The organism is Enterococcus sp. C102(2024), from assembly GCF_040888205.1.
Classification (GTDB): Bacteria; Bacillota; Bacilli; order Lactobacillales; family Enterococcaceae; genus Enterococcus; species Enterococcus faecalis.
The window spans coordinates 461,370-519,040 of sequence record NZ_JBFOHH010000002.1; the positions used below are offsets into that span (position 1 = coordinate 461,370).

Below are 57,671 nucleotides of genomic sequence, written 5' to 3' on the forward strand. Positions count from 1 at the left end.
AAAGAACAATCCCTAAAGGAATTAATGCGGGTAAAATTTTATCCAACATTTCTTGAACAGATAATGTTACATCTCCCATTTTATAAGTTAAATCTAATTTGTAAGTAATTACCGAAGGAATCAAACCGCCGACCACTGTTAACCCTAAAATGGCTGCACCTTGCGTAAACAATTTCATTTTATCCGCAAATTCTGTCGCAATTTTTTTCCCTTGATGGTAACCAATCCAAGTAAATTTATAGCGAACCCATAGGACCACTGCTCCGGCAATTAACGGGATCAGTAACCCAACAACCTGGCCCCCTTGCGCCATGTAAGCTGCAATCGAAAAAACAATCGCACGATAAATCGCGATAAAAATGGTATCACCAACACCAGCAAACGGACCCATTAGACCTGTTTTCAAGCCAGTAATGGCCGTTTCATCTTCAATGCCGACTTCTTCTTCCAAAGCCATATCAGCTCCGACAATTAAATGCGACATGGCTGGCGTTGTATTCATAAAGCCAAGATGTGTCTTCAAGGCTTTCTTCATAGCTACTGGATCTTCACTGTATAGTCGCTTTAATGCAGGCATCATCACCCAAGCGTAACCAAGTCCTTGCATTTTTTCATAGTTCCAGCCCCACTGATAGCCAAAAAGATTACGGACGTAAACTTTATTAATATCCTTTTTTGTTAATTTGTTAGTCATCAATCTCAACCTCCTCATCATCTTCGTAAATAACCGTGCCACTTGTTGTAGCTGCGCCGCCTTTGTTATGATTCATCACATAAATCGCTGCTAAAGCCAAGCCAACCAGTGCGACACCTAAAACTGAGAAGAATTGGGCCCCATAAGCAAGTAACACGAACCCAATAATAAAATAAGGCCAGTATGTTTTAATTGGCAAGTAACGCATTAAAATAGCAATCCCCATCGCTGGTAAAATAGCACCTGCTGCTTTTAACCCATTCATCACCCAAATAGGAATCCAATTATTGATAGCGTTTACAACTTGTTCACCAAAAGCTAGGCCAATAAAAACTGGGATGACACGAGAAATCGTCCAAGGAAAAATTCCTAAAACATTGCAGCGCTCGACCCCTTTATAATTGCCTTCTTCCGCATAGCGATCTGCTTTGTGTTGGAAAAACGTATTAGCCATTCTGCCTAAAATATCTAGTTGTGTTAATAATAACCCAATCGGAACCGCAACTCCGATACCATACTCTGCCCCTTTCCCTGAAATGATTGCATAAGCCGTTCCCATAATGGCCCCCGAAAGAAAGTCTGGGACTGTTGCTCCTCCATAAGTCGCTACGCCTAATGTCATCAATTGAAGCGTTGCCCCAATCATCAAACCTGTTTGAACATCTCCTAAGACTAGGCCAGTAAACGTTGCAGCAAACAATGGTGTATATGGACCAATCTGAATAGAAATTTGGTCAAGTACACCAACAACTGTGTAAAGACATAAAATCAAAATAATACCAATCGATACTGTCATGCTTTCTCATCCTCCTTGAATGCGTTTTCTTTTTTGTATTTGTAGAATACCATTAAAGAAATATCATTTCAAGTTCTTTTTAAAAATATTTTTAAATGAAATTGCATTTCTTATATAATTTTTGTGCTATACTAAAAGAAAACGGTTTAGGAGTGATTATGTGCGGGTTTTGCTGATTTATTTCATAACTATTTTTCTATCCAATACAGTTGGGGCGCTCTCTGGGATGGGTGGAGGCGTCATTATTAAGCCTGTTTTGGATTTTCTTGGGTTCCATTCGTTAAATAGTATTGCGTTCTATTCAAGTGTCGCTGTTTTTGTCATGTCCATTTCTTCGACTTATAAACAGTATCAAAATGGTGTCCAAATTGAATGGAAAAAAGCCGCGAGTATTTCGTTTGGTTCCTTAGTCGGCGGTATGTTGGGTGATTTACTTCTTAATCAGGCGATTGCACTAGCGCCAAATGAAGAAAAAGTACAACTAATCCAATATATCATCATGTTGGTGACCTTGGTTTTGGTTCTTCTCTACAATCAATTTTCCAACTGGCACTTACACCTCAACGGATTGAGCATTTTTCTGATTGTCGGATTAGGCTTAGGGATTCTGTCAACCTTTTTAGGCATCGGTGGCGGTCCCATTAATGTAGCTTGCCTTATTCTCTTTTTTGGAATGGATATCAAATCAGCAACTGTCTATTCCATCATTACTATTTTTTTCTCCCAACTCGCCAAACTTGGCAATATCGGCTTGACCACAGGGTTTGCGGTTTTTGATTTGACAATGCTTTGGGCTATTATTCCTGCCGCTTTATTCGGTGGTTATGTTGGCGGTCTTTTCAGTAAAAAATTATCTCAACAACGGGTCGCCCAAATTTATAGTTTAGTTGTTTTTTTAGTTATTTTGTTAAATATGTATAATTTGTGGACTGTTATCTAAAAAAGAAGCGCTTTGTCGTATAGACAAAGCGCTTCTTTTTTAATTAAATCACTGTTAATTTAACATCTATATTATTTCTTGTTGCTTTAGAATATGGGCAAATTTCGTGGGCTTTTTTAACAAGTTCTTCTGCTTTAGCTTGATCTACCCCATCAATATGAACTTCTAATTCAGCACCAACGCTAAACCCATCTTCTCCTTGGAATAAGGATACACGTACAGTTACTGTACTTTTACCTTCGACTTTTTCTTGATCCATCACTAATTCTAATGCACCGTTAAAGCAAGCACTGTAAGCCGCTGCGAATAATTGTTCTGGATTTGTTGTATTTTCTTTCTTGACACCTGGCGAAGCAACCGCATAAGAAAATGATTTATCCGGTGAGTGAACTTCTCCTGCACGTCCACCCGTATTAATGATAGTTGTTTCATAGATTTTTTTCATGTAAATTCCTCTCCTTTGTAAAGTTTTACACTTCTGAGAACTTTTTACTTACATAATTATTGTAGGAAACTTTGCCAGATACAGCAAACGTTGTGCTTGTGAATAATAAAAAATAACATTTAACGTTGTATTTTTGACGTAGAAAAAGAACCCATTCTATGATAGGATAAAGTGAACTTGTACATTTGTACACAAACTATTTTACAAAGGAGACTTTCCCTTGACACACTTACTTGATTATCAACCATTAAACCTCTACACAAACTATCAAAAAGCCGCAGAAAAAACACCAACTGTTCCAATTATTTTTGATGAATCTTTGCCTGCTTTTCCTGCACTTGGCTTAGAAACAACTTATGGTGAAAGCCATCAAGAAATTTTGAAACGGGCATATCAATTAGCCGCTTTAGGTGTAAAAAAAGGCGACAAAATTATTATTTATAAAAGTCCTAAATTCGACACGTATTTACTAGCTGTTGCAGCCTCATATCTAGCAGCCGTTCCTGTAATGGTTTCATACCATTTACCTTTTGAAACAATTGAAGTATTCGTTGATCGTTTAGAAGATCCTTATATTTTATTTGATGATGTGACTGCTGAAAAAGTTCAAGCTGTTCGTAACAGCTCTGCCAATAAAAAACTTTCGGTTGCTTCTCTTTTAGAAGCTGATGCCACGGAAGTTCCTCAAGACGAACTGACTAAAGACGAAATTGCCTACATGACTCACACCTCTGGAACAACAGGTATTCCTAAACTTATCTGTCATTCCAATCACTCTATGGGTTGGCGTACAAAATGGCAAAAAACCATTTTTACAAAAATTGCTGAAAAGAAATTAGTTGGCTTTCATATTTCGCCAGTTCATTCTCGTTTTAACATTGGTGTGTCTTCTTTAATGGCCATGGGCTTCCCTATGATGCCTTTAGCAAATGCTTCGAGCGAAAAAGTCGCTGAAATGTTCAGCACCTATCAACCAATCGCTGTAGAAACACACCCCAATAACTTCGTTCAATGGGTTCGTTTGGCCAAAGAAAAACCTGAAGCTTTCGCTAGTGTCCATTATTATCATTCTACTTTTGATGCAATTAACAATGCTACAATGGTGGCTTTCTTAAAAGCATCTGCTGCCAATGAACCAATTTTCCTACAAGTTTATGGACAAAGCGAATGCGGGCCAATGATCTTACGAGCGCATACTTTAGAATCCCTAAAAGATTCAGATGCTCGTGACATGGGTGTTGGTTTAGAGGATTTAACACAAGCTCGAATTACCGATGAAAAAGGACAAGTTTTACCTGCGATGACGGACGGCCATATCCAATTCTTATCAAAAGGACGGGCCTTAACATATTACAAAGAAGATGCCCGCTTTGCAGAAAATGTCTACGGCGAATGGTGGGACAGCGGCGATTACGGGATGTTAGATGAACGCGGCCACTTATTCTTGAAAGATCGCCAAGTAGATCTAATTGAAAACATCGACAGTAATTTAGCTATTGAAGATCATTTATTGGATGCATTAGATTTCTTAGAAGAAGTGATTATTGTCCGTGGCAAAGAAAATGAACCACAGCCAATTTTAGCGGTTGTCCCTGGGGAAGAAATGGATTGGGACGCTTGGTGGACACAAGTAGCCGATTTACCACATTTAAACGAACCTATCATTATGGCTTTTGATGAAATCCCTCACACAGCTACTATGAAAGTGCAACGTTTACAACTAGAAAAATGGTTGAAAGAACAATAAAATAAGATTCTTTGTCAAATAACGTTGGTCAAAAGAACGTTTAGGCCAGCGTTGGAGCAAGTGGAGCAGAAAGCTAAAAAGTTAACTCGTTGTAGGTTATCTTAAGCTTTAAAAAGAGGAGCAGTCGTCGTTTTGACGGCTGCTCCTCTTTCTTTTGTCTACCGTTAATTAAATCCTTTTTGTGAAGAACTTGACATGGGATGGTTCCCACAAATTATACTTAGCTTATTCAAAGAATGGAGTGAGCAAGTATGAAAATTTTAATTAAACAAGATTTCGACACGATGAGCGAATGGGCAAAAATGTTACTTCTAAGCACGATGAGTCAAGATAAACGAGTGAATTTATCAATTACCGCTGGCAAAACGCCAACACTTGTTTACCAAAAATTAGCCTCGATTGTGAAAAATTCATCTGACTTTGATAATGTTCATTATTATAACTTTGATGAAATCCCCGTTCCTCATCAAAAGGAAGGCATTACTCTGACAGATTTGCGGACGCTGTATTTGACACCTGCAGAAATATCCGAGCAAAACATCCATCCATTAACTGTTGAAAACTTTCAACAACAAGAACAACGGATTGCTGACGCAGGCGGCTTAGATTTGATGTTAATTGGCTTAGGAGCAGATGGTCATTTTTGTGGGAACATGCCCACTACCACTCATTTTAAAAATGAAACCTATCAAGTGACCGTCACTGGTTCAGAGCCTTGGTTTGTTCCTGAAATGATGCAGCCAGGCATGACCTTTGTTACGATGGGGCCAGCCAGCATCATGAAAGTTAAGCACCTTGTCCTAATTGTAAATGGTGAACAAAAAGCTCAAATGGTCAAACAAGTACTCCAAGGACCTGTCACAGAAACGTATCCTGCTTCTATTCTTCAACTCCATCCAAATTTAACGGTTCTCTTGGATGAAGCCGCAGCGAGTCAATTAGAAAAATAAAAAATTGCGCCTAGATTATGCTTCTCTGCATAGTCATAGGCGCAATTTTGTTATCATTACATGATTTTTTGATACTGACTGTATTTTAGCAAACTCGTCTGGGAAAGTGTAACACCAATACCAAGTCCCTGAGGCACGGTCATTGTCCCTTGCTCTAAAACAAAAGGTTCCGTGATGATATCTTCATAAAAATAGCGTTCCGTGGCTGAAATATCACCTGGAAAGGAAAAGGTAGGCTGTGACGCAAATTGCAAATTCAATGCGCGTCCGACACCAGACTCAAACATGCCACCTAACCAAACCAATAAATCATTTTCTTGGCAAAATGTGGCAATCTTCAACGCCTCGTGAATCCCACCTACACGAGGAATCTTCAAATTGATACTACGGCAACTGCCCAATGCTGACGCCACTTGGCAGTCTTTGAGACTACGAATATTTTCATCCAAACAAATTCTTGTCTTCAGTTCTCTTTGTAATTGTGCATGATCTAAAAAATCATCTGCAGCAAAAGGCTGTTCAATCATCGCTAATTGATAGTGATCTAAACGTTGCAATTGAGGCAAATCAGCCAATGTATACGCTGAATTGGCATCGACCATTAAAGGCAAGTTAGGAAAATGCTGACGAATCAAAGCAACGGGTTCCACATCATAACCGGGACGAATTTTCAGCTTCACTCGTTGATACCCTTTTTCTACAGCTAACTGAACTTGTTTAAGTAATTGAGGTAAGTCTTCTTGAATCCCTAAACTAATCCCTACAGGAATTTTCCTCCGCGTTGGTCCAAAAAATTCAGTTAAACTCTTCTGTTGCCGTTTGGCATATAAATCCCAGATGGCAGTTTCTAACGCAGCTTTTCCCATCCAATGCCCTTTAACTTCTTCAAAAATTGTTGAAACCTCTTGCGGCTGTTCAATCGCTTCTGTTAAAAGTAACGGAATTAAATGCTGTTGGATGATGAAGCGTTCGGTTACCAACGTTTCTTGCACATAATCAGGTTGCTCAAAAGCCACTAATTCGCCAAACCCTTGATTTCCTTGCTCATCCGTTATTACAAATAGATCAAACGCTTTTTCTTCCAAGCGACCATAGCTCGTGACAAACGGCGTTTTTAAAGGCAAACGAACCTGATAGGTTTCAATTGATTGAATGTTCATTCAGATGGCTCCTTTCAATAACGCTGTCACCTTTTCATAGAAAATCGTTGGTTGTTCCAAATGGATACAATGTCCTGCTTCAGGAAAAATTGTCAGCCTCAACAACGGTTGACGTGCCTGCATTTTTTTCGCAATCCCAATAAATTTTTGATCTTCGCCGCCTACCAATAAATCGGTAGGAATCGGCTGCAATTCTGCTAGACGTTCCCAGTAACTCTCTTGCGCTCCTGTACCCATATACCACAAACTACTAGCCAACCCAAAGGCCGATTGGCTCAAACGTTCCTGACGAATGGCCATTTGCTGTGCCACAGACAAGGCTTTTTGCGTTTGAAATAACGGTAATTCTTGCCAGAAATCAATAAAATCCACAAGCGGTTCCTCTAAGAGACGTTCCGCCAAACGATGATCTTGACAGATACGAGCCTGACGTTCTGCGGCGGTGGCCAAACCTGGTGATCCACTTTCCAATAAAAGATGCTGTACCTTTTGTGGATAATGTAATGCAAAACCTAAAGCTGTTCGAGCGCCCATTGAATAGCCTAATAAACAAAAGCAAGGCAAATTTAGCGATTCGGTTAGTTCAGCAAGATCATGGCAAACCTGTTTCATGGTATAACGCTCTGGTGCTACCAAACTAGCAGTCGCGCCATGACCAGGTAAGTCAATTCCTAAAACGTTATAAGGTGTTTGACTGGGAAAAACGGCTGCAAACGTGGCTAACGTTCCTGTGAAACCGTGTAAACAGACTAGAGTCGTTCGCTTTGCATCAAAAGGTGTTAACCATTGATAATGGTACTGCATCCCCCGAATTAACCGTTCCATGAAATCCCCTGTCTTTCTACTCGTCTACCAATTTCAGCTAAAATTGATTCGTACAAATGAACATTCTCTTGGCGATTTCCTTTGACTTCGATCACTTGAAATTGTGGTTCTTCAGCCGCTGTTTGTAAAATTTGCTTGAGCTCCGCGATTGTTTTGACTTCTTGGTACGAAGCACCGTAAAGTTCAGCAACTAACGAAAAATCTAAATCAAGCGGTGTTCCAAATAAAGGCTCGAAATCGTCCTCACGTAAAGTTCGTTGAGATAGAAAAGAGAAAATCCCGCCACCATTGTTATTTAATAAAACAATTGTTAACGGCAACTGATAACGTTTAGCCAAAAATAAACCATTCATATCATGATATAGCGCTAAATCACCAATCAGTAGAACGTTTTGCTGTGTCGGTGCTACGGCACTCATTCCTAAAGCAGTTGAAACAATCCCATCAATCCCGTTGATGCCGCGATTTCCAAACATCCGATAAGGGCGACTATCCATAAATCGATCTAAGTAGCGGATAGCCATACTATTAGATACAAATAACTGACCGTTCTCTTTCATTGTTTGGTGAACAGCTAAGCTGGCTGTTGTTTCATTTAATTCTGTCGCGTTCAGCGTTTCTAGAAGAACTTCAGAGACCGTTTTTTCCAGCAGGAGCCATTGTGCTAACCAAGTCGCTTCTGTTGGTTTGACAACCGTTAGCAGTTGTTCTACAAACGTGGTTTCCTTTGCCTGAATAACTGTTTGTGATTTTTTCAATTGCTCTTGCCATTGCCCATTTTCGTCCACAAAATAAAAAGCAGTCTCTGTCGTTGCTAAGCGTTTCAACCATAACATGATGTTTTTAGAAATTGGCAGCGAACCAAAGCGCACTACCACTTCTGGTTCTTGTGGCAAGGTCGCCACATTTAGAAACAGATCACTATGTGCAATAACAACTTCACTATTTTGCCCATGTGTCACAATGTTTGCTAAAGGATCCGCTAGTAACGGCCATTGCAAAGCTTCGGCTAATTGAATAAATAACGCCGCTTCCTCCTCTGTATGACTGCCACCGACAACCAAGACGCCGTTTTTCTGGTACCATTGATCCGCTAACTGTTGCACTTGTTCTGTAGAAAGGATTGATTGACCAGCGAATAAAGCCGTTTGTTGAGAACTCTTTGTTTTTCTCTCTAAGTCAGGTAATAATGGTTCCCGCAAAGGAAAATTCAAATGAACAGGTGCTGCAGGCGTTTGTTGCGCGAATGCTGCTCCTTTAGCGCCTTGCCAATAGGCGTAATTCAACATCTCTTCTGTTACTTCTGGCAAAGCCATTTCAACAAATAATTTCACATGATTTTGATACATTTGTAATTGGTCCATGGCTTGAGGAGCACCAACTTGACGTAACTCATGCGGCCGATCCGTTGTTAAAACAACTAAGGGTACATGGCTAATATTGGCTTCGCAAATTGCTGGATAATAGTTTGCAGCTGCTGTTCCAGAGGTACAAAGTAAGACCACTGGTTTTTGACTCGCTTTACTTAATCCTAAAGCAAAAAAAGCAGCGGAACGTTCATCGACATCGACAAAAGTTTGGATTGCGGTTTCCCGATGAAGTAATAAAGCCAGTGGTGTGGAACGGGACCCTGGACTAATGACTGCTTGTTCAACCCCACTATTTTTTAAGCCTTCAATAAAGGCCGTTAAATAATCGGTCATTGTTTCTTGATGATTCATTAAACCTGCCCTCCAATTCCTCGTAACATCGGTTGAAATTTTATTTTCGTTTCTTCTCTTTCTAGCTCTGCTTGAGAATCAGCAACGATACCACAACCTGCATAAAGAACGCCTTGCTGACCAGCAAAGACACCTGAACGCAAGGCCACAGCGAACTCGCCACTATCATCATTCCCTGAAATCCAACCGATTGGCGCACCATATAACCCACGACTCCCTGGCTCATATTGTCGAATCCATTCGACTGCCAACTCTTTGGGCTCACCGCCTAAAGCTGGCGTTGGGTGTAACTGCATCACACTTTCCAAGAACGAAATTCCCGGCTTACGTTGACCCGAGATTGGCACATAAAGATGTTGTACATCTCGATTTTCCAAAATAATGGGTGCTTGAATACTGTTTTCAGAAGTCGTCATCTTCGCCAACTCTTTCGCTAAACGTTCCACCACAATTTGGTGTTCTCCGGTATTTTTGCGGTCTTGTAAAAGTTGTGCTCCTAAAGCTTTCGTTTCTTCTGGTGTTTGACCCGTTTTAATGGTTCCTGCAATACAAGCGGTCGCAAACGTTTCTTTAGTACCCAACAGAAGTCGTTCTGGTGTTGCACCAATGAAACTTGTGTCTTTGGCTTCTAAAGCAAACAAATACGTATTTTGTTGTTGTGCCATTAAATTAACGAGCACTTGGTTACTTCGAATTTTTTCAGGACTGCTCACAGCAAGTTGTCGAGCCAAAACCACTTTTTTTAAAGGGCCATCTTCTCTTAAGACTGCTACGGTTTCGTTGACAGCTTGTAGCCATTCAGTCACGGCAACTTCTTCCTTGTCAATCTTTGTTTCCGCTACAGCTGGCAACTCCTCACAGGTAGCTAACAAGCGATCAAACTGAGCCACCAAAGTCGACCAACGTTCCTCGACTTCTTGTTCACTAGAACCTGAAAAGTTCAGCGTTCCATAAATACGTGAACCTGAAAAAGTAAATAGAATACTTGGTAGATAAAACCAACCTTCCCCTAACTCTCCCCAGGCCTCAGTAGGCGTTTGTTCTGTATCAAAAGGCAAACCGCCAAACAGAAGAGCCCCCGTACCAGAAATAGACATATTTTGAAAACGAGTTGCCGCCTCTTTTTTTAAAAAGTTGTTCAATTGATGCGTTTCTGTTTCTGCGCCTTTTAAGATAGTTTCATATCCGAAGCCAACCAAAGCAAAATCTTTTTTCGGCGTTTGCCAAAAAAAACGTTCTCCTCGGTATGCCTTTTCACCAGCGGCAAAAATTGCCAAGGCTGTTTGTTCTGTTTCTAATGGAAAAACCCAACTGAACTGACGGGCATTCTTCTGATAGGCTTGTCGTAATTCATCAGGCAATTTCATCTGATTAAAAACGCCTCTCTTTCTTCTGTCATGAAACGATGTTTGGCAATCTTTCCACTTGCTGTTTGCGGGAAAGAATGACAAAAATAAATGCGTTTCGGTCGTTTATATTTTGCCAGTTTTCGTGAACACTGGTCTTGAATTTGCGCTAAGGTGATTTCTTGGTCACTAATCACATAAGCAACTGGAACGGCTCCCCATTGCGCATCTGGTTCTCCTACAACTGCCGCTGCTTTAATTCCTGTTATCGCCTGTAACACCTGTTCAACCTCAGTGGGGTAAATATTTTCACCACCAGAGATAATGAGTTCACTTAAACGACTAACCAAATACAGGTAACCTTGTGCATCTAAATAGCCCATGTCGCCTGTTTTAAACCAACCATCTGCTGTCCATTTTTCAGGTTGACGATGGTTAAGGTAACCTGAAACAACGTTTGGTCCCTTAAGTAAAATTTCCCCGACTTGCTTTTCTGGCTGTTCTTGTCCTAGTTCATCAACAATTTTGATCTGCATGTCTTTTAACGGTTGCCCAGCAGAGCCGATTTTCAGTGCCGCATCTTCAAATTTCAATGCAACAACTTGCGAACACGTTTCCGTCATCCCATAAGATTGAATAACTGGAATCCCTTTTTCCTCACACTGCGCTAATTTATCCGGTGCAATCGGTCCGCCGCCCAATAGCATTCCTTTAAAGCTGGCGCTGTAGCCAGCTTCAGGATAGACAAACAATAATTGTTGCAACATTGTCGCAACCACTGAAATGACGGTTCCACGGCCTTCTTGTAAATCTTGTGTCACTTGCTGTTCATCAAATTTATCGTAAAGGCGAATACTACAACCTAAGACGAGTTGTCGAACAACAATCGACAATCCGCTAATGTGAAATAATGGGACTGCACACAACCAACAATCTTCAGCAGTAATCCCCATATTTTCTTGAGTGCCTCTAGCACTGGCCAAATGATTTTTAAACCGTTGCAAAACCCCTTTAGGCTGTCCTGTAGTTCCAGATGTATACATAATAGAAGCCACCGACTCTAAGTCACTTGGCTGTTGAAACTCCTGACGTGAAAGACTATGCTGTTTTTTAATCATTGGCTGAACGTCGACAAAAGAAATTTCTTCTAACAAAGCCTGCGTTTCAGGCGCACCAATAATCGTTTTAACTTGCGCATCTTTTAACTGAAAAGTCAGTTCAGCAAGTGTCAAATGCGTATTTAAAAATAATAACTCTTTCCCCAATTCCCATAAGGCTAGAATTGAAAAATACAACTCTTTGCTGTTCTTACTGAATAAAGCCACACGTTTTTCTTCTGGTGCAAGCACCTGTTGATATGTGGCTACCCAATGGCTGACTTCTTGTTGCACTTCTAAAAACGTCCAAGATTCATCCTGAAAATAAAAAGCAGGATGATCGGGACGTTTTTGTACTTGTTTATTTAACCAAGTCATTGGTTTATGGGAATTTAGGGAATTGATCGAAATCTGGTGTCCGTTTTTCTTTAAATGCATCTCGGCCTTCTTGTGCTTCAGCCATTGTATAGTAAAGAAGTGTCGCATCACCAGCTAATTGTTGCACACCAGCCAAGCCATCTGTATCGGCATTTAAAGAGGCTTTAATCATCCGTAAAGCAATCGGGCTTTTGGTTAACATTTCTTCTGCCCACTCCATTGTCACATCTTCTACTTGATCCAATGGAACAACGGTATTAATCCAACCCATATCTAAGGCTTCTTGGGCAGAATATTGTTTACACATAAACCAAACTTCTTTTGCTTTTTTATGGCCGATAACACGCGCTAAGTAACCTGAGCCGTATCCACCATCAAAGCTACCGACATTTGGTCCTGTTTGCCCAAACTTAGCATTTTCAGCCGCAATTGTTAAATCACAAACTAATTGTAAAACATTGCCGCCGCCAATGGACCAGCCTTTCACCATTGCGATGACTGGTTTGGGAATGACACGGATTAACCGTTGTAAATCTAACACATTTAAACGTGGAATGTTGTCTTCGCCAACGTAACCACCATTACCTCGAACTTTTTGATCGCCCCCAGAACAGAATGCTTGGTCACCTGCGCCTGTTAAAATAATAACCCCGACATCTTCTTTATCACGACTAATGTTAAATGCATCAATCATTTCCATGACTGTTTTCGGTGTGAATGCGTTGTGAACATGCGGGCGGTTGATAGTAATTTTTGCTACTTTGCCTGCTTGCTCAAATAAAATTTCATCATATTCTTTAATTATTGTCCAGTTTCTCATTAGGAAACCTCCTTCATTAATCTCATCTTTTCTATTATACACAAGAATCGGCACTTTAGAGAAAAAGTCGCTTGAATTTTAAGAAAAAACATGGCTATTACAAATTTTCTTCATTCCTGTATAATAAATAAAAAACCTTTTATTCTCTCTTTTATTAGAAAGGACTGATTACTATTCATCTTTTAGAGTATTTAGGCATCACGATTCAACACGTTTCTGCTGAGAAATGTCAGCTTACTTTAGCGGTAAAAGACGTGCATAAACAACCCTATGGCCTTGTCCACGGGGGCTTAAACGGCGTCTTAATTGAAACTGCCTGTAGTTTAGGTGCGAACGAAAACGTTCCTGAAAACACTTTTGCTGTCGGCATAGACTTACAAGTAAATCATCTTCGTAGTGTCCATGATGGTAGCCTTACCGTGATTGCGACGCCCGATCACTCGGGAAAGACCCTTCAAGTTTGGGAAGCAAAAATTTATAACGCAGACCACCAATTGACGAGCGTGGGGCGTTGTACCTTAACAAATCGACAAAAAAAACAGTAATCTTTACAGGTTACTGTTTTTTTGTTTATGGTTTTTAATAAGTAATTAGATTACTTCGTTTATTTAATTTTAGTACCAACCATTTGCTAACCAGAATGATTTAGCTGCATCCCATGAACCATAGCGACCTGCTACGTACTGATCTGCCACGCGTTCTTGGTTGGCAGGTGAATAGTCACCATTTAAATAAGAGGCAGATAATTGGTAACGACCGATATACTGACCGTTTGTTGCATCGTAAGAACCACTAGATTCACGTTGTGCGATCCACTCTTTTGCATCACTGCTTGCGGCAGGTGCTGCTGGTTGCGCTACTTCTTGAGCAACAGGTTGTTGTACTTCTTGTTGTACTGGTTGTGCAACAGGTTGTTCAACTACTTGTTGAACTGGTGCAACTTCTACAGCTGGTGCTGGAGTATTAGCAACTTCTTTTTCTGAACGAATAACTAATTGTTCTCCTTCAAAAATTAAATCAAGGTTTGGCAATTTGTTATCAGAAGCAATTTTTTGAATTAAGCTATTGTCTCCTGCAAATTGATGAGAAATTGTTGATAAAGTATCTCCTGCTTTAACTGTATATAAGCTTTCTGCGTTTGCGTCTGTTCCTAAGAATAATCCTAAACCTGCGGCCAAAGTTGTTCCAAGTAAAATCGTTTTGATTGATTTCATGTATGTTTCTCCTTTGTAATTAAAAATATTTGATTGTTGCTCTTAGCACTCGGCAACAACCACGTCTGCTTCGCTTTATCGAAACGACTTCACATACTTTATCATCGAATGGCCGGCCGTAGGTGAATATCTCGTGACAATTTATTACTAGAATGTCGGTTTTGTTACATTTTGTAATAAAAAGCTGCTGGAAGCTTGATATTATCCTGTTTATATTTTGCGAAAAAAAGTTAAAAAAACAGGATTTTATTTTCGAGAAACCGTTTTCTAACCCTTGATTAGCCCTTAAATGTCGGTTTTTTTACATTCGTTTCAGTCAAAAAGTAACAAAATGTTAAAGATACTAGACATGAGAATGTTTTTTTCAAAAACTCAGGCCTAAAAAGAACGGGTGTTTTCTTTGAATTTTTTTATCATTCACTATTTTTATTTTTCCTTCTATTATATAGATAAATTTTTTGTCGTATTCATTTTTCAATTCTGAAAAAAAACTAAGCACTTCCTATTGAAACAAAAAGAGTTAAACAAAAAAATCTTATATTTTGCTTGTTATTTATTCATTTTAATCTTATTCAAAAAAGGAACAGCTAAAGCAACTATGAAAACAAAGTATTGAAAATAAAGCAGAATAAATATTCATTTTTATCATAATTCACGAATAAAAAACAAACAATCGCTCGAACGCTTGTTATTTAAAAACATAATCAGTTTTTTCTCTTTCTATTTTCCAATCTATGAGTAATAAAATATATGAATCTACATTTAAGTCATTTTATTATCAAATATTCTGAATATTATAAGAATTGGAGTTTTATCTATGAGTGACAAAGAACAACTTGAGAAATTAGACAAATCCTTTCTGGGACAACCGAAAGGACTAGCAACACTGTTCTTCACAGAAATGTGGGAACGTTTCAGTTACTACGGCATGCGTGCTATTCTAATGTATTACATTTACGATACCGTAGCCAATGGCGGTTTAGGTCTCCCCAAAGCAACTGCCTTAGCCATCATGTCCATTTATGGATCAATGGTTTTCATGTCCAGTATCATTGGCGGTTGGGTCTCTGACCGTGTCTTAGGTTCAAGGAAAACTGTTTTTATTGGTGGTTTGCTAATCATTGCTGGACATATTGTTCTCGCTACCCCATTTGGTGTCCCCGCCTTATTCGTTTCTATTATGTTGATTGTATTTGGGACTGGGATGTTAAAACCAAACGTTTCAGGGATGGTTGGCCATCTTTATTCAAAAACTGACTTACGTAGAGATGCAGGCTTCTCCATTTTTTACATGGGGATTAATATCGGAGCCTTAATCGCTCCCCTTGTTGTCGGAACTTTAGGACAAGAATATAATTATCATTTAGGCTTTTCCGTTGCCGCAGTTGGGATGTTCTTCGGGTTACTACAATATTATTTCCAAGGACGTAAATCTCTGGCTGGGATTGGTCAGGCCCCAACTAATCCAATGTCTAAAGAAGAGCAAAAGAAATTTGCTAAAGCATTTATGTTGGCAATTGTCGTTGCTTTACTTATTTTTGGTGGCGCCTATGTCACAGGACATTTAACAATTGATTTCTTTATTAATACCATCAGCGTGTTAGGAATCCTGTTACCAGTTTATTATTTCAGCAAAATGTTAACGTCTAAAGATGTCACTGCTGAAGAAAAACCAAAAGTTCTGGCTTACTTGCCGTTATTCTTAGCAGCAATTGTTTTCTGGTCATTGGAAGAACAAGGTTCGTCTATTCTTGCTCTATTTGCAAATGAACGGACGCAAACGAGTTTGTTTGGCTTCCCGATTGCCGCTAGCTGGTTCCAATCATTAAATCCTGTATTCGTAGTTATTTTGACCCCTATTTTTGTTACATTATGGACAAAACTAGGTAAACGTCAACCATCAACAGTTGTGAAGTTTTCACTAGGGCTAGTCTTTGCTGGTCTTTCCTTCGTCTTATTAATGTTGCCAGGTCTACTTTATGGTACCGAAGGACGGGTGAGTCCACTTTGGTTATTCTTTAGTTTCTTCATTATGATTGTCGGAGAAATGTGTTTATCTCCCGTTGGCTTATCGATTACTACAAAATTAGCACCGAAAGCTTTCGAAGCTCAAACCGTTGCTATTTGGTTATTAGCAGATGCCGCTTCACAAGCCATTAATGCTCAAATTGCTCGTTTCTATACACCTGGAACAGAGTCAGCCTATTTTGGGATTGTCGGACTTGTAGCTGTCGTTGCCGGGATTCTCTTATTCATTGTGAAAAAACCAATCCAAAACTTAATGGGTGACGTCCGTTAAACCGTCAAGAAGTTGCCTTTCTCTTTTTTGAAAGGCAACTTTTTTATACAGCATTTTGATAACGTTTTCAACAAGTGGTATACTAAATAGAAGGAGGACGAGGACATGCGTTACTTAATTGGCGGTATTTTTTTATTGATTAGTATCTGGCAATTCATTGTTACTGGACGGACATTTTCCTACTTAAAGAAAGAGGGCGGTAAAAGAACCTCACCATTTATTCTGTTAGGACTATGGAGTAGTTTAGTGTTTGCTATTATTTCATTTGCTGTGGCGATTGCTTCTTTCTTTTATGTGAGTTTTTAAGGCAAGTGTATTTTATATTTTGTCTTATTAAGCAACAAAAACATCTCAAAAAATCGAGATGTTTTTTGTTGCACATTTTTATCTAAATGGAATGATATTGCGAAACTTTTTGATAGGCACTTGCTATTTTTTCAAATGGTGTTTCCTCAAAAATAGTGAACAGTCCGGGCTTATGTTTATTCAAAAATTGAATGGTTTCTTTAAGAGGTACCTGCCCTTCGCCAATGGCTACCGGAAATATCTGCTGATTTCTTATAATGAAATCTTTCAAATGAAAAGCAACGATTTTTTCACCAAAACACTCAAACGCTTCTTCTACTATTTCCAAATACGTTTTATCTATATCTACTCGAATTAAGTTGGTAGGATCCAAAATAATGCCTAAATTAGTTGAAGCAACCTCGTCAATCAATCGTTGCATTTTTTCAATTGTATGAATTGGATGATTGATTCCTGGTTCAATCCCAACAATTATCCCATACTTTTCAGCTTCTCGACATAATCTTCTAACAGAAAATAAAACTTCTTCGTAGGCTTCTTCTGTATAATTATCTTCAGTGTAATAAATCGTTTCATATATACTGCCTGTTTCAGTTGCAACGATTTTTGCCCCAAACATTGAAGCGTAACGAATGTATGTTTCAAATTGATGCAGTCGTTTTTCTCGCTCTTCTAAATCTGGATGAATCAGATTAATATAACAACTTAGGACGCTAATCGTAATCTTTTCATCTTCGAAAATATTCTTAAATTGACTTCCTAGTCCTGGAGATAGAACAGCAGCACTTGCATATTCTGGATAAGAAATACCTAAGGCAAATTGAATTGAAGTGATGTTCGTTTCAGCAATTTTTTTAGCCAATTCCACAGGAGATATTTTGGTGCCAACATCATGGGCACGTACTGCAAGTGTCAACATTTTATTCAAGCCTCACTTTCTTGATAGATTCTTCGTAATGATCAAAATGAATGATCTGATTATTCTTATGTTGCACCAAAAATTCTTTCGGTGTCATATTAAACTCTTTTTTAAAGGATTTCAAAAAGTGTGGATATGATTTAAATCCACATTTCAGGTAAACATCACTAGCACTGCGATATTCTTTTAATAACTGTTTAGCGTAAAGTAGTTTCTTTTTCAGCACAAATTGATGGAAAGTAAATCCTGTATGTTTCTTAAATTCCCGCGTTACATAATACTTAGTCACAAAAAAATTTTTTTCCATCTGTTCTAAGGTTAATGGTTGATCCAAATTTTGAGAAATGTAGGTAATCATTGCTTCAATTCGTTCATTTTCAATCATTTGTTTTGGTTGGCTCTCATTCTCTTCTTTCAGAACTAATTGATTTAAGTAAATTAAAAAGTCTAACAGTTGTTGTTCATAACGAACATCCGCACCATATTCTTCTGGCAAAGGAGAATGATCTAACGGGGTCAAGTAGTTTGCTAATTTTGCTACATCCACTTTGATAACTTTACTACGACGCTGACCAAAATGTTGAAAACAAGCAGACAAGTTTGTCCGTTTACTAGATCGTTGTTGTAAAAAATCGGGTGTTAAAAAAATATACATCCGTTCAAAATCATCAGTACTCTGCTTAATAATTCGATGTAAATCATGATAATGAATGAGTAAAACGGTCCCTGCTTCAACATCAAATTGATGTCCATCTAAAAAGAACGTTGCTACCCCTTTTAACGTACAATGGACTTCATAAAAATCGTGGTAATGATAGATGGTTTTTTCTGGACTAACCATATCTTTTACATGAAAGATCTCATATTGATCTGAAATCATACTATTTACTTGTGATTTCCGGATTTCTTTTACACTCTTCAACAAGATTCACCTCTTTTTTTAGAAGTTAACTATTTTTTGAATAAACAGTTACAGCTAATGTTGGTACAATTTATTACTTTCTGGAACAGGCGTTACCACAAAGGCTTTCTTTGTAAGTTCCAGAACAATTTCTTAAAATCAACTCCACTCAAGTAAGTTGTTTTGTGTACAATCATACGATTCACTATAACAAACTGTTCTATTTTAAATTATAGTTCAAAAACTTTTCTTAATTCAGTCGTCATCGGCGAGCAATCAGGATTTGTTTCCATAATATCTTCCATATAGTTCCACCATTTTTGATTGATTGGCGTCAGTGCTATTTGTTCCCAGCGAGCTTCATCTTCTATTTCTAAATAACCAAAAAGTGTACTGGTTTCAGGATTTAAAAAAATTTGATACTTAATTGCCCCATGTTCTTTCAGCATTTGACGCATTTCTGGCCATAACTCCTCATGACGTCGTTGATATTCGGCCTGTTGATCAGGATATACTTGCATACAAAAGGCTTTTTTTATCATAGCTTTCTCCGTTTTGATACTTTCTCTTCCAAATAGCCAACTTTCGGTGTCACACCAAACGCTTCTGCTAAGCGCCATAAATCTGCATCTGAAATTGTTTGGCGAACGCCTCCTTGCGCACAAACATAAGTGTACACTTCAGCGGCTTTTTCGGCAGTTTCAATTAAACCAAATACTTCATCCATATCACGGCCAGTACCATAAATACCATGTTGCGGCCATAAAACCAAACGAGATTCTTTCATTTTTTCAGCCGTTGCTACACCAATTTCATTCGTTCCAGGAACCAACCATGGAATAATACCAACACCGTCTGGAAATACTACTAAACATTCGGTACACATTTGCCATAATGTTCTAGTAAAGACTTTTTCATCTAATTCGTGGGTAAAACTCATTGCTAATAAATGACTCGCATGATTATGCATGACAATGCGATTTTCTGGATCAACAGCTAAACGAGCAATATGGCTCATAAAATGACTAGGTAATTCACTCGTTGGCACAGCTTCATCTTCTAAGCCCCACAATAGTTCTAATTCCTGGCCATTTTCACTAACTCGTAAAATCCCTAAGTTTTCACTTGGTGCATCACAGACATTTTTAAAATATTTTCCTGAGCCTGTCACGATAAAATATTTTCCTGCTAATTTCGTTGCATCAAATTTCATTGGAATCTTTCGGAGCACTTGTGTTGGATTTAGAAAAGGTAAAATCTCCTCCTCTTTTAATAAATACGAAATATTTCCGCCATTTCGTTCATCCCAACCTAAACGATATAAATTTTTGGTCGTTTTGACCATTTCTTCCACAAATGGTGCTTGTAACACGTTCATTTTTTTCATTTTAGAAGTTCCTCTCGTTTGTTAATTTTATGAAAAACGACAACTATCTTTACCTGTTGGCAATTGACGAGTTGGTAAAATCACTTTTTCGTATTCTTGAACATCCGTTAACCAATCTAAGCCGATAGGTACGTGATTTTCTTGACAGTAGTAGTTCCAGATATCGACGAATGGAAAGTCTTTTAACTCTTCCGTTAAGGCTAAACGTGTGGTAAAATCTCCTATCAATTCAGCTTCTTTTAAGACGTTTGTTGGCTCAAGCATCGCTTTCATTAACGCTTTTTGTGTATTGCGGGTGCCAATCACCCAAGCGGCAACACGATTGATTGTGGCATCAAAGAAATCTAAGCCCACGTGTGTTTGTCCTAATAAATCATTGCGAACTAACTCCTTGGCAATTTCTTGCAATTCATCATCCATAATGACAACGTGGTCACTATCCCAGCGAACTGGACGACTGACATGTAATAGCATTCCTTCGCCAAATAAGGATAATGAAGATAACTTATTAGAAATCACTTCTGTTGGATGAAAATGACCAGCATCTAAACAAATTAATTTATTCCGCGTTAAACCGTAGCCCATATAAAATTCATGAGACCCAACTGTATAGGCTTCTGAACCAATCCCAAAGAGCTTGCTTTCCACCGCATCGACTGTATAAGCTGGATCAATTTCCTCTGAAAAAATTTCATCTAGCGAAGCCATTAGCCTCTTTCTCGGCGTTAAACGATCAACTGGGTTATCTTTAAAGCCATCTGGCACCCAAAAGTTATTGACAGCTACTTGTCCTAATTCTCTTCCAAAATATTCAGCAATTCTTCGTGAACGTTTCCCATGCTCAATCCAAAAGTCTCGAACTTGCGGATTCGGATGAGCTAAAGTAAAGCCATCGCGGTACATTGGATGCGAGAAAAAGGTTGGATTAAAGTCCAATCCTAAGCCATTTTCTTTTGCCCAAGTCACCCATGGTTCAAAATGCTTTGGTTCCAGTTCGTTTAAATCCACCCTTTCCTCTGTGTCTAAATAAATAGCATGCAAATTCAATTTATGTTTTCCTGGAATTAAAGAAAACGCTTTTTCTAAATCTTGACGTAGTTGCTGGGGACTTCGAGCAACGCCTGGATAGTTCCCTGTAACTGAAATACCACCAGAAAGTTCATCCTCACTTAAGAAGCCTCTCACATCATCTCCTTGCCACACATGCATTGAAATTTTGACATCAGCCATTTTTTCCAATACAGCTTCGGTATCTACGCCAATACTGGCATATTTTTCTTTCGCTTCTTCATATTTTTGTGTAATGGTTGTCATAATGAGCTCCTTTTCATAAATGCTTGATAGCGATTTTTTATTGTTGAATCAATTGGATTTGCTTGATAGATTTCCGTGGGAAAAGATGTTTGGATACAAGTACGAGCTGCTGGAATATCTTTAAGTTCACCTGTTGCAATCATCTGCATCAAAAGATTACCTAAAGCAGTTGCTTCTCCAGGTCCCGCTTTCACTGTAACATTAGCAACATCAGCAGTTAGCTGGTTCAATAAACGATTATTGGAACCACCACCGACAACATGTAAAGTTGTAATTTTCCGTTCGATTCCTGTTAATTGAGCTAATTTTTCTAGTTCTACGCTGTAACACAATGCTAAATTATCATAAATACAACGAGCGAGTTCACCAGGGCTTTCAGGAACTGTTTGTTGTGTTTCACGGCAATAGGCTTGTAATTCAGTAATCATATTTCCTGGATTTAAAAAACGAGGATCATTTATATCAATAAATTGTTGAAATGCTGGTTCTTTTTCAGCTAAGGCGGCCAATTCAGCATAGCTATATTGGTAGTTTTGTTGCCGTGCCACTTCTTGAATTAGCCACATACCCATAATATTTTTTAAGAAACGAATTGTGTTCTGGGCGCCCCATTCATTCGTGTAATTTTCTTGGAAAGCTTCAGCAGAAATTGTTGTAACAGTAGCTTCAATACCTAATAAAGACCAAGTACCACTGCTAATGTACGCCCAGTCATCGCCAATGCCTGGCGTGCCTAAAATTGCTGAAGCTGTATCATGACTAGCTATCGTAATCAACGTTGCATTTGGTAAATCATAGTCTGGAAAAGCCGCTGTTTGCAGGTCGCCTAAAATCATGCCCGGCTCTACTAATGTTGGAAATAATGTTTCATCAACTCCTAGGAAATCCAGTAATTCACTTTCCCATTGTTTCGTTCCAGCATTCAACAGTTGCGTGGTGGAGGCGTTGGTGGCTTCGATGACTGCTTTTCCAGTAAAGACATAACCTAAGTAATCAGGGATTAACAACAATTGGCTGGCTGCAGCCAAACGTTCCTTTTCCTCTACAAATAACTGAAAAATGGTATTAAAAGGTTGAACTTGAATCCCCGTTTGTTGGTACAATTTTTCTAATGAATAGCCTTTTGAAAAATTTGTTACAGCTGCTTCTGTCCGTCCATCTCGATAAGCAATCGGTTCGTCCAAAAGTTGTCCAGATTGATCCAGCAGACAATAGTCAACACCCCAAGTATCAATTCCAATAAAGCATTCCTTGATACCTAATTGTTTAACTTTTTGCAGACCAAGCAGTAACTCATGGACTAAACTAGCCATATCCCAACGCTGATATCCATCTTTTTGATGAAAACCATTTTTAAAACGATGAATTTCTTCTATTGTTATCTGACCATTCGCTAAGCGTTGACTTTTCATTATGCGACCGCTAGAAGCGCCAATATCAACCGCTAAATAGGTTCGTTTCTCAACTTGTTCTTTTTTCACTTTGTTGATAGTTGTCAATCCTTTCACTATTTTTATTTTTTGTACGTTAGACTAACTTTATGTATTCATCATAAACAAAAAACAGCGCTTTCACCTCTCACAATTTTGAGATATAATTGTACTATCTTGGTAATTAGGAGGTTCTTATGGATTATTGGGAAAAAGCCGACTACTCTTGGTCAGACGATTCTAAGCGACATATTTTGACACCTAGTAGCAAAAGTCGCACACTTTTTTATTACATACAGGAAATTGGACAGTTTAAAGCCTCGCGCCCTTATTATACGGAGCGGGCACATTTACCATCATACTTAATTAAATTCACGCTAAATGGTAATGGGGAATTACGCTATCGTTATCATACATACAGCTTACAGAGAGGCGATTTATTCTTTATTGACTGTCGGGATTATCAATACTATCAAGCAACCAGCGAAGAGCCTTGGGAAATGGACTGGATTCATTTTGAAGGAGGAAATTCTGGCGCTTTTTTCCAAGAATTTATGAAAAATGGTTCACCTGTTTTCTCCACTAATCAGCTTCCTGAAGATAATCCTATTCATTTAATAATTCAGCAACTATTACAATTACAAGATTTACAACATGCGCAAACTGATTACCAATCTTCCGTTTTAATTCATCAATTACTGAACGAATTATTGTTGCAAAAGTATCGTCAAGACTTTACCTACGAAACGATTCCATCATTGGTTTTGGAAATGAAAGCTTACATTGATCAACATTTCAAAGAAACAATTTCTTTAGAAGACTTGGCTCAACTCTTTCATTTAAATAAATATCAATTGAACAAAGAGTTCTCCAAATACATTGGATTACCGCCAATTAAATATCAAATTAGTAAAAAAATTTCTTATTCAAAAGATTTACTACGCTATTCTAATCAAACAGTGAAAGAAATTGCTGTAGATGTTGGTTTAGAAAACTATGCCTACTTTAGTCGATTATTTAAAAAGCGAACTGGATTAACTCCTAGTCAATACCGTAAAAGTGGCTTCTAAAAAATCTCTCTATGACACATAACGTCATAGAGAGATTTTTTATTTCTATGCCTCCTAAACTCAATATTTTATAGTAAATTACCAAATCTAGTTGATTGAACAACGTATATTTCGCTCAATTGGGGTTGTTAGACAATTTGTATTGAATTAAGAAATTAGATTTGGTAACCACATGACAAGTTCAGGTACATATGTGATTAAAAGTAAAATTGCTAGAATTATCAGATAAAATGGAACTAGCGGTTTCAGCATTTGCTCAGCTTTAACACCCCCAACACTAGCACCAACATATAATCCTGTTCCAACAGGTGGTGTAATTGAGCCAACACACAAGTTCATAATCGCAAATAAACCAAAATGAACTGGATCCACTCCAACATTCATAACAATTGGTAAAAAGATTGGTGTAAAAATCAAAATAGCTGGACCAACATCCATAAACATTCCCACAAACAATAGGACAACGTTTACTAATAATAGAATTAAGTATTTATTGTCTGTGATTCCTAAAATAGCTGTACTGATTGCTTCTGGTATCCCTGTAAAAGCCATCGCAAAAGACATCATTGAAGAAGTTGCCAACAAGAACATAATGGTTCCGCTCATCAAGACAGCCTCTTTTAACATTTTAGGTAAATCGTTTATTTTCACTGTTTTGTAGTAAAACATTGAAATCAATAATGAGTATGCGACAGCGATTGCTGATGCTTCAATCGCTGTAAATAACCCCGTCAAAATACCGCCAATAATAATGACAATTAACAATACACTGGGAACCGCTTCTCGCAAAACCTTGCTGACTTCTCCTTTTTTTGCTTTTGCCACAGTAGGATAATTATGACGTTTTGCAATAACATAAGCTACCACCATAATTCCTAACGCCCACAAAGAACCTACCAAATAACCGCCTAAAAATAAAGAAGAAATAGAGGCCCCACCAGCCACCAATGAATACATAATAAACGCTGTACTTGGTGGAATAACCATCCCTGTAGGAGCAGAGGCAATATTTACAGCCGTTGCAAATTTCCGATCATAGCCCTCATTTACTTGTTGCGGAATTAGCACGCCACCAATAGCAGTCGATGCTGCAATTGCAGAGCTAGAAATCGAACCAAATAATGCGTTCCCTAACACATTAGTATGTGCTAGCGCGCCGGGAACACGACCAACAAATAACATAGAAAAATTTACCAACTTTTGGGCAATTCCCCCATTATTCATAATCACGCCAGAAAAAATAAAAAACGGAATTGCTACGAGAGAGAAACTATTTAAACTAGAGACCATTTTTTGAGCTGAGGTAAATGCAGCTGCTTCAAAAGGAATTACTAATAACAATGTTGCAATTGAAGATGCCGCAATGCTCATACCAATTGGCATACCAACTACCAATAAGACTGCAAAAACTACAAATAAGATAATGCCTGCTTCTAAAGCCATATTTTTACTCCTATTCTTTTTCTTCTATAAACGCATTAAGAATCTTTTGATTGCGTGAATAACTCTAGCAAATTCATCAAACTATAAATAAACATCAAAACACCTGCTACTGGAACAGCTAAATAGACATAACCCATAGGAATTGCCAAAGATGGTGAAATTTGTCCTAACGTAATTACTACACCATTCCAACCGCCAAATATCATAATCACTCCTGCAAAAAGTAGGAACAACAATTGAACAATAAATTCTAAAAAGCGTTTTTGTTTCCCTTGTAATTTTTCACTTAACAAAGTTACTGCTAAATGTCCCTTTTTTCCAACCACATAAGCAGAAGCTAACATCGCCAGCCAGACCAATGCAAAGCGAACAAATTCTTCTGTTAAGGTACTAGGATTTTTTAACACTGTCCGGGCAAACACTTGGTACAAAACGACCAAAACCATTGCAGCAAGAATGATTGATCCAAGTATTTCTAAAAGTCGATTTAAAAATTTTCTAAAACCTTTCATAATTACCTCCTTAATTAGTCCGCCAACTGGCGAATAGCCTGATACAGTTCGCCATATTCTGAGCTATTTTTGAATGATTCATGCAACGGTTGAACGAGTTTTTGGAATGGTTCACTGTCTACTTGATTGAACACAACGCCATATTCTGCTTGTGCTTTTTTCTTTTCTTCTTCAACCGCTTCTTTAAAGACCGTTTTTTCAAAAGCGGTCGATTCTTTTGCTGCTTCTTCAATCGCTTGTTCTTGTTTCGCTGTCAAACGTTCTTTTGTCCCCTCGTTCATAATCACAATATCTGGCACTCGAGTATGCTCATCATAAGAATAATACTTAGCCACACCACCATGACCAGCTGTATATAAAACGAACTCATTATTCTCTGCACCGTTGATTAGATTAGATTGTAGAGAAGTATATACTTCCGAACTACCCATAGGTACTGGCGAACCCCCTAAAAGTTCTACCATTTTGATGGCGGTTTCACTTTGCATGACCCGAATTTTTTTACCTTTCAAATCATCTGGAGATGTAACAGGCCCTTTGCTCATATAAAAACTTCGTTGACCAGAGTCATAATAAGTTAAACCAACAAATCCTAATTTTTTTGTAGAATCATACACTGGTTGCATTAGCGCTTGATTATCCATTACTTTAAAAAAATGTTTTTCATTATCAAAAATATACGGAATGGCAAATACAGAATAATCTTTAGAAAAACTTTCTAATGCTGATCCACTGACTTTTGCAAAATCAATTGCACCTGTTTGTGTTAATTCAATTAGTTCTGTTTCTCCCCCTAATTGACCATCTGGAAAGTATTCAATTTGAACTTTACCATCTGTTTTTTCCTCTACCAATTCACCGAATTTCTTCATAGAATCGATAACTGGTTGGCTATTGCTAGCATACGCATAGCGCAAGACTACCGTATCATTTGCCGAAGCTTCTGTTTTGCCGCAACCACTTAGCAACTGTAATCCTGCCAATACCATAACTGTTGTAAATAAAACCTTTCTTTTTTTCATGAACTTTTCTCCTTACTTTTCTAGCAATAAGAAACAAGCAATTCAGTCAAACATAGGATTGTTAATGATTGACCATAAGGCATCGCTGTCATTCCAATTGTGCGATAAAAATCTAAATTATCACCCATTCCTGTACCAACTGACACATGTTGTACTTCTCCCGTTTCATCAATCTCATTTAGTAAGCCAGCAATTGCTTTATTTGCCACTTCTTCATATTCAGAAGAAATATATTTTTTATGAACCGCTTTTAAAATCCCATAAGCGAATCCCGCTGTAGCAGAAGATTCTAAATACGAATTTGAATCATTAATTAATGTATGCCATAAACCAGATTCATCTTGGTATTTCGCTAAAGCTGCCACTTGCGCATTGAGGGTACTTAATAAAAATTCCCGTAAACTATCTCCTTTTGGCAACTCTAAGATTTCAATAATTTCTGGAATAGCAATCGTAATCCAGCAGTTTCCTCTTGCCCACAGTGCTTCCGCATAATTATGATTTCCTTCAAAAGTCCAACCGTGATACCATAGACCACTTTTTTTATCTTGTAAATATTTAATATGGATTAAAAATTGATGCTTTGCTTCTTCCAAATAATCGAGTCGATTCAACAACTTACCAATTTTTGCCAAAGGTAAGACAGTCATCATTAACGTATCATCCCATAATTGATTTTTATTTTCTGGTCCATATGTCGCATGTTGCAAACCACCTTCATTCGTTCGGGGCATTTCTTCCATCACCCATTCCGCCCATTGCTCTAAGTAAGGTATATATTTAGAGTCTTTCGTGTCTTCATATAGATAAGCCATTGTTAAAAGCGGAGCCATCGTATTCACATTCTTAGGCGGCGCGCCTTCTTGCATCCGACCTTCAAACCAGTCGTTAACTACTTGTAAAGCTTTTTCACTTTTAGTATTTCGATAATTCTTATATATACCATACAACCCAACGCCTTGCGGCCAGTTCCAAATCGTCCAACTTTTGTCATCAACTTTTAAACCATCAAAATCTAACAAAAATTCACCTGTGTTATCTTTAATCGTTGTTAAATTTCTAATTAATAAGTCAATCGTTGTTTCTACTGTATCTTTTGGTATGAATTGTTCCTGTTTAATAATCATCGGCAATCAAAACTCCTTTTCCATCCCACCAGCGCAAATGAAACGCTTTCATTTTTTTATAATTTTAGTTTAGCAAGGAATGTTAGCAAATTATATAGTTAATCTTGACGAATTACTGTCAAAAATTGACTTTTTTTAAAAATTAGATACGGTTTTTACCAATTCAATCAATGAGTAAATAACAAAAAACGGACATCCTTTTTAGGGATGTCCGCTTTTTGTTACTTATTTATGGTTGTTTTCCAATATAAGCTAAAATTCCACCATCGACATATAAGATATGTCCGTTAACAAAGTCAGAAGCGTTAGATGCTAAGAAAACTGCTGGGCCAGCTAAGTCTGCTGGTGTGCCCCAACGATTAGCAGGTGTTCGTCCCAAGATGAATTCGTTAAATGGATGCCCTGGTTCTCTTAATGGCGCCGTCTGTGGCGTTTCAATGTAGCCAGGTCCAATCCCATTACATTGAATATTATATTGTCCATATTCAGAAGCAATATTTTTCGTTAACATTTTTAGTCCGCCTTTTGCTGCCGCGTACGCACTAACTGTTTCACGACCTAGTTCACTCATCATTGAACAGATATTGATAATTTTGCCATGGCCCTTTTCAATCATATCTGGAATAACCGCTTTTGCCATAATAAATGGCGCATTCAAGTCAACATCAATCACTTGACGGAACTCTTCTGCTGACATATCCACCATTGGAATTCGTTTAATAATTCCCGCATTATTGACTAAAATATCAATAGAGCCGACTTCTTCTTTAATCTGAGCAACCATCGCTTGAACTTGCTCTTCATCAGTGACATCACACACATAACCACGTGCTTCAATCCCTGCGGCCCGATAATTTTCCAAGCCTTGTTCAACTGATTCAGGAGATAAGTTATTAAAAACAATTGTTGCTCCTGCTTCAGCTAGGGATTTCGCAATCTCAAAGCCAATCCCATAAACAGCACCTGTAATTAACGCTACTTTTCCATCTAATTGAAAATCATTCATTTTAAATTCCATGTTTTCTCCTCTTTCTTTGGTTTATTTTAATTGATCCATCGCAACCATATCCATGTCTGTGTACGTAATATTTTCTCCGCACATGGCCCAAATAAAGGAATAATTACTTGTACCAACCCCAGAATGAATTGACCAGCTTGGTGAAATGGCTGCTTGTTCATTACTCATTACTAAATGTTTCGTTTCATCTGGTTTACCCATCATGTGGAAAATCCGCGTATCTTCTTCCATATCAAAATAAACATACGCTTCCATCCGACGTTCATGTGTATGACAAGGCATTGTATTCCAAGCGCTACCTGGTTCTAAAATGGTGTAACCCATTTGTAACTGGCAACTTTCACAAACGTTCGGATGAATGTATTGGTAAATTTTACGTTGGTTCAATGTTAATGGATCACCCGTTTCCATTGGGGTAATTTCATCAATACTAATTTTTACGTTCGGATATTTATGATGTGCTGGGACACAACTAATGTAAAATTTCGCTGGATTATCAGGGTTTTCTGAAGAAAAACGAACATGTTTTGTTTCTTTCCCAATATAATAGCCATCTTGTTTTTTCATTGTTTCTTTGGCGCCATCAATTTCAATAAAGCCTGGTCCCCCAATATTAATAACTCCTAGTTCACGGCGTTCTAAGAAATAATCAACTCCTAATTCCTTGTCCAAAATAATTTCTAATTCTTCTGTGGTTGGTGTCACACCACCAAAAATCATCCGATCATTATGTGTGTAGGTTAAGCTGATTGCACCTGGAATAAAAACTTTCTCTACTAAAAATTCATCTCTCAATTGTTCTGTTGAATAGTGACGGATATCCGCCGGACTATGTGTATAACGTGTTTCCATATTTTGCATAACTAAAATCTCCTATCTATTTATTTTTCCTGAGCCCGTTGCCAAAAAAGCAAGGACTTCTTTTTGACTAAATTGATTACAATCACCATGGACAGTATGTTTTAATGCACTAGCTGCTGTCGCAAAATCAATACAGGTTTGTGGATCATAGGCAGCTAATAAACCATGTAAAACCCCACCAGCAAACGCATCACCGGCACCGACACGGTCAACAATCGGTTGTAATCGATGACATTTAGACGTATAATACGCACCTTTGTACCATAGCGTTCCGATTAATTCATTATCTGTCGCTGAATGAACTTGACGTTTGGTTGAATAAAATACTTGAATGTTGGGATAACGTTCTTGCATTTTTCGGTAGTACCACGTTAATGCGTCTTCAAGTTCTTCCTCTGGTTCTGGAATCTCCAGTAAATAACGAGCATCTAATACCCCAGCTGAACAAATATCAACAAATGGAAGAATGGCCTTCAATGCCACGCTCGCTTCTTTCTGGGACCAAAGTTTCCCTCGATAATTAATGTCAAAACTTACTTGGCACCCTGCTTGCTTCGCTGCTTTAACTAGCGCAACCGTCATACTTTGCCAATTTTTTGACAACGCCGCTGTAATCCCTGAAATATGAAAGATCTCTACTCCTGAAAACAGCTCATGTAAGTCCCATTCCATTTCTTCGATTTGAGCAAAGCTTGAATAGGCGCGATCATAGACCACACTGGCTGCTCGTTCTCCTGTACCAGTTTCCAAGTAATACGTTCCTAGGCGTGTTCCTCCAGTTCGTACAAATTCCGTTGAAACCCCATAACGACTTAAATGCTTTTTGGCGGCTTCTCCTAATGAATTATCGGGCACTTTACTAGCAAAAGTCACTTGGTGGCCATAGTTCGCTAACGAAATCGCTACATTCGCTTCACCACCGCCGTAATGTACAGCGAAATTTTCTGTTTGTGCTACGCGTATTCCGACAGGCGTGGACAAACGCAACATGATTTCTCCCAATGTTACGACTTTCCCCATGTGCCTACACCCCTTTGATTGCTTGGAATTTTTCCATATAGGTTTGGGCAACCTCACGAACTTTTTCAAAATCCCCAGTTGCTGCTGGCGCTAACAGATTGCCACCAACACCGACAGCCGTCACACCTGCAGCAAACCACTCGGCCATATTTTCCAAACTGACACCACCCGTTGGCATAATATTTAACTGAGGCAATGGCGCTTTAAATGCCGAAATAACACTCGGTCCATAAACACTTCCCGGAAATAGTTTAATAATATCTGCTCCGCTTTTCAGTGCTTCTTTCATTTCTGTGATGGTCATACAGCCTGGCAAATAGGGAACTTGATATAAATTGCAAATTTTAGCGGTTTCTTCATCGAAGCTTGGACTCACAATATATTCAGCCCCTGCTACAATAGCTAAACGAGCAGTCGTAGCATCCAAAACTGTCCCCGCACCAATGACTACGTCAGGATTCTCTTGGTATAACGCAACTAATTCCTGAATCACTTCTGTTGCTTGAGGAACAGTAAAGGTTAACTCAATCCCCCGCATACCGCCTGCTACAATGGCTTGACTAGCTTTTAGCGCTTCCTCTTTTGTCTTTCCGCGAACCACAGCAATCACGCCAGCATTTTCTAATTTTTGTAAAATTGATACTCGCTTCAACAGACTCCCTCATTTCTTATTTAGAAATATATATTTATTATAAAGAAATTCACAACTTCATTATACAGATAAAAAAAGAAAATGCAAACGTTTTTACAAAAATAAAAAAAGAAAGCCAAACAAAAATCCCAATCGACTTTTGTTTGGCTTTCTTTTTCTACTATAATTTCGCTTCAATCGCTGCTTTTGTTGCTAAAAGGGCTTGATTAATCGTCGTTTTATTTTCCTCTGTCAAACGATATTTCGGCATGCTCACACTAAAAGCACCCGCAATTTCGCCATCTTTCATTAAAGATACTCCGCTACAGAAAATATCTTGTTCAATTTCTTCATCATCGTAAGCAACCCCCGTTTGTTGCACTTGTTTTAATTCTTTTTTCAAACGCAAGGGATTGGTAATCGTATTTTCGGTATAGGGAATTAATGTCTGCGTATCTAAATATTGTTGCACTTGTTCTTCCGAAAATTCTGCTAAAACGGCTTTACCCATGGCCGAATTATACAAAGGTCGAGTAATTCCCACTTTCGAGGACATGCGAATCGTTTGATTTTTCGGTTCTAATTTATTGATATACAGAATTTCATTATTATTTAAAATCCCTAAATGAATGGTTTCATCGACCGTATTTTGAAGGTTTTCTAAATAAGGTACCGCAATTTCAGCTAAATCGATTTGCTCCACACTTTGATTCGCATAGCGAATCAATTTTGTTCCTAAGCGGTACGTCTTGTTCGTGTCTTTTTGAACATAGCCAATTAATGTTAAGGTTTCTAAAATTTTGATTGCCGTTGATGCCGTCATTTCGGTATTCTTTGCAATTTCCTGCAAGGTTTGATCGGGTTGTAAACTTAGACAGTCCATGATTTTAGCCGCTTTTAATAAGACTGTTCCGTAAGGTTTTGTTTCTTTCATCGAAACCCTCCTTTTCCATATAAGAAATTATATAGAAAAATAAAGAAATTGCAAGAAAAAAAGAACTCGAAGATTCATTCAGTAACGTTTTACTTTCACTTCAGGTCTTTCTCCCAGTCCTATTTCATTCTTATTTTCTTTTCTTTAACTCATCAGAAACATCTGCATCCTTAGGAATTAAAAGATACTCACTGACTTCTGTGGTTTCATTAAATACGACATATAATTTTTGTTCTTCATCGAAATCGCCCAAATCAATCGCTACGTAATTGGGACAAACTTCTGAGATACCATGAAACATTTGACTAAAGATTTTTTTCGTCATCCCCACATTACGATGCTGCTCTTCTGCTTTTTCCACCGCACTTTGTAACGTATATCCTTCATCCAAAAAACGCTTGATCCAATGCACTTTGACGACTGTATGTAACCGATATTTCCGTGGACCGTTTGCGTCTTTCGCAATAGAAGAAATATACCCTTTTTCTTCCCAATAACGAAGTTGACGTGGCGAAACTTCAGCAATTTCACTTAGTTCACTAATTCCTATCAACAAATTTTCTTCATTTAACAAACGCTGAATCATTTTTGACCACATTAGTTTAACTTCCTTTCCCTTATCCTTTCCTTAATTGTAGTTTTTTTTACACATTTGTCAAGTAAGTTGACAAAGATTCTAATTAGTTGTAAAGTAGTTAATGCAATTTAATTTGAAACTTACAGAAAAAGGAGCGATATATGTGACTTCACAACAACCTGTGGATATTCACGGAAAACCTTATAACCGGTCGTTACTAGTCGGTGTTTTACTAATCGGAACATTTTGTACGATTTTAAACCAAACACTTTTAACGACGGCCTTACCTACATTAATGAAAGAATTTGATATCTCAGCTTCAAGTGTACAGTGGCTAACCACTGGATTCCTACTTGTGAACGGCATTATGATTCCCATCAGTGCTTGGTTGATTAACAAATTCAGTTCAAAAAAATTATACATAACAGCGATGTCAACGTTCTTAATCGGAACCATCATCTGTTTTGTAGCGCAAGACTTCGGCATGTTATTGACTGGACGTCTTGTTCAAGCCGCAGGGGTCGGCGTATCTATGCCTCTTTTACAAACAATTATGCTTTCAATTTTCCCGCCTGAAAAACGTGGCGCTGCCATGGGCACAACGGGAATTGTTATCGGATTAGCACCCGCTTTAGGTCCAACATTATCTGGTTGGATTATTGATTCTTATACATGGCGTGACCTTTTTGGGATGGTCATTCCAATTGTTGTTTTAGTCCTAATTTTGGCTTCATTTTTAATGAAAAATGTCATCCAATTATCTAATCCAAGTATCGATGTCTTATCGGTCATTCTTTCTACTCTCGGATTCGGTAGCTTACTTTACGGCTTCTCAAGCGTTGGTGATAAAGGGTGGGGTAGCCCGCAAGTCTATGGATTCTTAATTGTTGGTGCGATTGTTTTATGTCTTTTTACATATCGACAATTGCATTTAGAACAACCTTTCTTAGAACTACGCGTTTTTAAATCAAAAGTCTTTACTGTTGCAGCCATTTTATCTGGCGTAACCAACATGGCAATGATTGGTGCCGAAATGGTTTTACCTTTGTATATCCAAAATATTCGTGGCGAATCTGCCTTCCATTCAGGGTTAATGCTTTTACCAGGAGCGTTAGTCATGGGACTTATGATGCCAGTAACGGGTCGCATTTTTGATAAAATTGGTGCCCGTCGTCTTGCGATTACTGGGATGTTTATTTTAACAGCTGCAACGTTACCGTTTGCTTTCTTAACAAAAGCAACACCTATTATTTATATCATTGTCCTATATGCGATTCGGATGTTTGGTATTTCGATGGTCATGATGCCTGTAACAACTTCTGGCATGAATGCTTTACCAATGAATTTATTAAGTCACGGAACTGCTGTAAACAACACCTTCCGACAAGTAGCTAGCTCAATTGGAACAGCTGTTTTGATTAGTGTTTTAACAAATGTTACCAAAGACGGCTTACCTGCATCAGACTTATTAAAAACAGCCCCACTCGCTTATCGCGATCAAGCAACAAACGCAACATTAAACGGCTATCACGCAGCCTTCTTCGTGGCAACAATCTTTGGCGTTCTCGGCTTGGCGATTACTTTCTTCTTAAATAAAAAAGAAGCGATGCCGGTTAAGGAAGTAGGTGCAATGAAATAATGATTATTTTTCTTTTAATCCTTTGCGTGTTAGGCTTTGCCTATACGAATGTATTTGGCCGAAAAGTCTGGCATAAATTCTGTATGGTTATTTTTGGTTTAGGCTTCTTAGCTTCGTTAAGTCTTATCGTTTTAAACGATAAAGATCATTTTGGTATGACCGAAGTTACTCAGGACAAAACGTTTGAACTAAAAAGCAGTAGTTCAAGCAAAGATGGCCCCAACATGTTATTGTACCAGCCGTTGGGCGATGGTTCCGAAAAAGTTTATTTATATAACACACCAGATAAAAAGAAACTACAAAAAACAGGAACGGAAAACGTCACAAACACAGTTCAAAAAGATGCTCAAAAAGCCACATTAGTCCAAAAAACGACGAAATGGTCCTATCAAGAGTCTTGGGCCAAAACACTATTTGGCCTTGCTGACAACGATAACCAATTTGCAAAACAAGAAAACACCTTCAACGTTGCTAGTGACTGGCTAGTTTTAAGTGCTGATCAAGCCAAAAAATTAGGCGAATATATGGAACAACATGCCGCTGATATCAAAAAAGAAGGGACTGAAACAGTTGGCAAAAAAATGATGGACGCTATGCTGGCGAATCCATCAATGTCCCAAGAAGAACAAGCAAAACTCACCGAACAATATACCAAAGAGTTTCAACAAGAATTGATTCAGAAAATTCTTAGTGACATGAAGTAAAAAAAGGACTGCCTGAGAAACTTATCAGGCGGTCCTTCTTTTTTAATGATTAACCCAAATATAAATACCTTGTTCTTCTTTTTCAAGAACTTTTGTTTCCGAAAGCAAATTTCCTGTCACCAAATCATATCTGAGAAGCGTCTGACCAGCTAAAACCAACAACTGATTATCTTTCGTTGTATTTACACTATAGATCATAGATTCTTCTAATTCTTCCGTCTTTAACTGTCCATTAATATTTAAAAAATAACTTTCTTCCGTAGCAAGATTAACAATTGACAGTCCCACTTTCCCTAATGCATTTGGCTCGTGATCAATAATCAAATATTCGGACGTTCTACTTTTGTAAATTAGGTTAGGAAAATTCTCTGTCAATTGAATAAAACGTTGATTTTTAGCATCTAAACCCATTTGCATAATTCGATTATCTGGCACATTTTCATAACTTACTCGGTTTCTATGAGCCGTTATCGGCAAGTAAATTTGATTATTTACAATCACAGAAGAAGTAAAACCATAAACATACTCTGGGTTTGTATCTAAAAATATTTCGTCTGTTAATGTCAAATTTTCCCCTTCTTTAAAAATGAACAACGTATTCTCATAAAGTTGTTTTTCTTTGGCTTCCTGACTAGCGACGACATATAGCTTATTTTGTGTTCCTGAAAATTGCGTAACTGGTGTTGTAGATTCATTAAACATGTATGAACTAACTGGATTCCCTTCAGTATCAAAAGAATAAAAACGCTCTGCTTGAACAGTATAAAAATAGTTGGAGCTATAACCAGTACCAGTATAAGGATATTTTTCTGTCTTTCTTTTCAAAAGTTCTCCTTTTAAAAAATCAACACTCACTATAAATTCATCCTTAGTGCTGCTCAAAAGATCACCCGTTGAAAATAGTAAATAGTGGGATTGTAATCTTCCTTTTGAAAACCCTGTTGGGACAATCTCTGGTAGATTCACACGACTTCGCTTATGTTTTTTGATGTCATTTTCAGAAAACATGAATGAATAAATCGCTTGGGTTGATAATACATAAAAATCTGTTTCTTCTTGCACAACAAAAGATTGCTTTTTTTCTTCTATCAATTTGTCTTTTACAACAAATAACATTATTCCAATACTAATCAAACTAAGAAATCCTGCTACTATTTTTTTCATATTTTCGTTGTATTTCTATATGTAATTGGCGCCTGAACTTTTTTAAACAATTGTCTTATACTCACTATATTATTCCCTAGACAGCTTTGATACCTTTCTTCTACAGTCCATTCTACATAACCAACCAACAACAGTCTAACCGTTTTTTTCATTTTCTCTCCTCCTATTAAAACAATATGCTTCCATTGTGACCATGCACAACAAAAGCATATCATTCAATCTTTTAACAAACAATCTCATTTCAGATTATTTGAACTGTTTAGAAAAAACCAAAAATATATCTTTTTAATTATAAATCGCTTTAATCGGATCCATCCTCGAGGCACCAATTGCTGGAATAATCCCGAAAAAGATACCTGTGAAGACAGAAACCAATGTTGAAATGGCAAAGATGGACGGCGTAATAATTGGCGTAATCGAAATATACCCACCGACCACAGTTGCCAATAAATAGCCGCAGCCGACACCAATCAAACCACCAATCAATGTGATAAACGCTGCTTCCATTAAAAATTGGAATAAAATGACTCGTGGTTTAGCACCAATGGCCCGACGAATCCCGATTTCTCGTTTCCGTTCCGTGACAGACACATACATGATGTTCATGACGCCAATTCCCCCGACTAATAGGGAGATTGCAGTAATTGCCATCAGAAACATCGTCATACCCGTGACCATTTCTTCCATTTGTTGTTGGAGTTGTTGGTCTTGGTCATTTTCTTTAAACGTTCCTTTCACTTCAGGATGATTTTCACTTAAAATAGTGATTGCCTGTCCTAAAATTGCTTCACGGTCCGCTCCCTCACGAACCTTAATATTGATGCCACTAATTGCTTTTGTTTTCGCTAATTTATTGTATGATTCTCGAGAAACAAAACTGCTCATAGCAGTTGCCCAATCATCGTTCATACCCAAACTATCTAAATCTTTTGGTGCTAAAATACCAATCACCTTGTACATATAACCACCAATTGAAACAGCTTTTCCAATGAGTTGGCTAGGATCATCAAGCCGAATTTGCGCTTCAAAGATGTCATGATTTAAGACAATCGCATCTGTATTTGCATCGCTCGGTTGAAAATCACGACCATATAAAATATCATTCTGCCCTTTAGTCGACGTAATGGATAAATTCGCTTGCGCCCCAAAATAATCCATTGGTACAAACAAATTGTCTCCGCCCCCCATCATTGATTCACCATATTGAGGGTAAATACTTTCAATTCCTTGAATGTCTTGTAATTTTTTCAAGTCCACTCGGCTAAACGTATAATCTGGCTCTTCGTAGGACATAAAATTGTCACTGCTACCATCTGACATTGTATAATGAATCTTCAAAACATCCGCGTTCACTGCACTGGATGCCTTCACAACTTGACGCTTCATCCCTTCACCTAGTGCAGAAATCGTTACGACTGATGTAATCCCAATAATAATCCCGACCATCGTTAAAAATACCCGCAACTTATGTGCCTTTAAGCTTAAAAAAGTACTAACAAATAAATTAGCAATCATCTAATCACCTCTTCTTCCAAAAAGCGACCATCTTTCATATGAATCACTCGTGAGGCATATTTTTTCATATCTTCATCATGTGTCACCATGACAATTGTTTTGCCCTGTTCATTCAATTCTTTCAATAATTCCATGATTTCTGTACCCGTTTCACTATCCAATGCCCCAGTCGGTTCATCAGCCATAATCAATAATGGATCATTCACCAAGGAACGAGCAATGGCTACTCTTTGTTGCTGTCCTCCAGAAAGTTCAGTAACTTTTGATTTGGCTTTTGTTTCCAAACCGACAATTTTTAGGTACTTCTCAGCAATCGCTTTTTTCTCAGCGCGGCTTTTTTTCCCTTCATAAACACAGGGCAATTGAACATTTTGACTAACATTTAAGGAATTAATCAAGAAAAATTGTTGAAAAATAAACCCTAGATATTCATTGCGAAAGGCTGATTTTTTATTTTCAGACAATTTTGAAACATCTGTTCCTGAGAAATGATAGCTTCCGTCTGTTAAGCGATCCAAGAAACCAATAATGTTCATCAGCGTTGTCTTACCACTACCGGACTTCCCCATGATTAAAATGAACTCTCCTTGATGGATGGTCAAGTTCAATTCTTTTAAAACATGTAGTTTTTCCTTACCTACTGGATAGAACTTGTTAATGTCCCGCAATTCAATGAGGGGTTGATTTGTATTGTTTGCTTCCACCATCAAGCCCTCCTATTTCGACGCATCTGTCATTGATTCGTTGGTTGCTGATTCATCAGAAGCAATCGCTGCATCTGATTCAACAATGTCACCGACTTTTACTGGTTTTTTTGAAGAAATAACCACTCGGTCGGCTGATTCTAAGCCAGATTCAATCGCCATTTTGTCGCCATTTTCTTGCCCGACTTGGACGTCACGACGAATGATGGTTCCAAAATCATTCACTAAAACGTAGGCCTGTTCACCCTCTTTTTGAATCGCTTTTTTCGGTAACTCAATCGCCCCTAAATCGCCTAAATCAATGGTTGCTTGCATATGATAGCCATTTTTGACTTTGTCTAAATTGGCCAACGCAATTTTGACGCTATAACTAGACATCGTCGTGCCGCCCTCTGGATTGCCACTCGCGGCATCGCTGTTGCCTTCAGGAGGATTATCATCGATGTAAGAAATTGAGCCATCCACAACCACATTATTGGAAACAGAAGTTAGTTTAGCTTTTTGCCCAACACTAATTTTAGTCAAATCCTTTTCATTCACTTTCCCAGCTAAATAGAGATCTTCTGAAGTTAACCGTAAAATCGGTGAATTGGCGTCTTTTACTTCTGGAATTGATACGCGACCTTTGAAATTAGCTTTTGTGGAAATATATTGCTTCGCTCCTAAATCCGCTAAGGTTTCATTGGTGAAGGCAATCTCTTCATCTACCGCATCGACTTCTGTTTGATATTGTTCATTTAAATCATCCCCAGACATCGTGCGGTCTTCTTCTTTAGTTTTATTAAATTTATCAATGGCCCGATTCCACTTATTATAGATATTCGCCCGCTTCGTTTCTAATTTGGCTAAGCTATTTTGTTGTGCCTCAATTTCTTTTGTGACCGCCTCATCTTCATAAGTAAATAATTCTGTGCCTGCATCTACGACATCGCCGTTTTTCACCTTAATCTCTGGATCCTTTGTTATTTTTTGATCACGCGCAAAGGCTTCCATTTGTTCCGGTTGGATGACACCGTTAATATAAATTTGTTGCAAGTCGGGAACGTCAAAATAGTCAATTCCCCAGTCATCTTTAGGCGCTTGCTTGACAGCTACTTGTTGTGCATTTTTATTTAACGCATTCACAGTTACGATGCCCCCAACCGCAATTACCGCAACTGCCCCCAATATAATGATCGTTTTCTTCTTCATTTTCTTCGTTTCATCTCCTCATTCTGTCTATTTTCCCAACAAACTAAATTGCTCGGTCGTTCACTTATAACTATTTAACCATGCTTGAATTCAAGAAACAAGGGCCTTTCTCTAGGCCTTTAGTCTGATTTATTTCATTTTTGTTCATTTTTTTATTTATTTCACGACAATAAATAACCATTGTTGGGTCTTTGTGTTTCAACAATATAAAAAGGTTATTTTTATGTTATTTATAATTAAACTATACGCAATCGAGATTTTTTGCTTCTTTTTTTATTTAAGGTACACTAGAAGAAACAATTGAAAGTGAGGGCTTGCCATGAAAATCATTATTTTTGGCGGTAGCGGTTTTTTAGGTCAACAAATCGCGAAAATTTTAGTCCAACGCCAACATCAAGTCATCAGTGTTTCACGTCATGGAAAGCCTGCCACGCTCTCCGCATCTTGGAGCCACCAAGTGCAGTGGGTATGCTCCGATGTTACTCGTGACACGAATTGGCAAGAACAAGTCCAACGTGCTGACTGGGTCATTGATACAGTAGGTATTTTATTTGAAAATCCACGAAAAAAGAAAACCTATCAACGGCTAATTCTGACGCCAGTGAAAAAAATCAGCTCTTTTTTAGCACAACAAAAAAAGCCAGCTAAGTTTTTATTTATTTCAGCCAATACTGTTCCTTTCCCTTTGAGAAAATATATGGATGCCAAATTGGCAGCGGAGGAACTAATCCACCAAGAAGTCGCCGAAGCAGTGATTTTTTATCCTAGTTTACTTGTAGGTCAAGAACGTACCGGCACCATACTTTTTAGTAAATGTATTTATTTTTTTAAGAAAATCCCCTTTTTAAAGAACTTATTTATTGGCTATGATCCTGTGCCTGTGGCAGAAATGGCACAAGAAATTGTTCACGTTTTAGAAGGCGGCAATTCTATTTACACACACAGAAGGACCCGTTAACAAGTTATCTCCCAATCGTCTCTGTCTAGAGGCGGTTTTTTTGTGTTACAATACAACTGTTCGAAGGAGAGAAGAAGCATGAAAAAAATTGCCATTATTGGCGGCGGCATTATCGGAATGACGTTAGCTAATTATTTAGATCCACAAAAATTTGACATTACCGTTTATGATGAAGGGCTCGGCCAAGCGACTAAAGCGAGCGCTGGGATTATTTCCCCTTGGCTATCCAAACGTCGGAATAAGAAATGGTACCAATTAGCGCGAGAGGGCGCTGCCCTATTTCCAAAGCTAGTCAAAGATTTTCAGCTGACGGAGGATATTTATCGTCAATCAGGGACAGTCATTTTGCGCCCGGCAGCCGCTTTGGCAGACTTAGCCCATTTGGCAGAAGAGCGTAAGCAAACTGCACCTGAAATTGGAGAAATCACGATGTTGTCAGCGGTTCAAACAGCGAAGTTCTTACCGCTACTTAAGGAAACTCCCTCACTTTTTATTTCTGGTGGCGGTCGCCTAGATGGACCAGCTTATCTAAACCATCTTCAGAAACGCGCCGAAGCTAAAGGGGTCACTTTTTGTTCACAACGGGCGTACTTTCGACAACTGAATCAAGGGTGGGAAATTGTCACAAATTCAGGAAAAAAGAGCGTTGATTTTCTCGCTTTAACACCTGGTCCTCATTTAAAGGAATTACTCGCTACTTTAAATTTATCTGTGGACATTCGTCCCCAAAAAGGACAATTATTAGTTTTCGAGACCCCTTTTACAAACAGTCAGCAATGGCCTGTTGCTATGTTAGATGGCGAAGCCGATTTAATTCCTTTTAATCAAGGAAAAATTTTATTAGGTGCCACCCACGAAAATGATCAAGCCTGGGATTTAGAAGAGACTGTTAGCGCTTTTCAACAACTAACTTCTGGGACTGCACCATTTCTAAAAGAAGCAGAGCAGCTTTTTAAGCAACCCATGCATTACCGCGTCGGTACACGTGCTTATACATCTGATTTCGCTCCGTTTTTTGGCCCTTTGCCAGAAATGCCCCACCTTGTGGTTGCTAGCGGACTTGGTTCATCAGGACTCACTACTGGCCCATTCATTGGTTACCAATTAGCTGAATACTTCAATACAGGTGCCTTCAAAGGAGAGCTTTATCAAAAACCACTTAGTCAATATGTTAAAAACAACCCCTCACTTTAATCAGCGAGCGGTTGTTTTTTCCTTTAAATTAAGAAATGTGAAGTATCTTGGTAGAAGGATTTTGTTATTATGCTACTTGTGGTCGCGCATAGCGTTCTACGTTTTGTTTAATATTTTTAACCGTTTCTGGATCTTCAATGCCCGTTACTTCAGCGATCACTGTATCAACGCTTTCTTGGTCAAGCATTTCCTGTAATTGACGGCTTTGTTCATCTTCTGGATCATGATAATTAAAGACAATACCAATCATTGCTAATAAATGCGGCGACACTAGATTGCGTTCCTGTAATTCACGGATTGGTCGAATAAACCGTTCTTGCGCACCTAATTTTCTGATTGGTGTCCGTGCTACACGTGTAATAGCATCTGAAATATATTTATTTTGGAAACGTTGAATAATTTTTTCAATATAGGCTGCATGTTCTTGTTCATCAAAATTCCATTTAGCCACTAAAAGTTTACCGGTTTCCTGCAAAACTGATTTGAGTTGTGCTACCACTAAGGCATCCTGCATCGCTTCGTCAATGGTTTGATAGCCTAACAACGCCCCTGTATAGGCAACTGTAGCATGGCCAGTGTTTACACTAAATAATTTTCGTTCAATATACGGCTCTAAATCAGCAACGTAATGAACGCCTTCTAACTGAATCTCTTTGGCTTTTCGGTTGGTATCATCAATGACCCATTCACAAAAAGGCTCAACTTGAACAAAAAGTGGATCTTCATGTTTTTGTAATGGAACAATCCGATCAACTGCCGCATCAGGAAAACCAATCCATTGTTCAGCATAAGCTGGGTTTTTCAAATATTTGGCCACTTCTTCTGCTAAAAAGGTTGAACCACCAATCATATTTTCACAAGCGATAATATCCAGCGGCTTTTGACAATTTGCTTCGGCACGTGCATCAATTCCTTGGGCAATTAATTCAGCAATTCTTGGTAAAATATTGGGACCAATCGCCGTCGTGACTAAATCGGCTTCCGCAATTGCTTCTACTACTTTTTCTGGTTCTGTCATGTTATTTAATCCGGTCACATTTTCAACGTTAATTTGTTGATGTGAGGCATCGGCCAATTCAATTGTATAACTTTTACGTTCTTTTAACGCTTGAATGATGGTTTCATTAACATCCACAAACGTAATATGAAACCCGTTTTTAGCTAAAATTTCGCCGATAAAGCCGCGTCCAATATTTCCTGCTCCAAAATGTACTGCGTTCATTCTTATTCTCTCCTTTAAGCAATGGCTAAATTTTCTGTTATTTCTTCTTTACTTAATGCATCGGCAAGTTGCACCACGTTATCCATATCACTACAATAAAGTGCAATTTGTTGGACTAATTGCAAATGTTCTTCACCGACTCCGGCAATCCCAAATAATACGGTAGCAATTTTTTCATCTTCTTCGGTGCCAAAATTAACGCCCTCTGGGACTTGCACTACACAGATTCCTGATTTTTTCACTAATTTTTTGGCTTCTTCTGTTCCATGAGGAATGGCAATAAAATTCCCCATATAAACAGATAGCAATTGGTCTCTTTCAATCATTGCTTCGATATAAGCGGGCTCAACACAGCCTGCCTCGACTAGTTTTTCGCCGCAAAAGCGAATAGCTTCTTCTTTTGTATTAAACTGTTGATTTAATTCAATTGAAATATTCGTAAGATTTTCCATTGTTTTCTTCCTCTCTAGGCACTTTCTTTTAAGAGCGAAACCACTGTTTCATATTTTTGGGGATTAACCATACTTTTTACTGATAAGTGTGTCGCTTTCGGTGCTTTTTTACGGGCTTGTTCCGTTAGTTCAGCTTTTGTGACAATTAAAGCCTGTGTTTGTTGAGTTAATTCATTAATATTAATTTTTCGAATCGGCATTGAAATTTTCTCTTTATCTAAAATTTCTTCTAAGACTTTCATTCCCATCGTTGCTGACCCGACACGGTCATCGTGAACCAAAAGAATCTCATTGACATTTGCTAAATCTCCCTCAATTTCAGAAGCAGGTTTTGCTTTGGAGGCTGTTGGTTGTGCGTCGTTTTTTTCTTTGGTACCTGATAGTTCAGCCACAATTTCATCATAACGTGGTGAGTTCAAGAAATTTTCAACTGCTACAAAAGTTGCATTAGGTGCTTTCTGTTTGGCCCGTTCTTGCAATTCCGCTTGTGTGACAATCAATGTATTTCCCTCATCGGTCAAATTATTAATGGCCCGATTCGTCACAGTTTGTACTAAACCAGCCTCTTGGACCTTTTTCCGTAAGATAGACGCACCCATTGCACTAGAGCCCATCCCAGCATCACAAGCAAAAATAATTTGTTGAATTCCTGACAATGAAGCACTACCATTTGCGACAGTTAATCCTTTTGATGCTGCTTTAGCAGCTTGGGTTTCTTTCACTTTTTGGGCAAATTCATCACTTTCTTCTTTCGCATCTGCTTTTAAAATGACTGCGGATACTGCAAAGGAAACAGCAGTTGCTGCTAAAACACCTAAAATAACTGGTAAGTAAGAACCCATTGGTGTCATCGCTAAAATAGCTATAATGGAGCCTGGTGAAGCGGGCGCACGTAAACCAGCATCTAACGTTTGGAAAACTAAACTACCTGTCGCGCCACCTGCAATAACCGATAAGAATAATAACGGTTTCATCATTACATATGGGAAGTAAATTTCGTGGATACCACCAAGGAAATGAATAATTATTGCTCCCGGCGCAGAAGATTTTGCCGCACCTTTTCCAAAAAACATAAATGCTAATAAGACACCTAACCCAGGGCCAGGGTTTGCTTCTAATAGGAAAAGAATTGATTTGCCAGCCGATAAGACTTGTTCTGTCCCTAAGGGTGTTAAAATGCCATGATTAATCGCATTGTTTAAAAAGAGCACTTTTGCCGGTTCAATAAAAATACTCGTTAATGGAATCAAATGAGCATTTAAAATGATTTCCACACCACGTGCCATTGCAGCAGTCAGCGCATCGACAATTGGGCCAATCGCTGAAAAACCAAGTAAAGCTAATGCAAAACCAATCAATCCAGCTGAAAAATTGTTTACTAACATTTCAAAACCAGCTTTAATCCGATGTTGGAAATACTGATCAAATTTCTTAATTGTAAAGCCACCAAGTGGACCCATAATCATGGCACCTAGCATCATCGGAATATCGGTTCCCACAATCACGCCCATTGTCGCAATTGCGCCGACTACGGCACCGCGATCACCTGCAATTACTTTCCCACCAGTGTAGCCAATTAATAATGGAATTAAATAGGTCAACATTGGGCCAACCATCGTGGCAAAGGCTTTATTTGGCAGATATCCATCTGGGATAAATAGCGCTGTCAAAACGCCCCACGCAATCAACGCCCCGATATTGGGCATCACCATGCTAGATAAGGTGCTGCCAAGTCTTTGGACTTTCGCTTTAATTGATACTTTATTTTTTTCTGGTACTTGTTCCATTTTTATTCCCCTTCTCTCAAGTAACTTTTCTTGTTGACTAAATTGTATCCGCTTTCCGAATCTGGAAAAAGTCGTACTTTGGCACAAACCATTGTGCCAAAAGTTGAAAGAAAAAAGCACGTGTTCTCTAGTTACGAAAACCAGAAAACACGTGCTTATTCCATTTCTAATAATTTCAATAATAAATGAACAACTTTTTATGCTATACTCAAATTGGCGACTTGCCTCGAAAGGAGGTGCATCACATGTACGAGATTGTCACAAAAATTCTTGTGCCGATTTTTGTCGGGATTGTCCTGAAACTTGTAACCATTTGGCTGGAAAAACAGAACGAGGAATAAACAAGTTGCTTCCAGCCGCTGCTGTCTAAACAGCAAAAAAAGACACCCTACTGCAATAGGGTGTCTTTTTAGTGCATCCATGCACGACTTTGTCACAAGTTACTTTAAATTTATCATAGGGCCTATTTTTTGTCAAGGAAACTTCTTATCTTTTTTGTTTAACCTCTTAAATAAAAAATATTTTATTTTTTAATATAAAATTATTTCAATAATTTTTGAACATTTCAGATTGAATTGATTTTTTTCAGACGTAACTTTAGGCTTGAGCCAGAATTTTTTGCGCTTCATCTATTGTTTGACAATCACTGAGCCGCTGAATGTTTTCGAGATCTGAACAGAAAAAAGCTAATTCTTGAAGCATGCTTAATTGCTGTTGACTTTTTAGAGCAACAACAAATAACAAGGTGGCTATTTTTCGATCTGCTTCCGTACCAAAGTTGACCCCATCAGGCACTTGAATAAAGCAAATCCCTTCTTTTAAAACTTGTTCATCTTGTCCTTCCGCATGAGGCAATGCCACGAAGTTACCGATATACACGCTGACTTTTTGTTGGCGTTGATACATTGCTTTGACATAGTCAGGCGTGACTAACTGATTTTTTAGCAGTAACTCACCAGAAGCTGCTAGTGCTTCCTCCCAACTAGCATACGACTGATTCAACATTATTTGCTCCGCTGTAATTTCAAACATCTCTCAACACCTAGCCTTTCATTTCTTCAATTAATAATGACGAAAGCAACTGATAAACAATGGCTTCATTTCCTGAATGAAAAATTTCTGTATTTAAATCATTCATAATAATCGCACCACTGATTTTTCCTAAAATTTTCCCGATTGTTTCATCAATCGGCATCGGCGCTAGCATGAGTAACATACGTTGTAACTGCATCGGCTTTTTATCCATACCTTCAATCATAAGTGGCTGGGCCAGATTAAAAATACAAAAAACAGGCTGTGTCACTGCTGTACTTGAGGTATGGAATAAGGCCATTTCCGTCTGAGGAATCCCAATAGGCGCTTGCTCGTAACGTTTCATCAATTGCTGACAGACGATTGCACTATCGGTGATTAAATCTACGGAAAGTTGCGCGAGAGCTTGTTGAACGGTTTCTGCTAAATCCGCTTGATTATTTAAATCTGCTATGAAAAATGTTTCTAATAGTTTACTAATTTCTTCCATGAAAGCGACCACCGTTTCGTAGCTTTCTTCGCCACCTATTTTTTTCACAGGCGCTTTCCTAAGCGAGCGTTTTTCGTGACTAATCCGCTTAAACTCTTCTTTCAATTGGCGGATTTCATCGTCTAAAAGTAACGGTGAGATTAATTTATATTTGCCATTGTATCCTGGTAATAACGAAGTGGAAATCACTAAGTCATAGTTTTCCTCAACATTCACCTTACCTAAATCCGCAATCCGAAAAAAATGAATCTGGTTGATAAAAGGAAAGTAGCGCCGTAATCGCATTTCCAGCATACTTGTCGAAGCCAAACCGCTAGGAGAAAAACCAGCAATATCAACTTCCATAATTTTGGGACTCCGCTCTAAAGAATTAGCAAAATGAAGTACCATGTAGGCAATTTCCTCTTCCGATAGATTCTTTTGCGGAAAAATTTGCGGCAACGCTTGGCGTAAAGCCGCAGCTATTTCTTGATATTGATTCATGATCCGTTCTAAAATGGGATTTGTTAAATCTTCTTCTTGTAAAACCGCCCGAGAAAAAACACCTGATAAATGCGTCAACAACATTTTATACAAATTGGTATCTTCGAAAAAATTAACTTCCGTTTCTTGACTTACTGCTTCAATCAGTTGTTTCACTGCATAAGCTAGCTGAGTGTCAAAATGTTCATCAAAAAAATCTTCATCAAAAGAATTAGAAAAATCACTTAATAAGCTAGCAAAAAAAACAATCTCATTGACAGCGTATAGTTGTTTCGTTTCAGCAGCGACTTTTGAAAAAAGTCGTTTAGAACAATTTAGAAAGGCCTTATTCATCTGCCCAGTATAGGTCTCATCAGCTAAATAAAAACCTGCAGTGACTCGATCCATCGCAATTGTTAACATTAAAATCAAATGTTGTAATTTGCGATCACTTAATGCTGGAAATAAAGTTTCTACTTCTGGCTGAACAATTGTTTGTGCAAATGCTAAATGTTCTGCATGAATAAACTGAAAGAAAAAATGGTCGTTTGTCGTTAATTCGGTAAAATGAAAAAATTGGTACTCATTAATTTCCATACTTAGAATATTCGCCATTAGGAGACGGCGATATTTTTCAGAACCAGTCACTTCATAGCCTTGATTCCGAGAAATCGTCAACGGAATCCGAGCAATCCGTGTTTCTAATTGTTTAATATCGGCATAAAAAGTCGTATTACTAATACAATACGTTTCCAGAAAATAATGCATAGAGACTGGCTCTTTTGTTTGCAGTAATGTCAATAAAATCGCATGTTGCCGCGCCAAAGTAGAAAGTTCCTGTGTCTCTTCTCCTAAAATAGCAGCCTGAATTTCCGTCATCGCTGCTTCATCTGCTTGAATCGAAAAGCGCCCACGAGCTACTTTTTCCAACGTCGCGCCCATCGATGCTAGCGAGGTTTCTAAATTTTCTAATTCACGATATACCGTCCGGCGGCTAACCTTTAACAAATTCATCATGCGGTTTACTGAAACGGGGGTAGGACTATTCACTAATTCCGTTAATAGAACAGTTTCTCTTGTCGTTAAAAACATCTATCAGCTCCTCCTTCCAGCCATTCTTGATACTCTTTCTTATTCAAAAAACTAGTAACTACGTATAAATTTTGTTGCGTTAGATCTAAATGATAGGCTTGCGCCAGTTCACGAGTCACTACGTAGGTTGTCTCCTTGGTAAAAAAGACTGTTTCCAGTGGTTCTTTAGATACTTCAATCGCGACTCCTTGTTTCGCCGCTTGTTGCCGCAATAATTCCATTCCCATTGTTTGCGATCCTCGAACATTCTCGGCATATAAAAAAACAAGCTTCTGTCTTTGTTTTGTCGGGTTCGTTTCAGTAGACTCTAAACCAAGTGAAGATTGCTCTTGAGAAGAAGCAGTCAGTTTGGCTAAAACTTGCGGGTAATAGGATTTAATTTCTAAAAAATTTTGAACACTCACCATATCCTTTTCTGGGACGTACTTTTGTGCTAACTGTTTCAATTCTGCTTGAATGACCACTAATGTCTTAGGCTGCCACTTCATTTGATGAACGGACTGGTAAGTCACAGGCATCTCCAAGTTCACAGCTTTTAATTGTCGGCTTAGCAAACTAGCCCCCATGGCACTTGAGCCCATTCCTGCATCACAAACAAATAAAATTTGCTGATAGTTAGGTGTGACTGTTTCCACTTGGTCTTCCTCCTTCATCTTTATCATTGAAACTAGTTCAATTCCTCGTTGACGTTTTAATAACAAGCTTGCTATTGCAAAAGAGCAAAGAAAGCTAACAAAAATTCCACTAAAAACCGCCAGCCTTGCCTCAGTCGGGGCATTGGCTAAAATCGCAACCAATGAACCTGGCGAAGCTGGAGCACTTAGCCCCCCATTAAATATTTGAAAAACAAGCGTACCACTCATTCCTCCAGCAATTACTGCTAAAAATAAGCGCGGATCCATCAAAACAAACGGAAAATAAATTTCATGAATGCCCCCAATCAATTGAATCATGGTGGCGCCTCCTGCTGTTTTTCGTTGTCCTACAGGCCCAAACAGCAGAAAAGCAACCAAAACGCCCACGCCTGGTCCAGGGTTTGTTTCCAATAGAAATAAAATGGACTGACCTGTTTGACTAGCACCTTCTAAACCTAGAGGCGTTAATAAGCCATGGTTAATCGCATTATTAAAAAATAACACTTTTAAGGGTTCTAAGAAAACGTGAACCAATGGTAAAAGATTGGCTTCAATTAACCAAGAAGAAAATTGATACAGCCAAAAACTAGCGCTTTCAACAGCCGGAGCTACAACCAGAATACCAAAACAGCACAGCAGTCCTCCCACAATTCCTGCTAAAAAGTTTTTAGTCAGCATCTCATAGCCTTCTTTAACTTTCGGTAAGAGAATTTGTTCAATTTTGGCGAAAGTATATCCTGCTAAAGGTCCAATAAACATGGCACCAAACAACTGTGGAACATCTGTGGAAACAATCACGCCCACTGTCGCGATAGCCGCAACGACGCCGCCACGTTGTTCCTCGAACATTTTTCCGCCTGTAAAACCAATTAAAATCGGTAAAACAACTCGAATCATTATCGTTTCGACTTCAGAAAGAGCTAGCCGTAGATTTCCAGTCGTATAGCCAGCCACCAAAGACAATAAGCTCCACGCAATAAAAATACTCAAATTTGGCATAATCATCCCACTCAAACGATGACCAAAACGACGTAAATAGGGAGTTACTTTCACAAACTTATGTTTAAAAAAGAGCGAATGCATTTCTTTTTCCTTCATATTCCTTGTCCCTCGCTCTCTATGTAGATAATTAGAATACTTCTATTATATGAAATTTCACAAAAAAATAGTATAGATTTTTGTAAAATAATTCTTTTATGCACCTCACAAGAGAATCCGTTTACATTAATAGAAAAAACTTTTATACTAAAAGAAAGAAACTCTTCGGATTGGAGGCCAATTATGGCAGTCAAAGCAATTGTAATGGATATTGATGGTACCTTGTTAACTTCAGAAAAAAAGATTTCACCAAAAACGCGACAAGCATTAGTAGCTGCACAAAAGCAAGGCCTATCACTGATTTTGGCTTCTGGCCGCCCGACTAACGGTATGCGGCCCTTAGCAGATGAATTGGAGATGGCTCATTATAATGGACACCTACTTTCCTATAACGGCGCTTGTGTCACCCATCATGGCAGTCAGCAACAACTATTTAACCAGACAATTTCAAAATCATTGAGTCAACAAATTTTAGAGCATTTGAAACAATTTGACGTAATTCCAATGATTAATGATGAAACATTTATGTATGTCAATGATGTTTTTCATAACACCTTACATTTAGAGACTGGTGATTTTAATATTATTGAATATGAATCACGGGGCGGCAACTTTCAATTATGTGAGTGGCATGATTTAGCCGCCAGACTAAACTTTCCCTTGAACAAAATTTTAATTGCTGGTGAACCCGCCTATTTACAAAAATATCATGAGGCCATCTACGCGCCTTTCAAAGAAACCGTCACCGCTGCTTTTTCCGCTCCTTTCTATTTTGAATTTACCGCCAAAAATATTGATAAAGCGCGTTCTTTAGAAAAACTAACCCTACAGTTAGGCATAACTGCTGAAGAAGTAATTGCTTTTGGTGATGGTCACAACGACTATACAATGTTGGAATGGGCCGGCACAGGGATTGCTATGGAAAACGCTGTTGACGAGCTTAAAAACATCGCAACAGAAGTCACTTTATCCAACGACAATGACGGCATCGCTGTTGCATTAGCCAACTTTCTTTAAGATCGTTGGTTGATGCAAGCGTACGCCGTCATTTTTTATTGCCTATTCAAATGTCGTGATTTTTTCTGGTGCTAAACGAACAGATTCATAGCCAGTTTCCATGCCCTTACCCACAGATAAAATCATTACTGGGACATAGCGCTCTTGATCTAAACCAAATGTTTCGGCTAATTTTTCCGCTTCAAAACCACCGATTGGATTTGTTTCATATCCGTGAGCTCGGGCCACTAACATAAATTGCATAGCTGCTAAACTCGCATCAATTTTTACGATGTCATTCATTTGTTCTCTGCTTAAACTTTCATAATGGGGAATAATCGCCGCTAATTGTTGGTCCCGCACTTCTTTAGGCATTTTACCACTAGCATAGGCTTGATTGTAAATTTCCTCTCCTCGTTCATGGCAGTTTAGATCACCAAAAATTAAGAGCATTGCAGAAGATGTTTCATTTTGACGCGTATTAAAGCGAATTAAGGGTTTTAATTTTTCTTTGCCTGCTTCACTTTCCACTACGACAAAACGCCAGGGCTGCATGTTAACAGAAGAAGGGGCAGTGGTCGCTTCTTGAATCATTGTTAACATTTCTTCATGAGAAATTTTATGGGTTTCATCGTACACCCGAACCGATTTGCGGCCAAAAACAATCTCTGAAAAATCATTCGTTGTATATGTTGTCATTCTATCATACCTCTTTCGTTGTAATGCTTTGATCTAGTTTTGTCAAAAGTTCTTTTAACTGGCGACAGTCGTCCTTTGTAAATGTACTGGGAATAATTTCTGTTACCGTTTGTTGCTTGGCTGTACATTGCTGTAGTTCTTGTTGTGCTTTTTCTGTTAAATGCACTAGCACTTCCCGATTATTTTCTGGATTTCGCTGTCGTGTCACATACTGTTTCTCTTCTAAAATTTTCAAATGGCGAGTGACCGCACCACTATCGATTTTTAAGTGTTCTTGAATCTCCGTTTGAAGACACGGCTGACGTTCTTTTAAAATCATCAGCAACTCATAACGAGTCAAACTCAAGCCAACTTGCTCTTCAAAAACTTTGGTAATTTTTTGATCTAATACCTTTAACTGACATAATAATTGGCTAACTTCCCGTAATGATAACGACATAGTTTCCTCCTCGAAAAGATGACTCGTCAACAATTGACTAGTCAACTATAACTGTTTCTTTCTAAAAATGCAACCTTTTTTACAAGAAAAATAGAACAATTGACAGGGAGAAACTACAGTATTCCCCATCAACTGTTCTATTTTAATCAATCTATTTTTCGGTAACAGGTTCTGCTGATAACCGCTTAATCCCTAAACCAGTAAACGCACTGACCATTGAGAAGACAGGCGATAATAAGCTAAAGAAAACAAATGGTAAGTAAGTCAACGTTGGTACGCCAAAGGTCCCCGCTACGAAGCTACCTGCAATCCCCCAAGGAATGAGGTAGTTAATAACCGTCCCGCCATCCTCCAAGGTTCTGCCTAAAACAGTCGGATCCAAGCCTTCTTTTTTGTAAACTTCTTTAAAGGCATTCCCTGGTAAAATAACCGATAGGAATTGTTCACCAATAAAAATATTTACGCCAATTCCTGTTAATAACGTTGATAAAATCAATTTCGGTGTACTGCTCATTTTCTGAGAAACAACTTCCATGACCGCAGAAATCAATCCTAATTCCATTAATAAGCCACCTAGAGACAACGTTAGAATAATAAGTGCAACAGTCGGCATCATACTCATAATTCCGCCACGACTTAGTAATTGATCAATTTGTGCGTTCCCCGTTTGAGAAACAAACCCATTTTCCAACGTGTTTCCTAATGCCTGCAACGATACTTTCGGATTTTGAATAATAATCATAATTACTGCCACAATAATGTTTAACAAAATCGTGATAATCGCTGGAATTTTGCGCCAGGCACAGATTAACATTAAGGCTAATGGTAACAATGACCAAATGGAAATGGTAAAGTGGTCTTCCAATACTTGAATAACTTGAACTACTTCTGTCAGACTAGTATTCGCGTACGTTTGTCCTAAAATCATAAACAAGATTAAAGAGACGATAAATGCTGGTACAGTCGACCACATCAAGTTTTTTATATGTTTAAACAAATCCGCTTCAACAATCGCTGCGGCTAAGTTTGTTGATTCTGATAAAGGTGACATTTTATCACCAAAAACTGAACCAGAAACAATCGCACCCACAACTAAAGCAGGATTTAACCCTAAGGTACTGCCAATACCGAAAAAGGCAATTCCAATTGTTGACATCACTGTAAAAGCACTACCTACTGCACTGCCGACAATCGCACAGACAATAAAAACTGACGGCACAAACCATTTAACACTAATCATTTTAAAACCAAAAACCATAATCGTTGGAATAATTCCTGCTTGAATCCAAACGGCAATCAATGCACCCACTAAAATGAAAATAAAAATTGGAATAATCCCTGGCTTCAAGCCATCAACAATCCCTTTATGCATTTGATCAAATGGTACTTTACGAAACATTGCGTAGCCTAAAATCAATGCAATCACAAACAAAATAGTAATATTTGGCGATATCTTTAAGCCAATTACTCCTGTTGCAATAGCTGCCACAATAATTAATAACACGATACTTGCTTCTCGAACACTCACGGTCTTCTTTTTCTGTTTTTCTTTCATTTCGTTACTCTCCTCTAATCTTTTTTCTGAATACTCTGACATTAAAGGATCTTATGATAACGAATAACCCCTCCACAACTCATTGAAAACGCCTCCTAAAGCTACATAAAAAGAGAGATTCATCCTTAAAGAATAAGGACGAATCTCTCCGCGGTACCACCTTAATTAGAAGCTTACTTGCTTCTCGCTTATGTATTATGTAATTGTTACTACTTATTAGTGTAATTCACAAATAGACTTGATCGATTCGCAGCAACCATCGACTTTCTGAACAAAACATCTATTTCCTACTGGGCTAATAATTTATGAATCTCAATATACCAAGAAGAAACCGACTTGTCAACGAAAATAGTATAAAAAATTTTTTCACACGCCAACAAAAATTACTTTTTCTTTTTGTAAAAATAGAAAAGCGCCTCCGTTCTCACGAAAGCGCCTGTTAATTAATGGGTTGTGCCACCTTGTAGTTGAATATCTTCTTGCGTTTTTACTGCTGCTTCAATCATATAGAACAAAGAATCTGTGATTGCTTCTAATGACATAGAAGCAAACGTTGGTTTATCAATTGTTTGTTCTGGTAGGAACGGAACATGAATAAATCCGCCACGAATAGTTGGATATTTAGTGTTAATTAAGTGTAGTAAGTGATACATAATATCATTACATACAAAGGTTCCTGCTGTATAAGAAATCGCTGCAGGTAATTGATGGTCATGACAATTTTTTACCATCGCTTTAATCGGTAAATTTGTAAAATAGGCTGTTGCTCCATCTTCAACCAACGGCACATCGCTTGGTTGTTGTCCTGCATTATCCGGGATACGCGCTTCCGCTAAATTAATCGCCACTTTTTCAACAGTGACTGTTTGACGGCCGCCTGCTTGTCCAACACAAATCACCATATCTGGTTGATGGGTTTCAATTGCTTCAGCCACTTTTTCACCACTAGTGCCAAAAACAGTTGGCACCTCCACTTTAATAATTTCAGCTCCTGCAATTTCAGCAGGTAATTTTTTGACTGCTTCAAAGGCAGGATTGATTGCTTCTCCTCCAAATGGATCAAAGCCAGTAACGACAACTTTCATTTCGATCATCCTTTCTTATTTGAATAGAATCATATAAACAATTTGGAAAATTAACATGAAAAGTGCAATCGGCAATTGATTTTTAATGACGCCGTACTTATCTTTCATTTCCAACATGGCTACAGGTACGATATTAAAGTTCGCAGCCATCGGTGTTAACAGTGTACCACAAAAACCACATGTTAAGGCAACCATCCCAACTAATGCGGGATCTGCACCTAAAGAAAAGACAAACGGCACACCAATTCCGACTGTCATCACGGTTATTGCTGCAAAGGCATTGCCCATGATAGCCGTAAAAATAACCATTCCCACAGCATAAATAATAATCCCTACATTGACATTTCCTGCTGGTACTACGGCACTAACACCTTTTGAAATAATCTCACCAACACCAGCGCTAGTAAAAACAGCACCTAAACAAGCTAATAGCATTGGCAACGTACTAAGAGGACCGACTGTTTCTAACATTTCCGCCGCATCATCAAAAAATACTTTCGGCGTATTATTTTTAGAAAAGAACATCATGATGAAAATCGCTACAAAGACACCAACACCGACACCGACTAAAGCTCCTAAAGTAGTCAATGTGGCAAAAAGAATTGCAAAAACCCCGATACTTAGTGCGGGAATAAAAATCTTCATTCCTAATTTTTGAGACATTTTTTCCATGTATTCTTTCGAAGGTAAGCGACTTTCTCCTTTTGTCACTTTTTGAAGAATTGCCGGAATTGTCATCACAAAAATAAGTACGCCACAGGCAACTGGTGGGATAAACCGACCAAAACCGATTAAGATCCCTAAAATCCCCCAGAATAAACTAGTCCCATACGCATGTTGATTGGTTTTATCACGAAAACTACGAAAACTTGTATATAACAAGATAATCCCCATAAAAATATAAAGGACTTCCAATAACTTTGCACTCAAATCAATACTTGGATCTGTGAAAAAACTCATTTCAGTCCCTCCTGTCCATAATATTTTTTACGTAATCTTTTTTCTTTTAAAGTAAAGTAAATACTTGCCGAAATTAAGGCAACTAAGGCGACTGGTACTTCCACTAAAGCCAGTTTACCTAATGTCACTTCATAGCCTAAATCTTTCAATGTTGATTGAACAAGCAATGCCCCAGCCCCACCAACAAACAGAACTTGACCAAAGAACCAACAGATATTTTCCATGGCTGAAGCCATCCCTTTTAGTTCTTCTTCATACTCTGGCACCATTGGTAAATTTTTTGATTCAATTGTTCCTAACGCCATTGGCAAAATAATCGGACGCACAAAACCTGCTACCCCACCAAAACTTACGTTAAAAGCGGCGAAGATAATCCGAAAGACACCATAAATGTCAATAATCACACCAGCAGATACCTTTTTGAATCGTTTAATCAACGTAGCCGCTGACTCTTTCAAGCCATTTCTTTCTAACGTTCCTGTTGCTAACATAATAATAATAAAGATAGCCATGCCTCGATTATTCACAAAGGTTGTTCCTAGTGTTTCTAGCATTGATGTCAAACCAAGCCCGCCAGTAAAAGCCGTCACTATTAAAGCAACCATCACAATCAAGATAGCATCAAATTTCAATGCGAAGCCGACAATGACGATCAATACGCCTAATAAAGGTAATAAATCCATCAAATCTCTCCTTCTTAAAATAAAATTTCACTTTCCATTATATGTCAATTTTCGCTCATTTGTAAGACTTTTTTAATTTTTAATGTTATTTTTTCTAAAGACACAGTTTCCAACACTTTTTAGAGCTACCACTCGCACTTTTTTCTTTTTTCCGCTAGAATAAAAGAAACAATAACATTGAGGAGGATTTTTATGTTCCAAACTTTTAGAGAAAATTTTCGGCGCCATACCCTATTGCGCGACGCCGTCTTTATCGTTATCGGAAGTGCCATTGTCTTTAATCCCGGTGCTTTCTTCCAGTTCGTCGGTTATTTAATTGCTGGTTATTTGATGCTTTTAGGGTTAATTAATATTTATGATGACTACAAAATAAAAAAACAAACGGGTAGCTGGGGACTTGGTTTCGTAACAGGTTTAATCTTTGTCGTCTTAGCAGTAGCCTTTTTATTTTTTGCACCAGTGATTGTTTCGATTCTGCCGTTTTTATTAGGGATTAGCATTGTTATAAACGGCCTCGTTCAATTGACTTTTGCTTTAAATACTCGTCAAACAGGCGCGCTTATCTACAGTATTCTGGTTTTAATCGCTGGAGCCGTTTTAGTTTTTAATCCCTTCAAAAGTCTCTTAGTTTTGATGCAAGTCTTTGGATTTATCCTGATTTTCATGGGTGTCATTGAAATTATTGGTCATTTTAGAAATAAAGCTTAACGAAAGGAGCAACTTATGGATAAAGAAAGTACCAAGTGGATCCGCTTTTTAGGTGGGAAAAATTTACTTTACACATTAACTATCCTTTGTCTAATTGCTGTAACTATCTTTTTATTCAACACTGTTTCATTTATCTTTAAACCAATTTTTGTTATTTTTAGTGCCGTCTTAGGCCCGGTACTTTTTGGTATTATTCTATTTTATTTGCTTAATCCAATGGTGAAACGCCTTGAGAAAAAAATTCCCCGTGTTTGGGCGATTGCGATTCTCTATGTCTTAATTATTGCATTACTAGTGTTAGTT

58 protein-coding genes (2 of these 58 cut by a window edge) are annotated in these 57,671 nt (G+C 38.2%); 15 read left to right on the forward strand and 43 right to left on the reverse strand.

Features of this window, described 5'->3' with window-relative positions; translation table 11 throughout:
• Positions 1 to 712, reverse strand: the 5' portion of a protein-coding gene (locus AB3I34_RS06805; RefSeq protein ID WP_196782459.1) for a PTS system mannose/fructose/sorbose family transporter subunit IID. It extends 125 nt beyond the left edge of the window; the window shows 712 of its 837 coding nt (coding positions 1-712); it begins with the start codon at positions 710 to 712; its stop codon lies off the left edge, out of view.
• Positions 687 to 1,490, reverse strand: a complete 804-nt coding sequence (locus AB3I34_RS06810) for a PTS sugar transporter subunit IIC (RefSeq protein ID WP_002358431.1) — start codon at positions 1,488 to 1,490, stop codon at positions 687 to 689. The genes AB3I34_RS06805 and AB3I34_RS06810 overlap by 26 nt, the downstream gene beginning before the upstream one ends.
• Positions 1,491 to 1,659: 169 nt before the next feature.
• Here AB3I34_RS06810 and AB3I34_RS06815 point away from each other — a divergent pair, with 169 nt between their 5' ends.
• Entirely contained in the window at positions 1,660 to 2,430 is a 771-nt protein-coding gene (locus tag AB3I34_RS06815) for a sulfite exporter TauE/SafE family protein (RefSeq protein WP_189656411.1), read from the forward strand.
• Between the two features lie 43 nt (positions 2,431 to 2,473).
• On the opposite strand, the gene AB3I34_RS06820 is transcribed toward AB3I34_RS06815, so the two are convergent.
• Positions 2,474 to 2,875 carry an organic hydroperoxide resistance protein gene (locus AB3I34_RS06820; protein WP_010711981.1) on the reverse strand — a complete coding sequence of 134 codons (402 nt, stop codon included), beginning with the start codon at positions 2,873 to 2,875 and terminating at the stop codon, positions 2,474 to 2,476.
• A gap of 220 nt (positions 2,876 to 3,095) precedes the next feature.
• Between AB3I34_RS06820 and AB3I34_RS06825 the strand changes: the two genes are divergently transcribed.
• The gene (locus AB3I34_RS06825; protein ID WP_010711980.1) at positions 3,096 to 4,622 is read left to right on the forward strand and encodes an acyl-CoA synthetase; all 1,527 of its coding nucleotides are present in this window, start codon (positions 3,096 to 3,098) and stop codon (positions 4,620 to 4,622) included.
• 251 nt (positions 4,623 to 4,873) lie between these two features.
• Positions 4,874 to 5,572: a glucosamine-6-phosphate deaminase gene (locus tag AB3I34_RS06830; protein ID WP_002375854.1), complete on the forward strand. Its 699-nt coding sequence runs from the start codon at positions 4,874 to 4,876 to the stop codon at positions 5,570 to 5,572.
• A 56-nt stretch (positions 5,573 to 5,628) separates the two neighbouring features.
• Here AB3I34_RS06830 and menC read toward each other — a convergent pair whose 3' ends face one another.
• Genes menC through menB form a run of 6 tightly spaced genes read right to left on the reverse strand, consistent with a single transcriptional unit; the run spans position 5,629 to position 12,919 of the window.
• Positions 5,629 to 6,732, reverse strand: a complete 1,104-nt coding sequence (menC, locus tag AB3I34_RS06835; RefSeq protein WP_002375853.1) for an o-succinylbenzoate synthase — start codon at positions 6,730 to 6,732, stop codon at positions 5,629 to 5,631.
• Positions 6,733 to 7,557: a 2-succinyl-6-hydroxy-2,4-cyclohexadiene-1-carboxylate synthase gene (menH, locus tag AB3I34_RS06840; protein WP_010711979.1), complete on the reverse strand. Its 825-nt coding sequence runs from the start codon at positions 7,555 to 7,557 to the stop codon at positions 6,733 to 6,735.
• Positions 7,545 to 9,278, reverse strand: coding sequence for a 2-succinyl-5-enolpyruvyl-6-hydroxy-3-cyclohexene-1-carboxylic-acid synthase (gene menD, locus AB3I34_RS06845; protein ID WP_010711978.1), 1,734 nt, complete (start codon positions 9,276 to 9,278; stop codon positions 7,545 to 7,547). The genes menH and menD overlap by 13 nt, the downstream gene beginning before the upstream one ends.
• The gene (locus AB3I34_RS06850) at positions 9,278 to 10,645 is read right to left on the reverse strand and encodes an isochorismate synthase (protein WP_010711977.1); all 1,368 of its coding nucleotides are present in this window, start codon (positions 10,643 to 10,645) and stop codon (positions 9,278 to 9,280) included. The genes menD and AB3I34_RS06850 overlap by 1 nt, the downstream gene beginning before the upstream one ends.
• A complete protein-coding gene (locus AB3I34_RS06855; protein WP_025189299.1) occupies positions 10,642 to 12,099 on the reverse strand; it encodes an o-succinylbenzoate--CoA ligase in 1,458 nt (485 codons plus the stop codon). The genes AB3I34_RS06850 and AB3I34_RS06855 overlap by 4 nt, the downstream gene beginning before the upstream one ends.
• A 4-nt stretch (positions 12,100 to 12,103) precedes the next feature.
• The gene (gene menB / locus AB3I34_RS06860) at positions 12,104 to 12,919 is read right to left on the reverse strand and encodes a 1,4-dihydroxy-2-naphthoyl-CoA synthase (protein ID WP_262231348.1); all 816 of its coding nucleotides are present in this window, start codon (positions 12,917 to 12,919) and stop codon (positions 12,104 to 12,106) included.
• A gap of 164 nt (positions 12,920 to 13,083) precedes the next feature.
• Between menB and AB3I34_RS06865 the strand changes: the two genes are divergently transcribed.
• On the forward strand, positions 13,084 to 13,464 hold the full coding sequence (locus AB3I34_RS06865) for a PaaI family thioesterase (RefSeq protein ID WP_002361187.1): 381 nt from the start codon (positions 13,084 to 13,086) through the stop codon (positions 13,462 to 13,464).
• A gap of 69 nt (positions 13,465 to 13,533) precedes the next feature.
• Here AB3I34_RS06865 and AB3I34_RS06870 read toward each other — a convergent pair whose 3' ends face one another.
• On the reverse strand, positions 13,534 to 14,133 hold the full coding sequence (locus AB3I34_RS06870) for a LysM peptidoglycan-binding domain-containing protein (RefSeq protein ID WP_002355317.1): 600 nt from the start codon (positions 14,131 to 14,133) through the stop codon (positions 13,534 to 13,536).
• A gap of 817 nt (positions 14,134 to 14,950) precedes the next feature.
• Between AB3I34_RS06870 and AB3I34_RS06875 the strand changes: the two genes are divergently transcribed.
• Positions 14,951 to 16,432, forward strand: a complete 1,482-nt coding sequence (locus AB3I34_RS06875; RefSeq protein WP_002355315.1) for a peptide MFS transporter — start codon at positions 14,951 to 14,953, stop codon at positions 16,430 to 16,432.
• Between the two features lie 105 nt (positions 16,433 to 16,537).
• Positions 16,538 to 16,738, forward strand: coding sequence for a hypothetical protein (locus AB3I34_RS06880; protein WP_002355314.1), 201 nt, complete (start codon positions 16,538 to 16,540; stop codon positions 16,736 to 16,738).
• Between the two features lie 82 nt (positions 16,739 to 16,820).
• On the opposite strand, the gene AB3I34_RS06885 is transcribed toward AB3I34_RS06880, so the two are convergent.
• The 6 genes from AB3I34_RS06885 to rhaB all read right to left on the reverse strand — a co-directional run bounded on the left by AB3I34_RS06885 (position 16,821) and on the right by rhaB (position 22,767).
• Complete coding sequence (locus AB3I34_RS06885; RefSeq protein ID WP_010711975.1) at positions 16,821 to 17,657, reverse strand: sugar phosphate isomerase/epimerase; 837 nt, start codon at positions 17,655 to 17,657, stop codon at positions 16,821 to 16,823.
• A 1-nt stretch (position 17,658) separates the two neighbouring features.
• Positions 17,659 to 18,537: an AraC family transcriptional regulator gene (locus AB3I34_RS06890; protein WP_002358417.1), complete on the reverse strand. Its 879-nt coding sequence runs from the start codon at positions 18,535 to 18,537 to the stop codon at positions 17,659 to 17,661.
• Positions 18,538 to 18,788: 251 nt separating this feature from the next.
• Positions 18,789 to 19,100: an L-rhamnose mutarotase gene (rhaM, locus tag AB3I34_RS06895; protein WP_002380032.1), complete on the reverse strand. Its 312-nt coding sequence runs from the start codon at positions 19,098 to 19,100 to the stop codon at positions 18,789 to 18,791.
• Positions 19,097 to 19,945, reverse strand: coding sequence for a rhamnulose-1-phosphate aldolase (gene rhaD, locus AB3I34_RS06900; RefSeq protein WP_002363003.1), 849 nt, complete (start codon positions 19,943 to 19,945; stop codon positions 19,097 to 19,099). The genes rhaM and rhaD overlap by 4 nt, the downstream gene beginning before the upstream one ends.
• Before the next feature lie 27 nt (positions 19,946 to 19,972).
• Positions 19,973 to 21,259 (reverse strand): L-rhamnose isomerase, encoded by a 1,287-nt coding sequence (gene rhaA / locus AB3I34_RS06905; protein WP_010711974.1) that lies wholly within the window; start codon positions 21,257 to 21,259, stop codon positions 19,973 to 19,975.
• The gene (rhaB, locus tag AB3I34_RS06910) at positions 21,256 to 22,767 is read right to left on the reverse strand and encodes a rhamnulokinase (protein WP_025189297.1); all 1,512 of its coding nucleotides are present in this window, start codon (positions 22,765 to 22,767) and stop codon (positions 21,256 to 21,258) included. The genes rhaA and rhaB overlap by 4 nt, the downstream gene beginning before the upstream one ends.
• Before the next feature lie 119 nt (positions 22,768 to 22,886).
• On the opposite strand from rhaB, the gene AB3I34_RS06915 reads away from it, so the two are divergent.
• On the forward strand, positions 22,887 to 23,759 hold the full coding sequence (locus tag AB3I34_RS06915; protein WP_002375835.1) for an AraC family transcriptional regulator: 873 nt from the start codon (positions 22,887 to 22,889) through the stop codon (positions 23,757 to 23,759).
• A gap of 147 nt (positions 23,760 to 23,906) precedes the next feature.
• Here the strand turns inward: AB3I34_RS06915 and AB3I34_RS06920 are convergent, their stop codons facing one another.
• The 10 genes from AB3I34_RS06920 to AB3I34_RS06965 form a co-directional block, all read right to left on the reverse strand.
• Complete coding sequence (locus AB3I34_RS06920) at positions 23,907 to 25,202, reverse strand: TRAP transporter large permease (protein ID WP_002375834.1); 1,296 nt, start codon at positions 25,200 to 25,202, stop codon at positions 23,907 to 23,909.
• Positions 25,203 to 25,237: 35 nt separating this feature from the next.
• Positions 25,238 to 25,714, reverse strand: coding sequence for a TRAP transporter small permease (locus AB3I34_RS06925; RefSeq protein WP_002355305.1), 477 nt, complete (start codon positions 25,712 to 25,714; stop codon positions 25,238 to 25,240).
• Positions 25,715 to 25,728: 14 nt separating this feature from the next.
• A complete protein-coding gene (locus tag AB3I34_RS06930; protein WP_010711972.1) occupies positions 25,729 to 26,736 on the reverse strand; it encodes a TRAP transporter substrate-binding protein in 1,008 nt (335 codons plus the stop codon).
• Between the two features lie 20 nt (positions 26,737 to 26,756).
• Entirely contained in the window at positions 26,757 to 27,863 is a 1,107-nt protein-coding gene (locus AB3I34_RS06935; RefSeq protein ID WP_002385348.1) for a glycoside hydrolase family 105 protein, read from the reverse strand.
• 229 nt (positions 27,864 to 28,092) lie between these two features.
• On the reverse strand, positions 28,093 to 28,881 hold the full coding sequence (locus AB3I34_RS06940; RefSeq protein ID WP_002362994.1) for a gluconate 5-dehydrogenase: 789 nt from the start codon (positions 28,879 to 28,881) through the stop codon (positions 28,093 to 28,095).
• A 21-nt stretch (positions 28,882 to 28,902) separates the two neighbouring features.
• Positions 28,903 to 29,742: a 5-dehydro-4-deoxy-D-glucuronate isomerase gene (gene kduI / locus AB3I34_RS06945; RefSeq protein ID WP_002355301.1), complete on the reverse strand. Its 840-nt coding sequence runs from the start codon at positions 29,740 to 29,742 to the stop codon at positions 28,903 to 28,905.
• Positions 29,743 to 29,754: 12 nt separating this feature from the next.
• The gene (locus AB3I34_RS06950; protein ID WP_002419219.1) at positions 29,755 to 30,762 is read right to left on the reverse strand and encodes a sugar kinase; all 1,008 of its coding nucleotides are present in this window, start codon (positions 30,760 to 30,762) and stop codon (positions 29,755 to 29,757) included.
• Between the two features lie 4 nt (positions 30,763 to 30,766).
• Entirely contained in the window at positions 30,767 to 31,414 is a 648-nt protein-coding gene (locus AB3I34_RS06955; protein ID WP_002375826.1) for a bifunctional 4-hydroxy-2-oxoglutarate aldolase/2-dehydro-3-deoxy-phosphogluconate aldolase, read from the reverse strand.
• Between the two features lie 160 nt (positions 31,415 to 31,574).
• On the reverse strand, positions 31,575 to 32,327 hold the full coding sequence (locus tag AB3I34_RS06960) for an IclR family transcriptional regulator (protein WP_002355294.1): 753 nt from the start codon (positions 32,325 to 32,327) through the stop codon (positions 31,575 to 31,577).
• Positions 32,328 to 32,457: 130 nt separating this feature from the next.
• A complete protein-coding gene (locus AB3I34_RS06965; protein WP_002383688.1) occupies positions 32,458 to 32,925 on the reverse strand; it encodes a MerR family transcriptional regulator in 468 nt (155 codons plus the stop codon).
• Positions 32,926 to 33,025: 100 nt separating this feature from the next.
• Here AB3I34_RS06965 and AB3I34_RS06970 point away from each other — a divergent pair, with 100 nt between their 5' ends.
• Together AB3I34_RS06970 and AB3I34_RS06975 are read left to right on the forward strand one after the other, a co-directional pair.
• Positions 33,026 to 34,543 (forward strand): MDR family MFS transporter, encoded by a 1,518-nt coding sequence (locus AB3I34_RS06970; RefSeq protein ID WP_002389910.1) that lies wholly within the window; start codon positions 33,026 to 33,028, stop codon positions 34,541 to 34,543.
• Complete coding sequence (locus AB3I34_RS06975) at positions 34,543 to 35,247, forward strand: DUF4811 domain-containing protein (protein ID WP_010711971.1); 705 nt, start codon at positions 34,543 to 34,545, stop codon at positions 35,245 to 35,247. The genes AB3I34_RS06970 and AB3I34_RS06975 overlap by 1 nt, the downstream gene beginning before the upstream one ends.
• 42 nt (positions 35,248 to 35,289) lie before the next feature.
• Here AB3I34_RS06975 and AB3I34_RS06980 read toward each other — a convergent pair whose 3' ends face one another.
• The 5 genes from AB3I34_RS06980 to AB3I34_RS07000 form a co-directional block, all read right to left on the reverse strand.
• The gene (locus AB3I34_RS06980) at positions 35,290 to 36,381 is read right to left on the reverse strand and encodes a hypothetical protein (protein WP_010817012.1); all 1,092 of its coding nucleotides are present in this window, start codon (positions 36,379 to 36,381) and stop codon (positions 35,290 to 35,292) included.
• Between the two features lie 26 nt (positions 36,382 to 36,407).
• Complete coding sequence (locus AB3I34_RS06985; protein ID WP_010709202.1) at positions 36,408 to 36,563, reverse strand: hypothetical protein; 156 nt, start codon at positions 36,561 to 36,563, stop codon at positions 36,408 to 36,410.
• Positions 36,564 to 36,696: 133 nt separating this feature from the next.
• The gene (locus AB3I34_RS06990; RefSeq protein WP_002355288.1) at positions 36,697 to 37,926 is read right to left on the reverse strand and encodes an ABC transporter permease; all 1,230 of its coding nucleotides are present in this window, start codon (positions 37,924 to 37,926) and stop codon (positions 36,697 to 36,699) included.
• Positions 37,923 to 38,633: an ABC transporter ATP-binding protein gene (locus AB3I34_RS06995; RefSeq protein ID WP_002383683.1), complete on the reverse strand. Its 711-nt coding sequence runs from the start codon at positions 38,631 to 38,633 to the stop codon at positions 37,923 to 37,925. Before AB3I34_RS06995 ends, AB3I34_RS06990 begins: the two co-directional genes overlap by 4 nt.
• A gap of 9 nt (positions 38,634 to 38,642) precedes the next feature.
• A complete protein-coding gene (locus tag AB3I34_RS07000; protein WP_002375821.1) occupies positions 38,643 to 39,821 on the reverse strand; it encodes an efflux RND transporter periplasmic adaptor subunit in 1,179 nt (392 codons plus the stop codon).
• 319 nt (positions 39,822 to 40,140) lie between these two features.
• Between AB3I34_RS07000 and AB3I34_RS07005 the strand changes: the two genes are divergently transcribed.
• Together AB3I34_RS07005 and AB3I34_RS07010 are read left to right on the forward strand one after the other, a co-directional pair.
• Positions 40,141 to 40,779 carry an NAD(P)H-binding protein gene (locus AB3I34_RS07005; RefSeq protein ID WP_002373205.1) on the forward strand — a complete coding sequence of 213 codons (639 nt, stop codon included), beginning with the start codon at positions 40,141 to 40,143 and terminating at the stop codon, positions 40,777 to 40,779.
• A gap of 78 nt (positions 40,780 to 40,857) precedes the next feature.
• Complete coding sequence (locus AB3I34_RS07010) at positions 40,858 to 41,973, forward strand: FAD-binding oxidoreductase (protein ID WP_010711969.1); 1,116 nt, start codon at positions 40,858 to 40,860, stop codon at positions 41,971 to 41,973.
• A 67-nt stretch (positions 41,974 to 42,040) separates the two neighbouring features.
• On the opposite strand, the gene AB3I34_RS07015 is transcribed toward AB3I34_RS07010, so the two are convergent.
• Genes AB3I34_RS07015 through AB3I34_RS07025 form a run of 3 tightly spaced genes read right to left on the reverse strand, consistent with a single transcriptional unit; the run spans position 42,041 to position 45,434 of the window.
• Positions 42,041 to 43,195, reverse strand: a complete 1,155-nt coding sequence (locus AB3I34_RS07015) for a mannitol-1-phosphate 5-dehydrogenase (protein WP_002355280.1) — start codon at positions 43,193 to 43,195, stop codon at positions 42,041 to 42,043.
• Between the two features lie 14 nt (positions 43,196 to 43,209).
• The gene (locus tag AB3I34_RS07020) at positions 43,210 to 43,647 is read right to left on the reverse strand and encodes a PTS sugar transporter subunit IIA (protein ID WP_002355279.1); all 438 of its coding nucleotides are present in this window, start codon (positions 43,645 to 43,647) and stop codon (positions 43,210 to 43,212) included.
• Between the two features lie 14 nt (positions 43,648 to 43,661).
• Positions 43,662 to 45,434: a PTS mannitol-specific transporter subunit IIBC gene (locus tag AB3I34_RS07025; protein ID WP_010711968.1), complete on the reverse strand. Its 1,773-nt coding sequence runs from the start codon at positions 45,432 to 45,434 to the stop codon at positions 43,662 to 43,664.
• Between the two features lie 245 nt (positions 45,435 to 45,679).
• Between AB3I34_RS07025 and AB3I34_RS07030 the strand changes: the two genes are divergently transcribed.
• On the forward strand, positions 45,680 to 45,775 hold the full coding sequence (locus tag AB3I34_RS07030; RefSeq protein ID WP_015543884.1) for a type I toxin-antitoxin system Fst family toxin: 96 nt from the start codon (positions 45,680 to 45,682) through the stop codon (positions 45,773 to 45,775).
• 256 nt (positions 45,776 to 46,031) lie between these two features.
• On the opposite strand, the gene AB3I34_RS07035 is transcribed toward AB3I34_RS07030, so the two are convergent.
• From AB3I34_RS07035 to AB3I34_RS07045, 3 genes are read right to left on the reverse strand one after another with little or no spacing between them, the layout of a single operon-like run.
• Positions 46,032 to 46,466 (reverse strand): PTS sugar transporter subunit IIA, encoded by a 435-nt coding sequence (locus AB3I34_RS07035; protein WP_010711967.1) that lies wholly within the window; start codon positions 46,464 to 46,466, stop codon positions 46,032 to 46,034.
• Positions 46,467 to 46,476: 10 nt separating this feature from the next.
• Positions 46,477 to 48,510, reverse strand: coding sequence for a BglG family transcription antiterminator (locus AB3I34_RS07040; RefSeq protein ID WP_010711966.1), 2,034 nt, complete (start codon positions 48,508 to 48,510; stop codon positions 46,477 to 46,479).
• Complete coding sequence (locus AB3I34_RS07045) at positions 48,501 to 50,243, reverse strand: PTS transporter subunit EIIC (protein WP_010711965.1); 1,743 nt, start codon at positions 50,241 to 50,243, stop codon at positions 48,501 to 48,503. Before AB3I34_RS07045 ends, AB3I34_RS07040 begins: the two co-directional genes overlap by 10 nt.
• A gap of 183 nt (positions 50,244 to 50,426) precedes the next feature.
• On the opposite strand from AB3I34_RS07045, the gene AB3I34_RS07050 reads away from it, so the two are divergent.
• A complete protein-coding gene (locus AB3I34_RS07050; RefSeq protein WP_010817009.1) occupies positions 50,427 to 51,260 on the forward strand; it encodes a Cof-type HAD-IIB family hydrolase in 834 nt (277 codons plus the stop codon).
• Between the two features lie 42 nt (positions 51,261 to 51,302).
• Here AB3I34_RS07050 and AB3I34_RS07055 read toward each other — a convergent pair whose 3' ends face one another.
• From AB3I34_RS07055 to AB3I34_RS07080, 6 genes are all read right to left on the reverse strand, one after another.
• On the reverse strand, positions 51,303 to 51,938 hold the full coding sequence (locus AB3I34_RS07055) for a nitroreductase family protein (protein WP_002358386.1): 636 nt from the start codon (positions 51,936 to 51,938) through the stop codon (positions 51,303 to 51,305).
• Positions 51,939 to 51,942: 4 nt separating this feature from the next.
• Positions 51,943 to 52,377: a MarR family winged helix-turn-helix transcriptional regulator gene (locus AB3I34_RS07060; RefSeq protein ID WP_002362972.1), complete on the reverse strand. Its 435-nt coding sequence runs from the start codon at positions 52,375 to 52,377 to the stop codon at positions 51,943 to 51,945.
• A gap of 151 nt (positions 52,378 to 52,528) precedes the next feature.
• Positions 52,529 to 53,974: a Na+/H+ antiporter NhaC gene (gene nhaC / locus AB3I34_RS07065; protein ID WP_002383673.1), complete on the reverse strand. Its 1,446-nt coding sequence runs from the start codon at positions 53,972 to 53,974 to the stop codon at positions 52,529 to 52,531.
• Between the two features lie 401 nt (positions 53,975 to 54,375).
• On the reverse strand, positions 54,376 to 55,017 hold the full coding sequence (gene pcp, locus AB3I34_RS07070) for a pyroglutamyl-peptidase I (protein ID WP_002355269.1): 642 nt from the start codon (positions 55,015 to 55,017) through the stop codon (positions 54,376 to 54,378).
• Between the two features lie 15 nt (positions 55,018 to 55,032).
• A complete protein-coding gene (locus AB3I34_RS07075; RefSeq protein ID WP_002355267.1) occupies positions 55,033 to 55,977 on the reverse strand; it encodes a DUF979 domain-containing protein in 945 nt (314 codons plus the stop codon).
• On the reverse strand, positions 55,974 to 56,663 hold the full coding sequence (locus tag AB3I34_RS07080) for a DUF969 domain-containing protein (protein WP_024797200.1): 690 nt from the start codon (positions 56,661 to 56,663) through the stop codon (positions 55,974 to 55,976). The genes AB3I34_RS07075 and AB3I34_RS07080 overlap by 4 nt, the downstream gene beginning before the upstream one ends.
• Before the next feature lie 189 nt (positions 56,664 to 56,852).
• Between AB3I34_RS07080 and AB3I34_RS07085 the strand changes: the two genes are divergently transcribed.
• Entirely contained in the window at positions 56,853 to 57,368 is a 516-nt protein-coding gene (locus tag AB3I34_RS07085; RefSeq protein WP_002381189.1) for an HdeD family acid-resistance protein, read from the forward strand.
• Between the two features lie 15 nt (positions 57,369 to 57,383).
• A protein-coding gene (locus AB3I34_RS07090; RefSeq protein WP_010711962.1) for an AI-2E family transporter crosses the window boundary here: on the forward strand, positions 57,384 to 57,671 show its 5' end (the start). 897 nt of this gene lie beyond the right edge of the window; only the first 288 of its 1,185 coding nucleotides appear in the window; its start codon is at positions 57,384 to 57,386; the stop codon falls past the right edge of the window.

Bases quoted from the DNA above. Each gene is read 5' to 3' on its own strand.
- AB3I34_RS07005 (WP_002373205.1), top strand. From the start codon at position 40,141: ATGAAAATCATTATTTTTGGCGGTAGCGGTTTTTTAGGTCAACAAATC.
- AB3I34_RS06990 (WP_002355288.1), bottom strand. From the start codon at position 37,926: ATGATTGCTAATTTATTTGTTAGTACTTTTTTAAGCTTAAAGGCACAT.
- AB3I34_RS07015 (WP_002355280.1), bottom strand. From the start codon at position 43,195: ATGAACGCAGTACATTTTGGAGCAGGAAATATTGGACGCGGCTTTATC.
- AB3I34_RS06870 (WP_002355317.1), bottom strand. From the start codon at position 14,133: ATGAAATCAATCAAAACGATTTTACTTGGAACAACTTTGGCCGCAGGT.
- kduI (WP_002355301.1), bottom strand. From the start codon at position 29,742: ATGCAAAATATGGAAACACGTTATACACATAGTCCGGCGGATATCCGT.
- rhaA (WP_010711974.1), bottom strand. From the start codon at position 21,259: ATGACAACCATTACACAAAAATATGAAGAAGCGAAAGAAAAATATGCC.
- AB3I34_RS06985 (WP_010709202.1), bottom strand. From the start codon at position 36,563: ATGAAAAAAACGGTTAGACTGTTGTTGGTTGGTTATGTAGAATGGACT.
- AB3I34_RS07045 (WP_010711965.1), bottom strand. From the start codon at position 50,243: ATGAAGGAAAAAGAAATGCATTCGCTCTTTTTTAAACATAAGTTTGTG.
- AB3I34_RS06830 (WP_002375854.1), top strand. From the start codon at position 4,874: ATGAAAATTTTAATTAAACAAGATTTCGACACGATGAGCGAATGGGCA.
- AB3I34_RS06850 (WP_010711977.1), bottom strand. From the start codon at position 10,645: ATGAAATTGCCTGATGAATTACGACAAGCCTATCAGAAGAATGCCCGT.
- AB3I34_RS06975 (WP_010711971.1), top strand. From the start codon at position 34,543: ATGATTATTTTTCTTTTAATCCTTTGCGTGTTAGGCTTTGCCTATACG.
- AB3I34_RS07075 (WP_002355267.1), bottom strand. From the start codon at position 55,977: ATGAGTTTTTTCACAGATCCAAGTATTGATTTGAGTGCAAAGTTATTG.
- AB3I34_RS07040 (WP_010711966.1), bottom strand. From the start codon at position 48,510: ATGTTTTTAACGACAAGAGAAACTGTTCTATTAACGGAATTAGTGAAT.
- AB3I34_RS06920 (WP_002375834.1), bottom strand. From the start codon at position 25,202: ATGGCTTTAGAAGCAGGCATTATCTTATTTGTAGTTTTTGCAGTCTTA.
- menC (WP_002375853.1), bottom strand. From the start codon at position 6,732: ATGAACATTCAATCAATTGAAACCTATCAGGTTCGTTTGCCTTTAAAA.
- AB3I34_RS06915 (WP_002375835.1), top strand. From the start codon at position 22,887: ATGGATTATTGGGAAAAAGCCGACTACTCTTGGTCAGACGATTCTAAG.
- pcp (WP_002355269.1), bottom strand. From the start codon at position 55,017: ATGAAAGTTGTCGTTACTGGCTTTGATCCATTTGGAGGAGAAGCAATC.
- AB3I34_RS07060 (WP_002362972.1), bottom strand. From the start codon at position 52,377: ATGTCGTTATCATTACGGGAAGTTAGCCAATTATTATGTCAGTTAAAG.
- AB3I34_RS07030 (WP_015543884.1), top strand. From the start codon at position 45,680: ATGTACGAGATTGTCACAAAAATTCTTGTGCCGATTTTTGTCGGGATT.
- menH (WP_010711979.1), bottom strand. From the start codon at position 7,557: ATGGAACGGTTAATTCGGGGGATGCAGTACCATTATCAATGGTTAACA.
- AB3I34_RS06940 (WP_002362994.1), bottom strand. From the start codon at position 28,881: ATGGAATTTAAAATGAATGATTTTCAATTAGATGGAAAAGTAGCGTTA.
- AB3I34_RS06820 (WP_010711981.1), bottom strand. From the start codon at position 2,875: ATGAAAAAAATCTATGAAACAACTATCATTAATACGGGTGGACGTGCA.
- AB3I34_RS06995 (WP_002383683.1), bottom strand. From the start codon at position 38,633: ATGGTGGAAGCAAACAATACAAATCAACCCCTCATTGAATTGCGGGAC.
- AB3I34_RS06960 (WP_002355294.1), bottom strand. From the start codon at position 32,327: ATGAAAGAAACAAAACCTTACGGAACAGTCTTATTAAAAGCGGCTAAA.
- rhaM (WP_002380032.1), bottom strand. From the start codon at position 19,100: ATGATAAAAAAAGCCTTTTGTATGCAAGTATATCCTGATCAACAGGCC.
- AB3I34_RS07055 (WP_002358386.1), bottom strand. From the start codon at position 51,938: ATGACAACATATACAACGAATGATTTTTCAGAGATTGTTTTTGGCCGC.
- AB3I34_RS06930 (WP_010711972.1), bottom strand. From the start codon at position 26,736: ATGAAAAAAAGAAAGGTTTTATTTACAACAGTTATGGTATTGGCAGGA.
- AB3I34_RS07010 (WP_010711969.1), top strand. From the start codon at position 40,858: ATGAAAAAAATTGCCATTATTGGCGGCGGCATTATCGGAATGACGTTA.
- AB3I34_RS07050 (WP_010817009.1), top strand. From the start codon at position 50,427: ATGGCAGTCAAAGCAATTGTAATGGATATTGATGGTACCTTGTTAACT.
- nhaC (WP_002383673.1), bottom strand. From the start codon at position 53,974: ATGTCAGAGTATTCAGAAAAAAGATTAGAGGAGAGTAACGAAATGAAA.
- AB3I34_RS06890 (WP_002358417.1), bottom strand. From the start codon at position 18,537: ATGATTTCAGATCAATATGAGATCTTTCATGTAAAAGATATGGTTAGT.
- rhaD (WP_002363003.1), bottom strand. From the start codon at position 19,945: ATGAAAAAAATGAACGTGTTACAAGCACCATTTGTGGAAGAAATGGTC.
- AB3I34_RS06965 (WP_002383688.1), bottom strand. From the start codon at position 32,925: ATGTGGTCAAAAATGATTCAGCGTTTGTTAAATGAAGAAAATTTGTTG.
- AB3I34_RS06810 (WP_002358431.1), bottom strand. From the start codon at position 1,490: ATGACAGTATCGATTGGTATTATTTTGATTTTATGTCTTTACACAGTT.
- AB3I34_RS07025 (WP_010711968.1), bottom strand. From the start codon at position 45,434: ATGGAACAAGTACCAGAAAAAAATAAAGTATCAATTAAAGCGAAAGTC.
- AB3I34_RS07000 (WP_002375821.1), bottom strand. From the start codon at position 39,821: ATGAAGAAGAAAACGATCATTATATTGGGGGCAGTTGCGGTAATTGCG.
- menB (WP_262231348.1), bottom strand. From the start codon at position 12,919: ATGAGAAACTGGACAATAATTAAAGAATATGATGAAATTTTATTTGAG.
- AB3I34_RS06970 (WP_002389910.1), top strand. From the start codon at position 33,026: ATGCAATTTAATTTGAAACTTACAGAAAAAGGAGCGATATATGTGACT.
- AB3I34_RS06880 (WP_002355314.1), top strand. From the start codon at position 16,538: ATGCGTTACTTAATTGGCGGTATTTTTTTATTGATTAGTATCTGGCAA.
- AB3I34_RS07085 (WP_002381189.1), top strand. From the start codon at position 56,853: ATGTTCCAAACTTTTAGAGAAAATTTTCGGCGCCATACCCTATTGCGC.
- AB3I34_RS06855 (WP_025189299.1), bottom strand. From the start codon at position 12,099: ATGACTTGGTTAAATAAACAAGTACAAAAACGTCCCGATCATCCTGCT.
- AB3I34_RS06950 (WP_002419219.1), bottom strand. From the start codon at position 30,762: ATGGGGAAAGTCGTAACATTGGGAGAAATCATGTTGCGTTTGTCCACG.
- AB3I34_RS06935 (WP_002385348.1), bottom strand. From the start codon at position 27,863: ATGATTATTAAACAGGAACAATTCATACCAAAAGATACAGTAGAAACA.
- menD (WP_010711978.1), bottom strand. From the start codon at position 9,278: ATGAATCATCAAGAAACAATGACCGATTATTTAACGGCCTTTATTGAA.
- AB3I34_RS07035 (WP_010711967.1), bottom strand. From the start codon at position 46,466: ATGTTTGAAATTACAGCGGAGCAAATAATGTTGAATCAGTCGTATGCT.
- AB3I34_RS06885 (WP_010711975.1), bottom strand. From the start codon at position 17,657: ATGTTGACACTTGCAGTACGTGCCCATGATGTTGGCACCAAAATATCT.
- AB3I34_RS06875 (WP_002355315.1), top strand. From the start codon at position 14,951: ATGAGTGACAAAGAACAACTTGAGAAATTAGACAAATCCTTTCTGGGA.
- AB3I34_RS07020 (WP_002355279.1), bottom strand. From the start codon at position 43,647: ATGGAAAATCTTACGAATATTTCAATTGAATTAAATCAACAGTTTAAT.
- AB3I34_RS06925 (WP_002355305.1), bottom strand. From the start codon at position 25,714: ATGAAAGGTTTTAGAAAATTTTTAAATCGACTTTTAGAAATACTTGGA.